This is a genomic window from Priestia sp. MDV22-iso46, from assembly GCF_058629175.1.
Map to the genome: position 1 here is coordinate 230687 of NZ_JBZVWT010000001.1, position 57671 is coordinate 288357.

Annotated in this window: 57 protein-coding genes and 3 pseudogenes (1 of these 60 cut by a window edge); 49 read left to right on the top strand and 11 right to left on the bottom strand. The window is 39.7% G+C overall.

The features are described from left to right. On the top strand, positions 1-2756 hold the 3' portion of the coding sequence (gene ileS / locus AC4NPH_RS01210; protein WP_098314999.1) for an isoleucine--tRNA ligase. It extends 343 nt beyond the left edge of the window; 2756 of the gene's 3099 nt are visible here — the last part of the coding sequence; the start codon falls outside the window, past its left edge; its stop codon occupies positions 2754-2756. A gap of 318 nt (positions 2757-3074) precedes the next feature. On the opposite strand, the gene AC4NPH_RS01215 is transcribed toward ileS, so the two are convergent. Further along, complete coding sequence (locus tag AC4NPH_RS01215) at positions 3075-3578, bottom strand: immunoglobulin-like domain-containing protein (RefSeq protein ID WP_098196598.1); 504 nt, start codon at positions 3576-3578, stop codon at positions 3075-3077. 109 nt (positions 3579-3687) lie between these two features. Between AC4NPH_RS01215 and AC4NPH_RS01220 the strand changes: the two genes are divergently transcribed. The 3 genes from AC4NPH_RS01220 to AC4NPH_RS01230 all read left to right on the top strand — a co-directional run bounded on the left by AC4NPH_RS01220 (position 3688) and on the right by AC4NPH_RS01230 (position 5362). Further along, positions 3688-4395, top strand: a complete 708-nt coding sequence (locus tag AC4NPH_RS01220) for a Type 1 glutamine amidotransferase-like domain-containing protein (RefSeq protein WP_098196597.1) — start codon at positions 3688-3690, stop codon at positions 4393-4395. Positions 4396-4479: 84 nt separating this feature from the next. Beyond that, positions 4480-5064, top strand: coding sequence for a hypothetical protein (locus AC4NPH_RS01225; protein WP_098314998.1), 585 nt, complete (start codon positions 4480-4482; stop codon positions 5062-5064). Between the two features lie 55 nt (positions 5065-5119). Then, positions 5120-5362: a hypothetical protein gene (locus AC4NPH_RS01230; RefSeq protein WP_223268895.1), complete on the top strand. Its 243-nt coding sequence runs from the start codon at positions 5120-5122 to the stop codon at positions 5360-5362. A 54-nt stretch (positions 5363-5416) separates the two neighbouring features. Here the strand turns inward: AC4NPH_RS01230 and AC4NPH_RS01235 are convergent, their stop codons facing one another. Then, positions 5417-6082, bottom strand: coding sequence for a cupin domain-containing protein (locus tag AC4NPH_RS01235; RefSeq protein WP_098314997.1), 666 nt, complete (start codon positions 6080-6082; stop codon positions 5417-5419). A 230-nt stretch (positions 6083-6312) separates the two neighbouring features. Between AC4NPH_RS01235 and AC4NPH_RS01240 the strand changes: the two genes are divergently transcribed. The 5 genes from AC4NPH_RS01240 (at position 6313) to AC4NPH_RS01260 (ending at position 11111) form a co-directional block, all read left to right on the top strand. After that, positions 6313-7143 (top strand): hypothetical protein, encoded by an 831-nt coding sequence (locus AC4NPH_RS01240; RefSeq protein WP_057273340.1) that lies wholly within the window; start codon positions 6313-6315, stop codon positions 7141-7143. A gap of 140 nt (positions 7144-7283) precedes the next feature. Next, positions 7284-8168 carry a superoxide dismutase gene (locus AC4NPH_RS01245; protein ID WP_098314995.1) on the top strand — a complete coding sequence of 295 codons (885 nt, stop codon included), beginning with the start codon at positions 7284-7286 and terminating at the stop codon, positions 8166-8168. Between the two features lie 158 nt (positions 8169-8326). Beyond that, the gene (locus AC4NPH_RS01250) at positions 8327-8461 is read left to right on the top strand and encodes a hypothetical protein (protein WP_013057421.1); all 135 of its coding nucleotides are present in this window, start codon (positions 8327-8329) and stop codon (positions 8459-8461) included. 325 nt (positions 8462-8786) lie between these two features. After that, the gene (locus tag AC4NPH_RS01255; protein WP_013057420.1) at positions 8787-9344 is read left to right on the top strand and encodes a 3D domain-containing protein; all 558 of its coding nucleotides are present in this window, start codon (positions 8787-8789) and stop codon (positions 9342-9344) included. 279 nt (positions 9345-9623) lie between these two features. Further along, positions 9624-11111: a DHA2 family efflux MFS transporter permease subunit gene (locus AC4NPH_RS01260; protein WP_041816573.1), complete on the top strand. Its 1488-nt coding sequence runs from the start codon at positions 9624-9626 to the stop codon at positions 11109-11111. A gap of 32 nt (positions 11112-11143) precedes the next feature. Here AC4NPH_RS01260 and AC4NPH_RS01265 read toward each other — a convergent pair whose 3' ends face one another. Continuing rightward, positions 11144-11824 (bottom strand): YetF domain-containing protein, encoded by a 681-nt coding sequence (locus tag AC4NPH_RS01265; protein ID WP_013057418.1) that lies wholly within the window; start codon positions 11822-11824, stop codon positions 11144-11146. A 158-nt stretch (positions 11825-11982) separates the two neighbouring features. On the opposite strand from AC4NPH_RS01265, the gene AC4NPH_RS01270 reads away from it, so the two are divergent. The 4 genes from AC4NPH_RS01270 to AC4NPH_RS01285 all read left to right on the top strand — a co-directional run bounded on the left by AC4NPH_RS01270 (position 11983) and on the right by AC4NPH_RS01285 (position 16231). Next, a complete protein-coding gene (locus AC4NPH_RS01270) occupies positions 11983-12627 on the top strand; it encodes a LytTR family DNA-binding domain-containing protein (protein ID WP_053487354.1) in 645 nt (214 codons plus the stop codon). A gap of 132 nt (positions 12628-12759) precedes the next feature. Further along, positions 12760-14274 (top strand): succinyl-CoA:acetate CoA-transferase ScpC, encoded by a 1515-nt coding sequence (gene scpC / locus AC4NPH_RS01275; protein WP_013057416.1) that lies wholly within the window; start codon positions 12760-12762, stop codon positions 14272-14274. 119 nt (positions 14275-14393) lie between these two features. Next, positions 14394-15356 (top strand): quinone oxidoreductase family protein, encoded by a 963-nt coding sequence (locus tag AC4NPH_RS01280; protein ID WP_098196593.1) that lies wholly within the window; start codon positions 14394-14396, stop codon positions 15354-15356. 104 nt (positions 15357-15460) lie between these two features. Next, a complete protein-coding gene (locus AC4NPH_RS01285) occupies positions 15461-16231 on the top strand; it encodes an SDR family oxidoreductase (protein WP_098196592.1) in 771 nt (256 codons plus the stop codon). A 22-nt stretch (positions 16232-16253) separates the two neighbouring features. On the opposite strand, the gene AC4NPH_RS01290 is transcribed toward AC4NPH_RS01285, so the two are convergent. Continuing rightward, positions 16254-17036, bottom strand: a complete 783-nt coding sequence (locus AC4NPH_RS01290; protein WP_013057413.1) for an SDR family oxidoreductase — start codon at positions 17034-17036, stop codon at positions 16254-16256. 307 nt (positions 17037-17343) lie between these two features. On the opposite strand from AC4NPH_RS01290, the gene AC4NPH_RS01295 reads away from it, so the two are divergent. Beyond that, the gene (locus tag AC4NPH_RS01295; RefSeq protein WP_013057412.1) at positions 17344-17541 is read left to right on the top strand and encodes a hypothetical protein; all 198 of its coding nucleotides are present in this window, start codon (positions 17344-17346) and stop codon (positions 17539-17541) included. 142 nt (positions 17542-17683) lie between these two features. Next, a complete protein-coding gene (locus AC4NPH_RS01300; RefSeq protein WP_013057411.1) occupies positions 17684-17956 on the top strand; it encodes a hypothetical protein in 273 nt (90 codons plus the stop codon). A 29-nt stretch (positions 17957-17985) separates the two neighbouring features. Here the strand turns inward: AC4NPH_RS01300 and AC4NPH_RS01305 are convergent, their stop codons facing one another. Next, positions 17986-18222 carry a hypothetical protein gene (locus AC4NPH_RS01305; RefSeq protein ID WP_013057410.1) on the bottom strand — a complete coding sequence of 79 codons (237 nt, stop codon included), beginning with the start codon at positions 18220-18222 and terminating at the stop codon, positions 17986-17988. Between the two features lie 267 nt (positions 18223-18489). On the opposite strand from AC4NPH_RS01305, the gene yjcZ reads away from it, so the two are divergent. After that, complete coding sequence (gene yjcZ / locus AC4NPH_RS01310) at positions 18490-18627, top strand: sporulation protein YjcZ (RefSeq protein ID WP_013057409.1); 138 nt, start codon at positions 18490-18492, stop codon at positions 18625-18627. Positions 18628-18819: 192 nt separating this feature from the next. Here the strand turns inward: yjcZ and AC4NPH_RS01315 are convergent, their stop codons facing one another. Beyond that, on the bottom strand, positions 18820-19020 hold the full coding sequence (locus AC4NPH_RS01315; protein WP_013057408.1) for a cold-shock protein: 201 nt from the start codon (positions 19018-19020) through the stop codon (positions 18820-18822). A 282-nt stretch (positions 19021-19302) separates the two neighbouring features. Between AC4NPH_RS01315 and AC4NPH_RS01320 the strand changes: the two genes are divergently transcribed. The 3 genes from AC4NPH_RS01320 to pdxR all read left to right on the top strand — a co-directional run bounded on the left by AC4NPH_RS01320 (position 19303) and on the right by pdxR (position 23003). Continuing rightward, positions 19303-21003: a pyruvate oxidase gene (locus AC4NPH_RS01320; RefSeq protein WP_013057407.1), complete on the top strand. Its 1701-nt coding sequence runs from the start codon at positions 19303-19305 to the stop codon at positions 21001-21003. Positions 21004-21145: 142 nt separating this feature from the next. Continuing rightward, on the top strand, positions 21146-21379 hold the full coding sequence (locus tag AC4NPH_RS01325; RefSeq protein ID WP_098314993.1) for a hypothetical protein: 234 nt from the start codon (positions 21146-21148) through the stop codon (positions 21377-21379). Between the two features lie 190 nt (positions 21380-21569). Continuing rightward, positions 21570-23003 carry a MocR-like pyridoxine biosynthesis transcription factor PdxR gene (gene pdxR, locus AC4NPH_RS01330; protein WP_098196591.1) on the top strand — a complete coding sequence of 478 codons (1434 nt, stop codon included), beginning with the start codon at positions 21570-21572 and terminating at the stop codon, positions 23001-23003. Positions 23004-23210: 207 nt separating this feature from the next. Here the strand turns inward: pdxR and AC4NPH_RS01335 are convergent, their stop codons facing one another. Then, positions 23211-23411, bottom strand: coding sequence for a cold-shock protein (locus AC4NPH_RS01335; RefSeq protein ID WP_013057405.1), 201 nt, complete (start codon positions 23409-23411; stop codon positions 23211-23213). Between the two features lie 348 nt (positions 23412-23759). Between AC4NPH_RS01335 and AC4NPH_RS01340 the strand changes: the two genes are divergently transcribed. The 14 genes and pseudogenes from AC4NPH_RS01340 to AC4NPH_RS01405 all read left to right on the top strand — a co-directional run bounded on the left by AC4NPH_RS01340 (position 23760) and on the right by AC4NPH_RS01405 (position 40136). Continuing rightward, positions 23760-24638: an NAD(P)-dependent oxidoreductase gene (locus tag AC4NPH_RS01340; protein WP_098196590.1), complete on the top strand. Its 879-nt coding sequence runs from the start codon at positions 23760-23762 to the stop codon at positions 24636-24638. A 23-nt stretch (positions 24639-24661) separates the two neighbouring features. Next, positions 24662-25456, top strand: coding sequence for a GDSL-type esterase/lipase family protein (locus AC4NPH_RS01345; RefSeq protein ID WP_098196589.1), 795 nt, complete (start codon positions 24662-24664; stop codon positions 25454-25456). 13 nt (positions 25457-25469) lie between these two features. Further along, positions 25470-26381, top strand: coding sequence for an ABC transporter ATP-binding protein (locus AC4NPH_RS01350; RefSeq protein WP_029322239.1), 912 nt, complete (start codon positions 25470-25472; stop codon positions 26379-26381). After that, positions 26374-27354 (top strand): ABC transporter permease, encoded by a 981-nt coding sequence (locus AC4NPH_RS01355; RefSeq protein ID WP_013057401.1) that lies wholly within the window; start codon positions 26374-26376, stop codon positions 27352-27354. The genes AC4NPH_RS01350 and AC4NPH_RS01355 overlap by 8 nt, the downstream gene beginning before the upstream one ends. 397 nt (positions 27355-27751) lie before the next feature. Continuing rightward, positions 27752-28198 (top strand): DUF6376 family protein, encoded by a 447-nt coding sequence (locus tag AC4NPH_RS01360; protein WP_491938537.1) that lies wholly within the window; start codon positions 27752-27754, stop codon positions 28196-28198. Between the two features lie 811 nt (positions 28199-29009). After that, positions 29010-32647: pseudogene (locus AC4NPH_RS01365) on the top strand (multifunctional 2',3'-cyclic-nucleotide 2'-phosphodiesterase/3'-nucleotidase/5'-nucleotidase). A gap of 288 nt (positions 32648-32935) precedes the next feature. Next, positions 32936-33532, top strand: coding sequence for a TerD family protein (locus tag AC4NPH_RS01370; RefSeq protein WP_013057397.1), 597 nt, complete (start codon positions 32936-32938; stop codon positions 33530-33532). A gap of 24 nt (positions 33533-33556) precedes the next feature. Beyond that, a complete protein-coding gene (locus AC4NPH_RS01375) occupies positions 33557-34135 on the top strand; it encodes a TerD family protein (protein WP_013057396.1) in 579 nt (192 codons plus the stop codon). 35 nt (positions 34136-34170) lie between these two features. After that, positions 34171-34749 (top strand): TerD family protein, encoded by a 579-nt coding sequence (locus AC4NPH_RS01380; RefSeq protein ID WP_098277966.1) that lies wholly within the window; start codon positions 34171-34173, stop codon positions 34747-34749. A 94-nt stretch (positions 34750-34843) separates the two neighbouring features. Next, complete coding sequence (locus tag AC4NPH_RS01385; RefSeq protein ID WP_053487349.1) at positions 34844-36460, top strand: YceG family protein; 1617 nt, start codon at positions 34844-34846, stop codon at positions 36458-36460. Positions 36461-36478: 18 nt separating this feature from the next. Continuing rightward, the gene (locus AC4NPH_RS01390; RefSeq protein ID WP_491938538.1) at positions 36479-37570 is read left to right on the top strand and encodes a toxic anion resistance protein; all 1092 of its coding nucleotides are present in this window, start codon (positions 36479-36481) and stop codon (positions 37568-37570) included. 277 nt (positions 37571-37847) lie between these two features. Beyond that, positions 37848-38618: a DeoR/GlpR family DNA-binding transcription regulator gene (locus AC4NPH_RS01395; RefSeq protein ID WP_013057392.1), complete on the top strand. Its 771-nt coding sequence runs from the start codon at positions 37848-37850 to the stop codon at positions 38616-38618. Then, positions 38615-39649, top strand: a complete 1035-nt coding sequence (locus tag AC4NPH_RS01400) for an oxidoreductase (protein WP_491938539.1) — start codon at positions 38615-38617, stop codon at positions 39647-39649. Before AC4NPH_RS01395 ends, AC4NPH_RS01400 begins: the two co-directional genes overlap by 4 nt. Positions 39650-39662: 13 nt before the next feature. Beyond that, positions 39663-40136 (top strand): heme-degrading domain-containing protein, encoded by a 474-nt coding sequence (locus AC4NPH_RS01405; RefSeq protein WP_055992841.1) that lies wholly within the window; start codon positions 39663-39665, stop codon positions 40134-40136. Between the two features lie 36 nt (positions 40137-40172). Here the strand turns inward: AC4NPH_RS01405 and AC4NPH_RS01410 are convergent, their stop codons facing one another. After that, positions 40173-41432, bottom strand: a complete 1260-nt coding sequence (locus AC4NPH_RS01410) for an erythromycin esterase family protein (RefSeq protein ID WP_057273325.1) — start codon at positions 41430-41432, stop codon at positions 40173-40175. Between the two features lie 86 nt (positions 41433-41518). Next, positions 41519-41677 (bottom strand): hypothetical protein, encoded by a 159-nt coding sequence (locus AC4NPH_RS01415; RefSeq protein ID WP_014459762.1) that lies wholly within the window; start codon positions 41675-41677, stop codon positions 41519-41521. A 169-nt stretch (positions 41678-41846) separates the two neighbouring features. Here AC4NPH_RS01415 and AC4NPH_RS01420 point away from each other — a divergent pair, with 169 nt between their 5' ends. From AC4NPH_RS01420 to AC4NPH_RS01495, 16 genes and pseudogenes are all read left to right on the top strand, one after another. Further along, positions 41847-42608, top strand: coding sequence for an exodeoxyribonuclease III (locus AC4NPH_RS01420; RefSeq protein ID WP_057273324.1), 762 nt, complete (start codon positions 41847-41849; stop codon positions 42606-42608). A gap of 117 nt (positions 42609-42725) precedes the next feature. Further along, the gene (locus tag AC4NPH_RS01425) at positions 42726-43163 is read left to right on the top strand and encodes a MarR family winged helix-turn-helix transcriptional regulator (protein WP_057236015.1); all 438 of its coding nucleotides are present in this window, start codon (positions 42726-42728) and stop codon (positions 43161-43163) included. Between the two features lie 193 nt (positions 43164-43356). Continuing rightward, positions 43357-45012, top strand: coding sequence for an MFS transporter (locus AC4NPH_RS01430; protein WP_013057386.1), 1656 nt, complete (start codon positions 43357-43359; stop codon positions 45010-45012). Positions 45013-45041: 29 nt separating this feature from the next. Then, positions 45042-45674 carry an HlyD family secretion protein gene (locus tag AC4NPH_RS01435; RefSeq protein WP_013057385.1) on the top strand — a complete coding sequence of 211 codons (633 nt, stop codon included), beginning with the start codon at positions 45042-45044 and terminating at the stop codon, positions 45672-45674. Positions 45675-45828: 154 nt separating this feature from the next. Next, complete coding sequence (locus tag AC4NPH_RS01440) at positions 45829-47223, top strand: MATE family efflux transporter (RefSeq protein WP_014459767.1); 1395 nt, start codon at positions 45829-45831, stop codon at positions 47221-47223. A gap of 336 nt (positions 47224-47559) precedes the next feature. After that, positions 47560-47991, top strand: coding sequence for a YwqH-like family protein (locus tag AC4NPH_RS01445; protein WP_013057382.1), 432 nt, complete (start codon positions 47560-47562; stop codon positions 47989-47991). Then, positions 47988-48245, top strand: a complete 258-nt coding sequence (locus tag AC4NPH_RS01450) for a YwqI/YxiC family protein (RefSeq protein WP_013083474.1) — start codon at positions 47988-47990, stop codon at positions 48243-48245. The genes AC4NPH_RS01445 and AC4NPH_RS01450 overlap by 4 nt, the downstream gene beginning before the upstream one ends. 18 nt (positions 48246-48263) lie before the next feature. Continuing rightward, positions 48264-50453, top strand: coding sequence for a T7SS effector LXG polymorphic toxin (locus AC4NPH_RS01455; protein ID WP_491938540.1), 2190 nt, complete (start codon positions 48264-48266; stop codon positions 50451-50453). An 8-nt stretch (positions 50454-50461) separates the two neighbouring features. Next, on the top strand, positions 50462-50917 hold the full coding sequence (locus tag AC4NPH_RS01460; RefSeq protein WP_013057379.1) for an immunity protein YezG family protein: 456 nt from the start codon (positions 50462-50464) through the stop codon (positions 50915-50917). An 84-nt stretch (positions 50918-51001) separates the two neighbouring features. Beyond that, positions 51002-51166: an immunity protein YezG family protein gene (locus tag AC4NPH_RS01465; RefSeq protein ID WP_080518339.1), complete on the top strand. Its 165-nt coding sequence runs from the start codon at positions 51002-51004 to the stop codon at positions 51164-51166. Positions 51167-51851: 685 nt separating this feature from the next. Then, positions 51852-52322, top strand: a complete 471-nt coding sequence (locus tag AC4NPH_RS01470; RefSeq protein WP_041816698.1) for a polymorphic toxin type 15 domain-containing protein — start codon at positions 51852-51854, stop codon at positions 52320-52322. A 13-nt stretch (positions 52323-52335) separates the two neighbouring features. Beyond that, positions 52336-52881: a T6SS immunity protein Tdi1 domain-containing protein gene (locus AC4NPH_RS01475; RefSeq protein ID WP_013057377.1), complete on the top strand. Its 546-nt coding sequence runs from the start codon at positions 52336-52338 to the stop codon at positions 52879-52881. Between the two features lie 159 nt (positions 52882-53040). Continuing rightward, positions 53041-53361 (top strand): annotated as a pseudogene (locus AC4NPH_RS01480) (DUF4274 domain-containing protein); the annotation flags it as partial. 227 nt (positions 53362-53588) lie between these two features. Then, positions 53589-54077 (top strand): annotated as a pseudogene (locus tag AC4NPH_RS01485) (immunity protein YezG family protein). A gap of 27 nt (positions 54078-54104) precedes the next feature. Continuing rightward, positions 54105-54608, top strand: coding sequence for an ankyrin repeat domain-containing protein (locus tag AC4NPH_RS01490; RefSeq protein WP_013057373.1), 504 nt, complete (start codon positions 54105-54107; stop codon positions 54606-54608). Between the two features lie 88 nt (positions 54609-54696). Continuing rightward, positions 54697-55191, top strand: a complete 495-nt coding sequence (locus tag AC4NPH_RS01495; RefSeq protein ID WP_098598641.1) for a hypothetical protein — start codon at positions 54697-54699, stop codon at positions 55189-55191. A gap of 91 nt (positions 55192-55282) precedes the next feature. Here AC4NPH_RS01495 and AC4NPH_RS01500 read toward each other — a convergent pair whose 3' ends face one another. Both AC4NPH_RS01500 and AC4NPH_RS01505 read right to left on the bottom strand, forming a co-directional pair. Beyond that, complete coding sequence (locus AC4NPH_RS01500; protein ID WP_055992829.1) at positions 55283-56677, bottom strand: APC family permease; 1395 nt, start codon at positions 56675-56677, stop codon at positions 55283-55285. Positions 56678-56716: 39 nt separating this feature from the next. Next, on the bottom strand, positions 56717-57487 hold the full coding sequence (locus AC4NPH_RS01505) for a carbon-nitrogen hydrolase family protein (RefSeq protein WP_491938541.1): 771 nt from the start codon (positions 57485-57487) through the stop codon (positions 56717-56719). Between the last annotated feature and the right edge of the window lie 184 nt (positions 57488-57671).

Genomic DNA, 57671 nt, shown 5'->3' on the forward strand with positions numbered 1-57671 from the left:
TTATCAACAAGTGTAAGGAAAGTGTGTTTGTGTATGAAAAGCAGTGGCGCACGTTCACGGAGCAGCTTGGCTATTGGGTTGATATGGAAGACCCTTACATCACCTTGGAGAATTCATACATTGAAAGTGTATGGAACGTGCTTGGCACGATTCATGATAAAGGACTTCTTTATAAAGGCCACCGCGTATCACCTTACTGCCCGAGCTGTCAAACGTCGCTGAGTTCGCATGAAGTAGCGCAAGGGTATAAAGATGTAAAAGATTTAACGGTAACGGTGAAATTTAAAGTGAAAAACCGCGATAATGAGTATTTTCTAGGCTGGACAACAACACCTTGGACGCTGCCGTCAAACGTGGCGCTTGCGGTGCATGAAGAGATGAACTACGTTCGCGCTGAGCAAGGCGGCAGCGTGTATATAGTGGCAGAAGCGCTCGCGGACAAAGTGTTAAAAGGAGAGTATACCGTCTTATCTCAACATAAAGGAAACGAGTTAAAAGGGATGGCTTATGAGCCGCCGTTTAATTTTGTGAACGTTGAAAAAGGGCATGAAGTGGTGACGGCTGATTACGTAACGGACCAAAGCGGAACGGGCGTTGTTCATTTAGCACCTGCTTACGGCGAAGATGATTACAGAGTGGTAAAAGAAAACGGCTTTTCGTTTGTGAACGTGGTGGATGAAAAAGGACAGTACACGGCTGAAGTGCCGCCGTTTCAAGGACGTTTTGTGAAGGACTGCGACGTTGATATCGTGCGTTATTTAGCGAATCAAGACGTGCTGTATCATAAAGAAAAGCATGAGCATAGCTATCCGTTTTGCTGGAGATGCGACTCGCCGCTTCTTTATTACGCAAATGAAAGCTGGTTTATCCAAACGACGGCGTTGAAGGAACAGTTTTTGAAAAACAATGAAAGCGTGACGTGGTACCCGGATCATATCAAACACGGTCGCTTTGGCAACTTTTTAGAAAATATGGTGGACTGGAATATCAGCAGAAAACGCTACTGGGGAACGCCGCTGAACGTATGGGAATGCGGGAAATGTCAGCATCAAGTAGCCCCGAAAAGCATCAAAGAGCTGCAAAATCATGCGTCTCATTCTGTGGATGACAGCATTGAACTTCATAAGCCTTATGTAGATGACGTGCAGCTGACGTGTCCGGTCTGCAGCGGAGAAATGAAGCGAACGCCGGAAGTAATTGACGTTTGGTTTGACAGCGGCTCGATGCCGTTTGCGCAGTATCACTATCCGTTTGAAAACAACGAGCTGTTTCAAAAGCAGTTTCCAGCAGACGTCATCGCAGAAGGAATTGATCAAACGCGGGGCTGGTTTTACAGCTTGATGGCAGTTTCAACGCTGTTTACAGGAAAGGCACCTTATAAGCGCGTTTTGTCTCTTGGGCACGTGTTAGATGAAAACGGTCAAAAGATGTCTAAAAGTAAAGGAAATGCGCTAGATCCTGTTGATCTTATTCATACATTTGGTGCCGATGCCCTTAGATGGGCGCTTTTAGCAGACAGTGCGCCTTGGAATCCGAAGAAATTTTCAGAGCGCGTTGTGCAAGAAGCGAAGTCAAAAGTCATCGATACGCTCGTGAACGTGTACGGCTTTTACGTGCTGTACGCTAAGCTTGACGGCTATAATCCCGAGCAAACGTATGAATTGAAAAAAACAAAATTGGATGAGTGGATTCTTTCACGTTTGCACAGCACGGTTAAGCGAGCAACAGTACATCTTGAAGATTACGGGTTTACAAGCGCCGCTCGTGAAATCGCGGCATTTATTGAAGAGCTAAGCAACTGGTATGTACGACGTTCACGCGACCGCTTTTGGTCAGAAGGGATGGACGGAGAAAAAGCAGGGGCTTACGATACGCTTCATGAAGTGTTAGTCACGCTTAGTCAGCTGTTAGCACCGTTTACGCCGTTTGTTGCGGATGATATTCATGAAAATCTGACAGGAAAAAGCGTTCATTTGGCAGACTATCCTGTGTATGATCAAACCAAAGTGAATGAAAAGCTGGAAAAAGAAATGGCAGCGGTACTGCAAGTAGTTGAACTAGGCCGAAGCATCCGAAATACGCATTCGTTAAAAGTAAAGCAGCCTCTGCAAAGTCTTTCGCTTGTGGTAACGGAAGAAGATGTAGAGTGGGAAGTGTACCGTGATGTCATCAAAGATGAGCTTAATGTGAAGAACTTTAACGTGGAGCAAGATGACGACAAGCTTGTTTCATACGTATTAAAACTGGATTTTAAACAGGCGGGGCCAAAGTTTGGAAAACAAGTGAATGAGGTCAACCAAGTGTTAAAAAACCTTTCAGAAGAGCAAGGAAAAGAGTTTGTTGAACAAGGCAAGCTGAGTGTTACGCTTGCTTCAGGAGAAAACCTAACGCTTGAAACGGCAGACGTACTCGTTGAAAAAGTGCCAAAAGAAGGTTTTGCGGTTGCATCAAACGGGACGTATACTGCGGTGTTGGATACTGCGTTAACTGAAGAACTCGTGCAGGAAGGAGTCGCTCGTGAAGTAATTCGAGCGGTTCAAGACTATCGTAAAAAGCTGGATTTACCCGTGAATTTACGTATCGATTTGGAGCTTAGCGGAGACGAAGAAGTGCAGAAAGCTGTCGAGAAGTTTGAAACGCTGCTTCAAGAAAATCTTCTGCTGCACAGTCTCAGTGTGAAAGAAGCCATCAAAAACGGAGAGACGGTAAAAGTCGGAACAAAGCAAGTTACGCTTCGTATTTTAAATCAGATCTGATAAAGATAGGCAAAGATAAGTTGAAGTAATGTATGAACGGTTTATCGATTAACCGTTCGTTTTTTCTGTTTTTATAGTGAATGTAGCTGCTTCTAGCTGTGGATTGGAGGGCAAGACGAAGACTCCTGCGAGAAAAGCAGAACAGGTGAGACCCCGCAGGAGCATCAGCGACGAGGAGGCTCACCGGCCGCCCGCGGAAAGCGAAGTCTTGCACGGAAATCAACAGCGGGATAACAAGCAATTCATACTAATCATTCACCCGATTTGTTCGTCTTTAGGTGAGATGAATTTCGGTATTTCTAAATCTCTCTTTTACCTTTAATCAAACTGCCCGAGAACATTCTTAAGGCTCGGCCAAACAATTTCAAAAGGAGCCGCTAACACATACTCTTTTCCGTTTTCATCTTTAAAGTGCTCCACAAAACGGTATTTTCCTACCTTGTAGTTAGGAGTTGCGATATCTAGTTTGAGTGATTTCCCTGGCTTCAGCATGACAGTTTTATCAGGGAACTCTAATCCGTTTAGCACAACTTTGTACCACTTGCCGTCTTTTAAGTGATCCGCCGTATTTTCGTAAGGAATCGTTAAGGTATGCGTCGAATTGTTTTGAATAACAAAAAAGCCAAACTGCGTTTTATCGTATTTTTTACTGACAGCAGATAGCGTAATAGTTCCCCCGTCAGTGTTAATGGAAGATGGGATGTCTTTTTCTTGTTTGGCTCCTAAATCCATTTTTTGACCGTTATAATCGATATAGCCAAAGATACAAAACAAGATAATAAAAATGCCTAGTATTAGTAAAAGGGTTCGTACTATTTTCAAAAGCTTTGCACCACCTTTTTGTCACTCTTCCATTATACGGAAAGTCATCGATGAGAAATAGTATGAATTTACCTTTTATCTATGACCTTTTTTGAAAGGAAGGATGGAAATGAGACAAATTATAGCCATGGGAGGCGGAGGCTTTTCAATGGAGCCGGATAATTTGCTGCTGGATCAATACATACTTTCACAAGCTCATACGAACGTACCAAAGATCTGCTTTATCGCTACAGCAAGCGGAGATGCGGATAATTATGTAGAAAGGTTTTATGAAGCGTTTGAGAAGTTAATATGCACACCGTCTCATTTATCGCTGTTTTCTCAAAACTTTATAGATTTAAAAGCATATGTACTGCAGCAAGATATTTTGTATATAGGCGGCGGTAATACAAGGAATATGCTTCTTTTATGGAAAGAATGGGGACTGGATACGATTTTAAAAGCAGCTTATAAAAAAGGAATTATTTTGGCAGGAATAAGCGCAGGTTCAATTTGCTGGTTTGAAGAAGGCGTCACCGATTCAATGAACAACAAACTGTCTAAAATCGACTGTTTAGGGTTTTTAACGGGAAGCAACTGTCCTCACTATGACGGAGAAAGCAATCGAAGACCTTCGTATCATGAATTAATTGCAAGCGGGGAAATGAAAGAAGGCTATGCTGTAGATGATGGAGTCGCGCTGCATTTTAAAGATGAGAAGCTATCCGCATCAGTTAGCTCAAGACCAACAGCAAAAGCGTATGCTGTTAATCGAAAAGCAAGTAAAGTCATTGAGCATGAACTCCCGGTGACGTATTTAGGTGATGGCAAGCAATAAATGGCCGCTTCCCGTGTTTCTCTGTATAAAATGGAGCTTATTCGTACATACATAAGCAGAGACTCTATATAGGAGGTTACTTCAGTGAGTTATGAACGATACTGGGGAAACATATATGAACAAAGCGATAAGCTGCAGGAGTTATTATCGTCGTATTGGCATCAGTATTCAGATTTTGGAAACTGGCAGTTTTGGGTGGTGCTTGCTTCGCTCGTTCTTCCTCTTGTGTTGTTGTATTTTACCGTAGACCGGATGCGGATTTTTGAGGTGTTTTTCTTCGGTTACACAGTGCATATGCTTTGGGCATATATTGATATTGCACTTGGACGAAGCGGTTATTTGACGCATACATTTTTCTTAACGCCTCTGCTTCCGAACGCAACAAATATTACGGCTTCTATTTTGCCGGTAGGATTTCTGCTGCTTTATCAATATTGTACAAATCATCAAAAGAATTTTTATCTGTGTACAATTCTTTTGAGCGCTGTTTTTTCGTTTGGACTGGCGCCTCTTGAACATCATTTTAAATTTATTGATTCAAGAAAAGGAATGAGTTTGTTTTATATTTTCCTTATTGATATAGGAATAACGCTAGTGGCGTACTGGGTTACAAGGCTGCTTGTGAAAGCAAAAGCCGCAGCCTATCGTACAGCGGAAAAAGAACGCTGAAAAAATGTTTTAAAATGATTAGTTAAGGGTATACATACACTTAAGACAAATCGAGGTGAAAAAATTGTATTACTATCGCATTTCAGAAGGACAAGACGAAATGTACTCTGAGACAATTGTTGTCCATGAAGAACAGTTTGATCAAGGTACATTCGAAGAAATGGTAAAAGAAGCGATGGTCGATAAGCCCGGCAAAATCGACCAGGTGGACATTGTGAAATATTTAATTGGACATTATCATTTCCAAGTTGCATATATTGAAGCAGCCTTTCATAGCACGTATATAGAAGAACAATAATGTTATGTATTCGTTAAGAAACCCCGTTGCATTGGCAGCGGGGTTTTCTTGTCTTTACCAATATCGATAGTAATAGGGGTTTTGAGGGGAGTAATAAGGATTCTGAGGCGGAGGATACTTATAAGGAGGCGTCTCGTGGCTAGCGGAGCCTGCTTGTTTTTTCTGTTTGTAAGGCCCTTTTTCTACGCATTCGTCCGTTGGTCCAATCACGATAGTTTGATTCTTTAACGGAGCCAGCGTTTTCTTTAGCTGCTCCGGATCTAAGCAGTACGTATGAGCAAGTACTTCAATAGGCGTCTTATTTAAAATATCCGATCCAAAAATGTATTCCGGATACGGAGCGTCAAAAATGGCAAGTAAATGCGTATTGTCTTCAGACGCAATTTCCCAGTGCCACCAGCCTTGAGGGATATTGGCTACTTGCCCCGGAGCAATTGGAATATTTGTCACTTCATTGTTAAACGGGTTGATTAATGAAACGACGGCTGATCCTGAAATGCAGTAGACAAGCTCCGAGGCATTTTGATGATAGTGCGGTTCGACCACGCGGCTTTCGCTTAAGTAAATATCGAGCAATGATACGTTTCCTAATGTATTGAGCACATCCCGGCCTAATCGGTTAATGTAATTTTGATCATTTCGCGTATTAAGTCTGTTTTTATTTACATCAGAGAAGTATTGTACGTTCGGATTATTATAATCCATATAGGACGTTGACAAGGGTCTCCAGCTCCTATCCTTGAATTTTTTATGATGCTGTATCGTATGTGGAGAGTTTTATTTCGTGACAGAAGCCCAGGAAGATGTAGGCAACGGCCTCTTTTGGATAAGGTGTACAATCATTTGTCCGCTGGTTTTCATATACTGTGACAGGTTCTTTTTTCACAGAACCATGATCAATGTCAGACACATATGACGTATCATTTTAAGGAAAGTGAGTTGCAGAGCTGTTGCTTGATCAATATGAAAAAATAAATAGTACGTATGATAAGATAGATGAACTTCAGCTGCCATTTGATAAGCCTGTTTTAGTGGCGATCGAGTGGAACGGAGTGCTGTTTGAGTTTTTAGTCAGATTAAAAAAAGAGTCTTCGCATTTGCTTGTGTTTGGTTCAGGCGGAGGAGCAAGTCAGGAAATGCCGGCAGGACCTCCATATTTTCAGCGGCATTCGTGGATGAATGAATTTGAAGATTCGATTATTTATTACAACGACCCCACGCTTTATTTAGGAAAAGTGTCGCTTGCGTGGGGACAAGGGACGAGCAATCGTTTTTATTTAAAAGACATTGCGGTTTTAATTGAAAAATTCATGAAAAAAGCGCAGGTGAATTCGTCTAACGTGCTGTTTTACGGATCTTCAGGCGGCGGCTTTATGTCGATGTTTTTGGCGGGGTACGTAAAAGGAGCAAAAGCGCTTGTTAATAATCCGCAGACCTGCTTGACAAAGTGGCTGAAAACGCCGGTTCGGCAAGTGTTTAATTTATCTTATCCCAACCTGACAGAAGAGGAAGTGATAGTCTCATACGGTGAGCGAATCAACGTAGTGAAGTTTTTTAGCCATATTAACTATGTGCCAAAGATATATTATTTGCAAAACGGGGCGTTTGAATATGATATGAACAATCACTTGCTTCCATTTTTAACGGATTTGCAGCATATGCCAGACGGCTGTGAAATCAATAATATAAAAGTGGACCTTTATTACAATCCAAAGCTGAAGCACGCGGCTGTTAGTAAGCAAGAAACGATTGATTATGTGAATATGGCAAAGAATATATAAGAAAAAAGGCAAGAGTTCAAGTGTAAAGGAACCTTTGCCTTTTTTATGTCGAATTTTCTAACTCAATAGATACAAGTAGGCAGTTATGTTGCTTTTTCTTTTGAATATGATAGTGAAGATGAGGTGTAAGGAGGGGAAGTATGGCCGATCAAGATGAGAGAAAAAGATACTTGATGGAAGTTCAGACCTGGCTTGAACAAGTGTGTGACCCTGTATTTGAAGAAGCCATTACAGAAGTAGATATAACGTCATATATCACGCGCACGCAAGAAGACGTTCTTGAATATTTAAGTGAAGAAGATGTTAACGAATATACGTTAGAAGAAATCAACAATGCGGTGCGGCATATTGATAAAGTTTTAAAAGAGCGACTTGGAGATGACGGCAGGGAGCGGGAATCTATAGCGCCGGGACGACACGAGCTGCCGCCGCTTGGCTATAGCTATTCAGCTCTTGAGCCGTATATTAACCGGGAAATTATGCGTCTTCATCACAGCAAGCATCACCAAAGCTATGTCGATGGATTAAATAAAGCAGAGCTCATGCTGCAGCAAGCCCGTAACACAAATAATTTTGACCTCATAAAACACTGGGAACGGGAAGCTGCTTTTCATGGATCTGGTCATTATCTGCATACAATCTTTTGGGAAATTATGAGTCCAGAAGGAGGAGGAAGACCGAGACGACAGCTGTTGCAGCAGCTTCAAAAAGACTTTGGCAGCTATGAGAAATTTATGATGCACTTTTCTCAAGCTGCTAAAAAAGTAGAAGGTGTGGGGTGGGCAATTTTAGTATGGTCCCCGCGTTCGCGCAAGCTCGAAGTTCTGCAAGCGGAGCGTCATCAGCTGCTTACGCAGTGGGACACCATTCCGCTGCTTGTATTAGACGTATGGGAACACGCTTATTATTTGCAGTACAAAAATGAACGTGATCCGTACGTTGACAACTGGTGGAAAATAGTTTACTGGCCGAATGTAGAAAAAAGGTTTGAGGCAGCTAAAATGCTTCAGTGGCAGCCATATTGAAAATTAGTGTAACCATTATAATTTAAAGATAAAAGAAGCTGGGACCACAGTATTTTAATTGAAGTAAAATCCGAACGAGTTTGATTCTTGATTGAGAATCAAACTCGTTCGGATTTTTTCATTGTTATGACAATCATGTATGTAGTGGCTTCTAGCTGTTGATTGGAGAGCAAGACGAAGATTCCTGCGGGAATAGCGGAACAGATGAGACCCCGCAGGAGCGTAAGCGACGAGGAGGCTCATCGCCCGCCCGCGGAAAGCGAAGTCTTGCACGGAAATCAGCAGCGGTGTAAAAAGTGATTTATATTAGATCCTTTATTTCATTTTTTTTAAATAAACTATGTTCTAAATAATCAAATTAAAATAAAGCATAAGCCTCTAGAACCAGTTGAATGTTACAAATGAAACAATTACGTATAAACGTGTGTAAAACCCCCGTTATATGCCTAAATATGTATGTTTTTAAAGTGTGAAGGTGATTATTTTACTAGTTTAAAAGGAAGAATATTTATTTTTACTGTAACTAAACTATCAAACTATTGACATGTTACTGAAATATAACTGTAATATTCATGTGTTATTTTTTATGTATTGGTAGATAAAGGGGAAATCAATTACATGAAAAAGACAATGATTACGTTCAGTTTAGTTCTAATGTCACTGTTCGGAGTGGCAAGTGGTGCATCAGCTGCAACAAATACATATACAGTAAAAAGCGGAGATTCGCTATACAAAATTGCAAAGACATATAAAGTATCGGTTAGTCAGCTGAAACAGTGGAATAACTTAAAGTCAGACAGCATTCATCCAAAACAAGTATTAAAAGTATCTCAAGCAAAATCAAGCACGCCTGCTAAAGCAGCGCCTGCGAAGTCTTCAAACGTTGTGAAAGAATTTAAAGTAACAGCAACAGCGTACACAGCGAACTGCAAAGGCTGCAGCGGAAAAACAGCGATTGGAATTGACTTGAAAAAGAATCCAAATCAAAAAGTGATTTCTGTCGATCCAAAAGTGATCAAACTTGGTTCAAAAGTATACGTAGAAGGTTACGGCACGGCAATCGCAGCTGATACGGGCGGTGCGATTAAAGGAAATAAAATTGACGTTCTTCTTCCTTCTCAAAAAGAAGCGTTAAAATGGGGAAGAAAAACAGTAAAAGTTCAAATCTTAAAATAAGTATTTCTTAAGGAAATGAGAGCCTTCGTTGAAGGGCTCTCATTTTTTTCTTCATTAAAGGGCATGCTACTTTATATATACTGATGGAAAAGTTTTACGAAAATGATCATATTTGTTGACAAATATTTCGGAAACAGATATATTTATCCGGTATATAATTAAGTTCATTAAATATTCGTGACATAAATTAATAGAATGAACACATAAAATATATTCTTAACCTGTTTGTCATCTGAAGATTTACATACAGATAATTTTAAAGGGAAAGGTCTTGTTAAAATGAATACACAAACACAACAGTCCGATCAAGCCCGAACTCGGTCTATTTTTGGCGTAATGATAATGGGAGCGCTCGTCGCTTTTTTAAATCAAACGCTGATTAACATTGCGCTTCCGCAAATGATGGATCATTTCCATGTAACGGCGGCTACGGGCAACTGGTTAACAACCATCTTTATGTTAGTAAACGGAATTGTTATTCCAATTACAGCATTTTTAATGAATCGATTTACTACAAGGCAGCTGTATATTACAGCAATGGGTCTGTTTACAGTAGGAACACTGCTTTGCGGTATTGCACCGACATTTTCCGTTATTTTAGTGGGACGCGTCGTGCAAGCAGCAGGAGCTGGGATTTTATTTCCGTTAATTACCAACGTTATCTTTACGTTATTCCCGCCTGACCGACGCGGTTTTGCGATGGGAATTTTTGGTGTAGCGATGAACTTCGCACCAGCAGTAGGTCCGACACTTTCTGGTTTAATAGTTGAGCACTACTCATGGCGCGTTTTATTCTTTATGATGTTTCCAATTGCACTTATTAACGTAATTGCGGCGATTATTTTAGTGAAAAACGTGACAGAAACAAGCCGACCTAAGCTAGACGTGCTTGGCGTTATTTTATCAACAATTGGATTTGGCGGCTTGCTGTATGCGTTCGCTACGGGCGGTACAAAGGGCTGGACCAGCACTGAAGTACTAGCCATGTTCATTGTAGGCGGTATTTCAATTCTGTTCTTTATTTTCCGTCAGTTAAAAATCGATCAGCCGCTTCTTGAATTCCGTATTTTCCGTTACCGTATGTTCACTTTAACAACAATCATTAACGTGATTGTGACAATGGCAATGTTTTCAGGTATGATTTTAATGCCGATCTATATGCAAAACGTACGCGGTTTTTCACCGTTTCTTTCAGGCTTGCTGTTACTGCCAGGGGGAATTGTAATGGGGATTATGTCTCCGATTACAGGACGGCTGTTTGATAAGTTCGGCGCAAGATGGCTTGCTGTTATTGGTTTAGCGATTACTGTTGTGACAACATATGAATTAACAAAACTTGAAACGACAACAACATTTATGTATGTAATGATTGTTTATACTGTTCGTATGTTTGGTATGTCGCTGCTCATGATGCCAATCTTTACAGCAGGGTTAAATGAACTTGCGCTTAGCTTAAATAAATACGGCACAGCGATGGTTAATACGCTTCGAATGGTTGCTGGAGCTGTAGGAATGGCGTTCTTTGTCTCCATTATGATGAATCAAGGTGAAAAACACGTGAAAAACATCGTGATGAATCAGCAAATTTTGCCGACAGATAAAGGCAGTATGACTGAAGCCGTGAATCAAGGTACGGCAATGGGCATTAACGATGCGTTTATGATCGCAACGATTTTAAGTGTGATCGCGTTTGTTTTAGCCTTCTTTATTCGCAAAACATCACCAAAAGAAGATACCATTACAAATCGTGTGAAAAAAGCAAGCTAATAAAAAATCCGTGCCTTTTGGTACGGATTTTTTTATGAGTTAAACTTGTCTTTTTTATAGTCAATATAAAGGGATCCGTCTGACTGAACTTCAGCATAAAACACTTCATCAATTGATTTGACTCCAGCTTTTTCAATCTGCTTATGAAGCCAATTGTTATCTAAATGCAGGTCCTTCAACGCATCTTCATTCGCTTTTCCGTCGTAAATAACGCCTATTGAAGTGGGAAATAAAAGCGTTTTTGACCACGAGTTCGGCTTTTTATCTTGTTTTTGCATAACGGAAAGGTTTCCGTTGATTTCTAATATGGCGTATTCTACATCTTTTATGGAAAATACGTTTTGCTGCCTCAGCATGCCTAAAAGAGATTCAATATCTAGCCGTACTTGTTTTAATGCCTTTTCCATCACTTTTCCTTGCTTAATCACAATTTTGGGTTCGCCGGTAATAAGATGCCGTGCTTTTTTCGATTTCATTCCAATATAGCCCATAGCGATCGTTAAAAATGTCCAACCTAGCAGTGAATAAACCCCTTTATCAATCTCTACTCGCTCATCAGTGGAGAGGGAAGAAGCGATATTACCAATCGTAATTGCCGTAATAAATGTAAATACATTTAACTGGCTGATTTCTGTTTTTCCCATGAGCCGCGTTAAAAGAAGCAGCACAAAAAATGAACAGGCGATTCGAAACGTCGATTCAGCATAGCCCATACATTTCACCCTTCCTTCATTTCATTGTTTTATGTTGTGAAAAAATAGAAATTTTATACAGTTGAAAAGATAAATTCCATGCTTCTTTCCCACTCGCTTTTGCTTTTGCGCTACAATAAAGAAGCAGCGTGTTTGACTAGACAAAAGAAGGTGAAAAGATGAAACCATTTAAAGCTTCAGCATTATTAGACGTTATCAGCGAATTGTTCTCTGATGAAGCGTCGATTGCTGTTTCAGATCTAGAAACGTACGTGTATTACCGGGCAAGCAAACGAATTAATTTAAAAATTAGCCCTGGAGATCAAATCAAAAAAGGAACGATTACATATAAAGCATTAGAACGAAAGCAAAAAGTATCGGAATTTATTCACCGAGACGTGTTTGGCACGCCTTACTACGGCATGGCCGTGCCTTTTTTAGATGAAGGAGAGGTTCAAGGGTGCGTGACGGCGATTTTTCCCGCGTTAACGAGCGGAAAGTCAGTTGTGACGTTAAAGGTGAATGAGGGATGGATACCGGTTCCTTTCTCAAAAATCATCTACGTAGAAGCGCGTGACCGAAAAACATATGTGTACGCACAGAAGTATACGGGTACGCATAAATACACGTTAAATGAATTTGATTATGTGCTTCCAAAAGAAGAGTTTGTGCGCTGTCATCGTTCCTTTATCGTCAATGTGACGCAAATTCAAGAAATTTATCCTGATACACATTCAACTTTTTTATTAGTGATGAGCAACGGAGAAAAAATTCCGGTCAGTCAGTCGTACGCCAGCTATTTTCGAAAGCTGCTTGGGTTTTAACCGTCATTTTGCTTAATTATCATCAAATATGCTGTTTTATCTCTATTTTTGTCCATTTCATTCCAAAAACTCTTGTGAACGCTCTTTTTACAGTAAAATGGTAAAAAAGAGCAAAAACAAGGAGTGAACAGAATGGAAAACGTTTGCAGTCGAATTAAGCATGAAGCACTAAAGAATCGCGTTGTCTCTGCTGAAGAAGCAGCGTCTTGGATTCAAGATGGAATGACTCTTGGTCTAAGCGGTTTTACACGCGCGGGGGATGTCAAAGCTGTACCGTTTGCGCTAGCGAAACGAGCGGAAACAGAACCGATAAAAGTAAGCGTGTATACCGGTGCTTCACTTGGCTCAGATGTGGATAAGCTATTTGCAGAAAAAGGCATGTTAAACAAACGCCTTCCGTTTCAAGCGGACCCGACGATGCGTAAAAAAATTAATGAAGGTGAATTTCAGTTTATTGACCAACATTTATCGCATACTTCTGAATGGGTGCGTTCAGGCGTGTTAGATTCAATAGATTTCGCTATTTTGGAAGCGGTTTCTATCACGGATGACGGAATGATGATTCCAACAACGTCAATTGGAAATTCGATGGTATTTGCCGAGCATGCAAAATCTATTATTATTGAAATTAACACAGCGCAGCCAGAGCTGTTAGAAGGCATTCACGACCTGTATGACCCAGGCGTTCAAGGACAGCGAGATGCAATTCCTTTGAAAAAATCTGATGACCGGATTGGTTCGTTAGGCATACCAATTGATTTAGATAAAGTAAAGGGTATTGTATTTACAAATCAGCTAGATTCACCGTCTACGATTGTAGCACCTGACGAAGAAACGGTTGTGATGGCTCAAAATTTGATTTCATTTTTACGTGAAGAAATTAAAGAAGGGCGATTAACTGAATCGCTTGCTCCTTTACAATCTGGAATTGGATCTGTGGCAAATGCCGTTTTCCACGGTTTGTTAGATTCAGAGTTTCATGATTTAGAGGTGTATTCAGAAGTATTGCAGGACGCCGTGTTTGATTTATTTGACGCAGGAAAAGTTACGTTTGCTTCCTGCTGCTCAATTACGCTTTCAGCGGATAAAATGAAACAAGTTTTCTCTAATTTTGAAGCCTATCGAGATAAACTGATTCTTCGTCCGCAAGAAATTTCAAACCATCCCGAAATCATTCGTCGCTTAGGACTGATTTCAATTAATACTGCGCTAGAACTAGACATTTACGGAAACGTTAATTCAACGCATGTGATGGGAACAAAAATGATGAACGGAATCGGAGGTTCAGGGGATTTTGCCCGAAATGCGCGCCTTGGTATTTTTGTAACAAAATCAATTGCTAAAAACGGCGATATTTCAAGTATAGTGCCATTTGTTTCGCACGTTGATCATACGGAACACGATGTGGATGTGATTGTAACAGAGCAAGGATACGCAGACTTGCGCGGACTCGCCCCAAGAGAACGTGCAAAGCGCATCATTGAAAATTGTGCCCATCCAATGTACCGCGACCAGCTTATGGCGTATTACGAAGAAGCGCTCACGCGAGGCGGACAAACACCGCACGTTCTTGAAAAAGCCTTTTCTTTTCATACGTCTTATCAAAAAAATCGAACGATGCGAGAAATCGTAGTGCAAACAAATTAAAAAAATGCCTTGTCTCATCAAGAGACAAGGCGTTTTTCTGCTGAGTCAGAAACTTGTGTTTGTTATCTCTTTGAATTACGATGAAAGGGAATACATAAAGAAAACGAGGTAACTTATATATGAAAGCATTAGTATTTGAAAGGTTTGGAGGACCTGACGTTCTTCACTATCAAGATATACCAAACCCCTCTATTGGTCCAACAGACGTACTAGTAAGAACAAAAGCAATTGGACTTAATTTTGCTGATGTGTACCGAAGAAAAGGGAACTACCACTTAACGGGTAAACCTCCGTATATTTTAGGATATGAAGGAGCAGGTGTGGTAGAAGAAGTAGGAGCAGAAGTAAGTCACGTTAACGTAGGAGACCGTATTGCTTTTGCTGACGTCCCTTTTGCAAATGCAGAGCTTGTTGCCGTGCCACAGGATAAAATCATTGCGGTACCCGATGATATTTCGTTTGACGCAGCTGCTTCTGTGCTTTTACAAGGGTTAACGGCGCACTATTTAACACAAGACAGCTACGGCATTCAGCCTGGCGATTATGTGCTTGTTCACGCAGCTGCTGGAGGCGTAGGTCAGCTTTTAGTTCAAATTGTCAAGCTATTAGGCGGACAAGTCATTGGCTTAACGTCATCTTCTGAAAAAGCAAAAGCAGCGGCTCAAGCAGGCGCTGACTATGTCTTTTTATACGAAGATAACTGGGTGGAACAAGTGAAAGATGTAACGAAGCGAGGCGCAGATGTTGCCTACGAATCTGTAGGAGTTACGCTAGAAAAAAGCTTTGAAGCCGTAAAAACAGGCGGAACCGTGGTATTTTACGGAATGGCAGGAGGCGATCCGGCCCCGGTCGACCCGCGTATGCTGATGGATACCTCTAAAACGCTTACAGGCGGAGACTTGTGGAACGTGCTTGTGTCATATGAAGAACGTAAAGTACGTTCACAGCAGCTGTTTGAGTGGATCAGTAAAGGTCAGCTTGTGCTAACCGATCCCGTGGTGTTTGATTTAAAAGACGGAGCAAAAGCACATGAGCTGCTTGAAAGCCGGAAAAGTACAGGGAAAATTTTGTTAAGACCGTAACAGAAAAGCCCTTTAGTCAAGGGCTTTTTTCTGTTAGTAAAGGAGAAACTAAGGAACTGTCTAATATATATAGTAGATAAGTAGAGTGAAAGAGGTGAAGGTAGATGAAACATGCATTGATTACAGCGGGTCATAAAGGTATTGGCAAGAAGGTAACAGAACAGTTTTTTAAAAAGCAGTATTCCGTTACCGTCCATTTTCGAAGTGATAAAAATAAAGTGCGAGAACTGCAAGAAGAATGGCATCAATATAAAGACAACGTACAGTTTGTAGAAGGAGATATAACGAATAAAGCAGATATTGAACATGTCGTTGCGCAGGCTATGGAGCAATTTGGACGTATTGATGTTTTAATTAATAATGCAGGTCCGTATGTATTTGAAAGAAAAAAATTAATAGAGTACACAGACAGTGAATGGTATGAAATGCTGGAAGGTAATTTAAGCTCCGTTTTTCATTTTGTAAAAGCTGTTGTTCCAGTTATGAAAAAACAGCAGTTTGGAAGGGTTATTACATACGGTTTTCAAGATGTAGAGCATACCCCTGGATGGATGTACCGTGCGGCTTTTAGTGCCGCTAAGTCAGGGCTAGCTTCTCTGACCAAATCGCTTGCTCTAGAAGTAGCCGAATACGGGATTACGGCCAATATGGTCTGTCCCGGAGATATTGTGGGAGACATGAAAGAAAATGATATCATAACAGCAAGATTACTAGAAGACAAGGAAACGCCTGTCGGTCGATCAGGGACAGGAGAAGACATTGCGCGTATTATTGAGTTTCTTTGTGATGAAAACTCAGATATGATTACAGGCAGCATTATATCCGCTTCGGGTGGAGTAAACGTTTTTCATAAAAGTAAAAAAATAAGCCCCTGACGTTGATGCAGGGGCTTGTACGTTACAGCAGTGATTCTCCGCCATCAATAAACATTTCACTTCCGGTAATATGTTTGGACGCGTCAGAAGCTAAAAAGAAGATTAAATCTGCTACTTCTTCGGGCTTAGCCGAGCGTTTAGCAAGCGGCTGATTGCCATTTGGATATTCAATTGGAATCGCGACTTCTTTTAATTTGTCTTCTTGACGGAATGTATTGCTTTCAATATTTGTATCAACTGCTCCTGGGCAAATGACGTTTACCCGTATTCCGTATGTAGAAAGTTCAAGAGCTGCCATTTTGCCGAAAGCCATTTGGCCAGCCTTTGAGGAACTGTATGCGCTCATGCCGATATTTGAAAATGTACGGTTGCCGTTAATCGAGCTAGTAATAATAATGCTTCCTCCCTGAGCTTTCAAATAAGGAATAGAATGCTTTACGGTTAAAAAAGTACTTGTTAAATTTGTATCAATTGTTTTTGTCCAATCTTCTGGTGATAGTTCTTCAATAGAAGAGAACGTACCGTTGATGCCTGCGTTAATAGAAACAATATGTAATTGACTCCATAAGCTGCTGATCGTTTCGATACTCTCTTTTATACTTTCAGAGTCAGATACGTCTGTTTTAATGGCTATACACTCTCCGCCGCTCGACATGATGGTCTCTTTTACTTCTTGTAATTTTTCTTCCTCTAAATCTAAAAGAGCAACGCGCGCTCCTTGTTCAGCTAATGTAATGGCTGAAGCACGTCCAATTCCAGACGCCGCTCCCGTCACAAGCGCAACTTTCCCAGTTAATGCAATCATTTGTAACCCCTCCATATAAAAATGTTGTTTCCTTTCTTTAGCCTATACGAAGGAAATAAAAACCTCTTTTAAAATATTTGTGTTTAAATTTGCTGAAAGATGCCAAAAGGAAAAGAGAAAACAGCGGCGAATTATTAATATGACGCCAGAACATGGAAAAGCTAATGTCAAATGATCCTACTTGAGTAGCTAAAGATATACCCTGTCTTTTCAGAAGAATGTTTATATAAAATTTTACATCAGAGGGACTTGCAAATCGTTCCTTGAAAGCTTACACTAGTAAAGCACAGAAAAAGGACGGTGTTTTATGAAGAAGAAAAATAATGTGATTCCATTCCCGCAAAGAAGGGAAGCGGCTGCTTATGTTCCCGCTTCTATTAGCTTAGATAAGGATATTGTGGAATTTTTAGAAATTATGAATTTTGAAGATCGCAATGATTTTTTAAACGAAATGATTGATTCATTTTTTAAATATGTAAAAGGTGAAGAAGACGAAGTAAGATAAAAGGTAACGTAAAGACATCCAAAGAGATGTTTTTTATTTTGTGACCAATTGCTTAAAAGGCATGCTTAAGCCTCGTATAGTTATTTATGGTATAGTATACATTAGATACTATCTAGCAGGTGCAAATGCGAGGAGTGATAAGATGAGTGGATTTAAAAAAGACATTCGTGCCGGATCTGAAGAAACACACTCACTAGAACAATTAAAGCATGAAATGGAGCAAAGCCTGTGGAATTTAAGAAAAGATTTGCGAAATGAAAATCGCTCGGAAACGGAAATGGCAATGATTAAAATTTCGCTGCTGTCACTATTTGAGGAACAGGCAAATAAATTGAGTGAAACTGAGCTTTCTGACTACCTTGCCGATTACCACAAAAGAGTCGAGGAGTTATTCGACAGGTATAGCTATAAATAAGACAAGCATCCTTGCGGGGATGCTTGTTTTTATTTGAGCAAAATTCGCTTGTATTCATTGCGCTTCAGAGGTTTGGATACATACCCGTCGGCTTCTAGCTGATAAATAATGGTGGCAGCTGCATACACGCTAAAGGCATGATCAAGACCAAAGTAGTCTTGCAACGCGGCGACGCTCACTTCCTCTTGAAAGATTTTACTGCGATTCGATAAGACAATAGGGTAGACGTTTTTAACGATTTGCTTTGAAATTTCGAGTGTTAACATATTAAATCCCTCCCGTTTGAGTGTACATAACTAAACGTATTCAGCACGGTGTACATTCATGAAAAAGGGAGCGATTACATTTTTAAAAGATAAAGAAAAGAGGAGTAAATGCCCATAAAATCAAATGTTTTATCTTTTTGTGGGGCATGTTTGAAAAACGCAGTATTTTTAGTGTATGACAAACATTTTCAAAAGTTCTATGGAATTATTAGGAGCAATTTAACTAAATCCACATATCTTAAAGTATAGCAAATGGAGGTGAAACACATGGGATACTACGGAGGTTACGGATACGGTTGTGGTTATGGCGGCGGTGGCTGCGGCGGCGGTTTCGCTTTAATCATTGTACTTTTCATCTTATTAATCATCATCGGCGCTTCTTGCTTCGGCGGCGGCTGGTGCTAATTATTAAAAAATGATGACGACGCAACATCCACACTTTATTTCTTCAACTATTTCTTCCACAAAAGGTCTCTTCGGGATGAAGAGACTTTTTTAGTTTATTATTTATAATAACGTGTACAAACTACACGTTAAAAAGGTTTTATGCATGGTTCTACATAAAAAAAAGACTCTGATTTCAGAGTCTTTTTCTACTTATGCTTTTTGAACGTTAGCAGCTTGAGGTCCGCGTTGACCTTCTTCAACGTCGAATGTTACAGCTTGACCTTCGTCTAAAGATTTGAATCCTTCGCTTTGGATTGCTGAGAAATGTACGAATACATCGTCGCCGTTTTCGCGCTCGATAAATCCGAAACCTTTTTCTGCGTTAAACCATTTTACTGTACCTTTTTCCATGAATGTTGCCTCCTCGTGTGCTATGCACACATTGTATTACTATCCTTGCTCATGATCAAAATCTTTAAGACGAAAGTATTCACCTATCGATTGTTGCCGAACAAAAATAATTCTTCTTATAGAATAGCAAAAGTTAATGATAATTGCAAGGAATGAAGAAAATTTAACGAAAACGGTCATTCATTTAATGAAAGAAAACGAAAATTATACGAGTGAAAATAAGTAAGAAAGAGCGTATCAGGTCACACTATCTCTATATATAAGAAGAAAGGGGTCAGTCATATGTTTAAACAAAAAGCAGGGGAAAAACTGATTGAACTGTTAATTGAATGGGGCGTTGACCATATTTACGGCATGCCAGGAGACTCCATTAATTCAATTATTGAACCGCTTCGCAAAGCCCAGGACAAAATTAAATTTATTCAAGTGAGGCATGAAGAAGCGGGAGCTCTCGCAGCGGCTGCATATGCAAAGCTAACGGGTAAAATCGGTGTATGCACGGCTATTGCCGGACCGGGAGCGATTCATTTACTGAATGGTTTGTATGATGCAAAGTTAGACAAAGCTCCCGTTTTAGCACTTACGGGGCAAGTGGAGTCTGATCTTATCGGAAGCGATGCGTTTCAAGAAATTAATTTAGAGCGAATGTTCGATGACGTGGCTGTATATAACCAGCGAATCATGTCCGCTGAACAGCTTCCCACTGTTGTCAATCAAGCGATTCGAACAGCTTATGCTAAAAAAGGTGTGGCTGTGTTAACCATTCCCGATGATATCCCTCGTTTTGAAATCGGATCAGAAGCACGAGAAACATCAAGCATAATCGTTAAACAAGACGTCTTTCCTCACAGAGAAGACCTTGAAAAGGCAAAAGATTTGATTGGTAAAGCAGAAAGTCCGGTTATTTTAGCCGGTCGAGGCACACATGAAATGAGAGAAGAACTGCTTGCGTTTGCAGAAAAAATCGCAGCACCTATTGTTCTTACGCTTCCTGGAAAAGGCGCAATACCGGATGAACATCCGTATTGTCTTGGAGGACTTGGATTAATCGGGACAAAGCCAGCGTATGAAGCGATGCAAGAAGCGGATACGCTCATCATGATTGGAACGTCCTATCCGTTTACAGGCTTTTTGCCAGACCATGCGAAAACGATTCATATTGATATTGATCCTGCACAAATTGGCAAAAGATATCCTGTAGATGCAGGGCTTGCCGGAGAAGCAAAAACAACAATTCAGTGGTTCTTAGAAAACGTTGGCCGCTCAGAGCATCGCCAGTTTTTAGAGCAAAGTCAAGAACGTATGAAAAGGTGGTGGAGTCAGCTTGATACCCAAGAGGCAAAAGAAAGTCTACCTATCAAGCCTCAGCGAGTAATTCGAGCTCTTCAGCACGTAGCGGCTGATAACGCGGTCTTGTCCGTAGATGTAGGAAACGTCACAGTATGGATGGCGCGTCATTTTCGTATGACAAATCAGCAGTTTGTGATTTCAAGCTGGCTAGCGACTCTCGGATGCGGGCTGCCGGGCGCACTTGCTGGAAAAATTGCTTATCCGGATAAGCAGGTGTTTGCGGTCTGTGGAGACGGCGGCTTTGCGATGACCATGGCAGATTTTATTACAGCTGTTAAATACAATCTTCCGCTAGTTGTGGTGCTATTTAATAACCATAAAATCGGTATGATTAAATTTGAACAAGAAGTAATGGGAAATGCTGAATTCGGCACAGACTTAACAAATCCGAACTTTGCCAGGTATGCAGATATTTGCGGAGGTGTTGGCTACCGAGTAGAAAAAGAAGAAGAGCTGCTGCCAGCTTTTGAAAGTGCTGTTAGACAAAACAAGCCGTGTATTATCGATGTAATCGTTGATGCAAACGAAGCCCCTATGCCAGCTAAGATTACGCTAGGGCAAGCAACGGGTTATGCCAAGCATATGGTGAAAGAATTATTTCAAGAAGGCAAGCTAGATTTACCTCCTCTATAAAAAAGAGGCCGTGACGAAAGTAGTTTAGTTGAAGAAAGATCCGAACGATGAATCGAGATTCTTGATGGAGAATCAACTTCGTTTGGGTTTTTTTTATTGGCATGGTGAATGTAGTTTTCATGTATTTCGTTGCTTCTAGCAGTTGATTGGAGAGCAAGGCGAAGACTCCTGCGGGAAAAGCGGAATAGGTGAGACCCCGCAGGAGCGTATGCGACGAGGAGGCTCATCGGCCGCCCGCGGAAAGCGAAGTCTTGCACGGAAATCAACTGCGGTGTACCAAGCAACCCATATGAGCTCATGTATCCCATTTGTTCGTCTTCAGATTGGACTGGTTATGTCTCAATCTCTTTTTTATGGTGAAATTTATTCAATATGATTAACTATAAAATTATTATGTAAACTAAAATACCTAAAAATGAAAAATAGCTACTATTATAATTTTTGATAAAGTGGATGAGCAAAAAAACACCGAATTGGATGGTCTTTTTTTATGAAACTGCTTTAAGATAAGAGAGATAAAGGATAAACTACTAATAAGAAAGTTTAAATGTAAGGACTGACGCCGCATGAACTGGAGACCAGATCGCGCTAGCAAAAAAGCGATTTATAAACAAATTGCAGAATATATTGAAAGCTGTATTTCATCGGGAGCGTTTCCGCCGGATTCTATGCTGCCATCAGAACGAACGCTTGCTGCTGAGTTCAACGTGAACAGAAGCACGGTAGTAGCTGCTTATGAAGAGCTGCAGGCACTTGGAATCGTAGAACGTAAAAAAGGAAGCGGCACGCGAGTTAGTTCGAGCATCTGGGGAATTTCCCGTAAACGTATTCCAAACTGGGGGAGATATGTAGAAGACGGTTCATTTTTGCCTAATTTACCGCTCGTACAGCGAATAAGAAGCGAAGCTTTGCGAACAGATTTTGTAAACTTAGCCAGCGGAGAATTAGCTCCTAGCTTGTTTCCAAGTGAAGATTTTCAGCGAATATTAGCGGGCATGCCGTTTAATGAGCATTTAGGCTATGATCATCCTCACGGCAATGAACGTCTGCGTGACGCTATTGCTGCTCATGTTCATGAGTACCGGAAAATCTCCACCGATGCTAATTCCATTTTAATCACATCAGGTGCACAGCAAGCACTTCATTTGATTGTGCAGTGTTTGTTAAAACCAGGAGATGCAGTAGCGATTGAAGATCCGTCTTATAGCTATTCACTGCCGCTTTTTCAATCAGCAGGTTTACGAACGTTTTTGCTGCCTGTAGATAAAAATGGAGCCAACCCGGACGACTTAGTAGAATTACATAAAAAGCATCGCATTCGTATGGTTTTTTTAAATCCGTATTATCAAAACCCGACCGGTATTGTGTTATCAGAAGCGCGTCGAAAGCGGTTTTTAGAGCTTTCTTCAGAATACGGCATTCCGCTTATTGAAGATGATCCTTATTCACTCACGGCATTTGACGGAAATGTACATCAAACGCTGAAATCGATGGACGAGAACGGAAATGTCCTCTATATCAGCTCGCTTTCTAAAATTGTGGCATCGGGCCTTCGAATTGGCTGGATAGTAGGGCCAGAGCAAGTGATTCAGCGCCTGGCAGACGCTAAGCAGCAAATTGACTTTGGCCACAGCATCTTTCCGCAGTGGATTGCTTATCAATTCTTAGATTCTCCTACGTTTTCTTCGCATATTGAAAAGCTTAGACAAGAGCTCAAAAAGCAAGAGTATGCCCTGTCGTCGAGTCTGAACGAGTTGCTCGGATCAAAAGTATCTTTCGATTCGCCTCAAGGCGGGATTCACTTATGGTGCAAAGTGAATCAGCCGGTCGATGACTATCGTCTATTGGAAGAATCGCTTAAAAGAGGAGTGGCTTTTGTCCCAGGAAGCGTGCTGAGTTCTCAAAGCGGAGCTATTCGCTTTACGTTTGGCAGAGGAGAAGAAGAGGTGATTCGAGAGGGAATTAAACGATTTGCGAGCGCCCTAGAGAGTCTGGAATAGCTATAAACATAGGTAAACGTGCCGGATGAAAGTTTTATTTTATTATTTCGTATAGATTGTTATGATCTTGTGCTATACTAAGAGTACCATTAACTTTACTTCTGTATTTGTACCGACTGGCCCTGTTGAAAAACAGGGCTTTTTTTTTATGTTTGTACACAAAAAAACAGATCCTTTAAAGGATCTGTTTCTGATATGTTGTGTTTCTTATGCTTTTTGAACGTTAGCAGCTTGAGGTCCGCGTTGACCTTGTTCTACGTCAAATGTTACAGCTTGACCTTCGTCTAAAGATTTGAAGCCTTCGCTTTGGATTGCTGAGAAGTGTACGAATACATCGTCTCCACCTTCGCGCTCGATGAATCCAAAACCTTTTTCTGCGTTAAACCATTTTACTTTACCTTGTTCCATAATTGTTGCCTCCTCGTGCGGACTCGCACATTGTGGTACTATTCTTGCTCAAATCTAAAGACGAAAAGTGACAATACTCATACATCCCCACCGAACAAAAATAATTCTCTTACATCTTAGCAGAAATTTCCTATGTTTGCAAGCGCTTTATTTAAAAACCATTCGTATTTTTTTGACAAGTTTTTCATAAATCATGTCTAAAAAATGTCACATTTTGAACATTATAGAAAGGCTATTCTTTGTATTCGCTTTTACTGTAGTTATATAATAATGAAAATGTGCTTTTTCTAAAGATAGACGACAAGTATAAGAAACGTACATATTGAGTGCTGAAATGGAGTGGTAAAGATGAAGGTGGGTTTAATTGGTTTAGGAAATATGGGATTACCGATGGCGGAAAATATGATAAAGGCGGGTCATGAACTTGTTATTTATAACCGCACTGCTTCGAAGGCGGAAAGTCTTGTGAAAAAAGGAGCAAAGGTTGTGGAGACACCTGCTCAAGCAGCACAAGAAGCGAATCTTGTCTTTACGATTCTTTCCAATGACAAGGCTTTAGAAGAAGTAACGCTTTCAGAAGCCGGTGTACTTGAAGGCCTTCAAGAAGGTGGTATTCACGTCTCAGTGAGTACTATTAGCGTAGATTTGTCGGAAAAATTAACAAGCGCACATGCTGCATCAGGACAGCATTTTGTTGCAGCGACTGTTTTAGGTCGCCCCGACGCAGCAGCAGCTGCGGCTCTCAAAGTAATAGTTGCAGGTAATAAAGAAGCAAGAGAGCACGTTTGGCCGCTGTTTGAAGCGGTTGGTCAAACTATTTTCACTGTAGGAGACGAGCCTTACTTATCAAATGTAGCTAAGCTTGGCAATAATTTTTTATTAGTTTCGATGTTAGAAGCTGTTTCTGAAGCAGTAGTCATGGTAGAACAGTATGGCATGCAAGCGGAGGAGTTTCTTGAAGTGGTTAATAGCTTATTTGCATCTCCTGTGTATAAAAATTACGGCAATTTAATTGCTAAAAGAGACTTTGAACCAGCCGGGTTCAAGCTGGAGCTTGGACTAAAAGATGTAAACTTGGCTATTGATGCAGCCAAAAAAGTGTCCGCTCCGCTTCCGTTAGGAGAGCTTGTGAAAGGTCATTATGAACAAGGAATCGAAAATGGCTGGGGTCATTTAGACTGGTCCGCTTTACTAAAAACAGTTGAAGCTCTAAAAAAAGATAACTAAAAAGACGAAAAGGAGTGCAGCCAGTGAAAGCGAAAGGAAAGTGGGTATGGATTGTATCCTTTATTTCGATTATTTCGTGTCTGCTGTTTGCAGCTGGGCTTGGAATGTCTATTTATGATTATGTTAGCGCCTCAAAAGCTACTGTAAAAGAAATGCCAAAGCCAAAGCAGGAAACAAGCAGCAGTAACAAAAGTACAAAGAATTATACGATTGTCGCTTTAGGAGATTCACTGACAAGAGGAACAGGAGATGCAGCGGGAAAAGGATACGTTGGGTATTTAAAAGAGAATCTTGAAGAAAAAACGAAGAAGAAAATTCTCTTAAGTAACTTTGGAATAAAAGGTCAAACGTCTTCGCAGCTGGCAAGTCAAGTAAAGCAGCAGCAAATTCAGCGGCAGATTAAGTCGGCAGATACCGTGCTGATCACCATTGGAGGAAATGACTTATTTCAAGGCGGACAAACGCTGCAGAACTTAAATAAAAACAATATTCAAAAGCTAGAAAATGACTATTTAAAAAACGTAGACAGCATCTTAAAAAGCATCCGGTCGGCAAATAAAGACGCAACAATTTTTTTAATTGGTTTATACAATCCGTTTAGTAACCTGCAAGATGCAAAAACGACAACGGCTATTGTACGAGAATGGAATTACAGAAGCAGTGAATTAAGTGCTAATTATAAGCAAACTGTTTTTGTACCGACCTTTGATTTGTTTCAGCTAAAGGTAGATGACTACTTATATACTGATAAGTTTCATCCGAATGCAAAAGGCTATAAGCTAATCGCAGAACGTGTAGCATCGCTTATTACGTGGTAAGGGAGGGAATGATATGAGTGAAGTAACGCTTTCAGTAAAAGGACTGAAAAAAGTAATAGGAAAACGAGAAATTATCAAAAATATTGATTTTGAACTAAAAAGAGGCGAAGTATTTGGTTTTTTAGGGCCAAATGGAGCTGGTAAAACAACAACGATCCGAATGCTTGTCGGCTTGATTCGCCCGACGGCTGGTTCGATTTCTATCTGTGGATACAGTGTATCGAAGCAGTTTACAAAAGCGATGGAGCATATCGGCTGTATTGTTGAAAATCCTGAGCTGTATCCATACTTAAGCGGCTGGGAAAATCTGCAGCACTTTTCACGTATGATTCCTTCTATGACGGAAGAACGCATTCATGAAGTGGTGGAATTAGTTGGCTTACAAGAGCGTATCCACGACTTAGTTCGCACGTATTCATTAGGTATGAGGCAGCGTTTAGGAATTGCGCAAGCGCTTCTCGGAAAACCGAAAGTGCTCATTTTAGATGAGCCAACGAACGGACTCGACCCATCTGGGATTAGGGACATGCGTAAATTCATTCGCTTTTTAGCTGAAAGTGAAGGTCTAAGCGTCTTAGTATCGAGTCATTTGCTGAGTGAGATTCAGCTAATGTGTGACCGAGTAGCGATTATTGCAAAAGGAGAAGTTATTCACACAGAATCGGTGAAGACCCTGTTAACTCAGCAAGAGCGCTTACTGTGGAAGCTAGATCCGCAGCCTGCGGGAATAGACGTCTTAAAACAAGTGACGGACTTTGTGCAAGTGCAGGGGGAGTATGTCACTACGTTTTATGAAGAATCTGAAGTGGGAGAGTGGAACAAACAGCTCATTCAAGCAGGAGTAACGGTAAAAGAAATGAATCGAAAGCTTCCAACTCTTGAAGATTTATTTATCGAAATGACAGGAGGCGAATCGATTGATTAGTTTGGTTCAAAATGAAATGATCAAGCTCGTTCGAAAAAAGCGCCTGTTAATCGTTACCCTTATTATGGGCGTTTTGATTTCCATGTTCACATATGCTCAGCTTCGCGAAACGCAGCGCCTTCAAGAAAAGCTAGGAACGACCGATTGGCGCAGTACGCTGCAGCAAGAAATTATCGATACGCAAAACCGGCTGAGCGGAAGCCAAATTTCAGATGATTGGCGCAAGCAGCTTGAAATTCGCGTGGCGCAGCAACAGTATTACTTAGATAACGATATCAATCCTTCAGAACCAGGAGCCCCAACGTTTGTGCGAGGGTTCATTGAAAACGCCATTCAGCTTTTGCTGCCGCTGATGATTATGATTATTGCAGCGGATTTAGTGTCTTCAGAATACAGCTTGGGATCCATCAAGGTACTGTTGACGAGGCCTGTGAAACGCTGGAAAATCCTGCTTAGTAAATATATCACGCTCGTCATGTCTGTCTCGTTTTTAATTTTAATGTTTGGCGTTTTGTCGTATCTCATTTCTGGCGTTGTATTTGGATTTAAAGGCTGGACAGCCCCGATTCTTACGGGGTTTAGTGTGCAGGGAAATGACTTAAATACAGCGGACGTCCATTTAATTTCGCAGTGGAGATATATTTTAATGGAGTTTGGTCTTGCTTGGTTTGTATCACTTGTTGTTGGAACGCTTGCTTTTATGCTGTCTGTTTTAATTAAAAGTACAGCTGCTGGTATGGGTGTGATGCTTGCTTGTTTGATTGCAGGTACGATTTTAAGCAGCATGGTTTCTTCATGGCATTCGGCTAAGTATTTGTTTATGGTTAATTTAAATTTAACTTCTTATCTGCAAGGCACAGCTCCTCCGACTGAAGGAATGACCTTAGGGTTTTCCTTGGGTGTTTTAACCATTTGGGGACTTGCCGGGCTGCTCGTGTCGTTTCTGGTATTTACCAAAAAAGACGTGTACTAATTCCATATAAGTTGACGATAATCAGGAACGTACGTTATGATTGTATTAACAAAAAATGCTGTTTTGTTCAAAGGGGAGTAGCTCTTGCAGTAAAGTCGTCATTTCGAGATTATTATCTCCGGCTTTATTGACAATGCAAATTGTTAGCGAGACCTTTGCCAATGTTGCCATTGGTAAAGGTCTGGAGAAAAACACCTTTACCACATGTGGTAAAGGTGTTTTTTGTCATTTCAAAATGAGAGAGGAGCTTAAAAATGTCAAAACTATCGAGACTGTTAAAAAGCCCCGCTGTAAAAAAAGGAATAAAAAAAGCTGTACCTATTATTATGAAAGAGTTAAAGAAACGAAAATCGAAAAGAAGATAGCAGAAAAGAAAATAAGAAAGGTTGAGTGCTAAGTGAAAAAGTGGATGCTAGTCATATCAACTGCTGTTCTTTTTATGGTCGGAGGCTGTTCTTTTCTTGAAGATACAAGCAGTACGTTGAACTACGCAAACGATGCGAAAGATTACGTGAGTGAAGCACAAAAGTTTGCTGAAGAAATACCGCCTCTAGCGGAAAAAGCTGTTAATGACGACGAGGCAATAAAGAAGCTAGAGCAAAAGCTGCAGCAAATGAAAGGGAAAGCTGAAGAATTTAATAAAACAAAAGCTCCTGACATCGCTTCTGATGTGCACGATCAGCTTGTTCAACAAAACGAAAAAATCATTAGTGGAATTGAAACGTATGAAGCCAATATAAAGGATGGCAGCTTCAATCCAGAAGCGCTAAAAAACAGTGAATTGTTTCAATCAATTCAAGATGTATCAAGTATTATGAAACAAATTAAAGAATTAGGTCATTAAGAAAACGCAACTGAGAAAAAAGTATGTTAACTAAAGAAAATCCGAACGATGAATCAAGGTTCTTGATGGAGAATCAACTTCGTTCGGATTTTTTCATTTGTAAGGTGAACGTAGGCTTCACGTGTATAGGTGCTTCTAGCTGTGGATTGGAGGGCAAGACGAAGACTCCTGCGGGAAAAGCGGAACAGATGAGACCCCGCAGGAGCGCAAACGACGAGGAGGCTCATCGGCCGCCCGCGGAAAGCGAAGTCTTGCACGGGAATCCACAGCGGTGTCACAAGCGATTCATACTAGCTCATTGATCCTCTTTGTTCGCCTTTAGATTCGATTGATGTAGTTATGTCTTATGACTCAACATCGTTTTCTTGTTATAAATGTAAAATTATATAAATATATCTATTTATTAGAAGGCAAAAACCTTCTCTTTCTTTTTTACATCTACGAAATTTTGTTAGAAGCTGTGACAAACTTAATGTCTGCTTTTCATATCCTATGTATAGTACATATATACACACCGCTTGAAATAAATTTTTTTAAAAATTAAAAGAGGGCGTGGGAACGTTGATGTATTAGGTAATAAGACCCATTTAAAAAGGAGGGTTCATCCAATTAATAAAAACTATAGTCTTTGGTTTTAAAGAGAGAAACTAAAAAAAATTTTTTCGGTTTACAAAAAGTTAATAAAACGCATACAAATGGTTTACTAAAAAATCAAAAAATTTACATCCTTTATAAATCTTTTCTGCTATACTATTTTTGAACAGTTGCTAGATTTATAGCGATGATAACTTACTTGAAAGGTGAATGGTAGATGAAAAAGAACAAAAGTAGTAAAACGAAAAAAATCCTATCCACATCACTGGCACTTTCTCTATTATCTATGCCTCTTTTAACTACACAGGCAGGAGCGGAAGAACGTCATCCTGGACAAAGCTCACAGCAAAGCAAGCATCAAGGCCATAATAAAAAAGATGCGCTTGTGAACATACGCCTGATGGAAACAACCGATGTTCATACGAATCTATTAAACTATGATTATTTCAAAGATGCCTCTTACGAGAAAGTGGGTTTAGTTAAAACCGCTACCTTAATCAAAAATGCTCGAAAAGAAGTAAAAAACAGCTTATTAGTAGATAACGGAGACCTCATTCAAGGAACGCCCCTAGGCACGTATAAAGCTAAGATTGACCCGCTGAAAAAAGGCGAAGTTCATCCTGTATTTAAAGCGATGAATCAGCTAGATTATGATATTGCAACGCTTGGAAATCATGAGTTCAACTACGGATTAGACTTTCTAAAAGAAGCGTACAACGATGCGAACTTCCCTTACATAAATGCCAATGTCTATGTTGACGATCATGACAGCAACCCGAAAAATGACAAAAATAAATTTACGCCTTATAAAATTATGAATAAAAAAGTCGTTGATGAAAACGGTAAAAAACGAACGATTAAAGTCGGTTTCATTGGTTTTGTGCGCCTCAAATTAACGATTGGGACAAAGCAAACCTTGACGGAAAAGTCATTACAAAAGGTATTGTAGAAACAGCCAACAAGTACATTCCAGAAATGAAGAAAAAAGGTGCGGACGTAGTTGTCGCGATGGCTCACTCTGGGTTTAGCAGCAATAAGCAAAACACGGAAGATGTGATTTACTCATTAAGTGAAGTAAAAGGCATTGATGCTATTACGTTTTCACACACGCATAAAGTCTTCCCTGCTAAAACGGAAGCTGCGCTAGACGGTTTGTTCCTCGGAGCAGATAAAAAGCCTCTTCCTGGCGTCGATAATGCAAAAGGAACAATCAACGGCGTTCCGGCTGTCCAAGCAGGTTACGGCGGAGGATCACTTGGCTTAATTGACTTAACGTTAAAAGAAGAAAAAGGAAAATGGAAAGTAGTAAACTCTCAATCGTCCACGCGTGAAACGTATAAAGACGTAAAAGATGCGTCAGGGAAAACGGTTACGCAAAGTACGGTAGAACCGGATAAAGGTGTTGTTAAAGCGGTTCAAAAAGATCACGATGCAACGGTTAAATACGTGAACACACCAATCGGTAAAACGACGGATGATATTCACAGCTATTTTTCTCTTGTGAAAGATGATCCATCTATTCAAGTTGTAACAAATGCACAAAAAGACTACGTGGAAAAATACGTTTCTCAAAACAAGCCGGAATATAAAGACCTTCCGATTTTATCAGTCGGAGCACCTTTTAAAGCAGGAAGAAACGGCGTAGATGAATATACGGAAATTAAAAAAGGTGACTTAACGATTCGAAGCGCAGGTGACCTGTATCTATATGACAACACGTTAAAAGCGGTCAAAGTAAAAGGTTCCGTTATAAAAGACTGGATTGATATGTCTGCCGGTAAGTTTAATCAAATTACACCGAATAAAACGGAAGAGCAGGAATTATTAAATCCAAGTTTCCCTGTTTATAACTTCGACGTCATTGACGGCGTTCAATATCAAATTGACGTCACTAAACCAGCAAAATACGATGTGAATGGAAACGTGATTCATGCGGATTCAAGCCGAGTTGTTAACTTAACGTATAACGGTAAACCAGTTGACCCGAATCAAGAGTTTATCGTTGTGACAAATAACTACCGAGCTGGCGGAGGCGGAAACTTCCCTGGTCTAAAAGGAAGCGAGCTTGTGGTGGATTCAGCGGATGAAAACCGTCAAATTCTAATGGACTACATCACCGAGCAAAAAGAAATTACGCCTACAGCTGACGATAACTGGTCCATTGCACCAATTAACGGAACGGCTAACGTGACATTCACAAGCTCACCGCGCGGAGAAAGCTATTTAACTGAAGGAAGCAACATTACGTATACAAATAAAACGGATGACAAAGGATTTGGCATTTACAAAATCAACCTAAACGGTGAATCCAAAGATAATACAAAGGTACAGCTTTTAGGCATGAACGACCTGCACGGTCAGCTCGATACAGATACAAAAATTACGTCAAATGGCCAATCGCTGTTAGCTGGAAATATGAAGTATACAGCAGCAGCTATTCGTAAACAAGAAGCTGAAAATCCGAATACGCTTTTAGTTCATGCTGGAGATATGATTGGCGGAAGCCCGTTAGTTTCAGCGCTGTTTCAAGATGAGCCAACGGTTGAAGTGATGGAATCACTTGGATTTGATGTAGGCACGCTTGGAAATCATGAGTTCGATGAAGGCATTGCTGAGCTTCACCGTATGATTGAAGGGGGAGACCATCCAAAAGGAACAAAAGGATACGACGGCATGAATTTCCCGGTTATAGCGGCAAATGCTTATGATACTTCAACGAATAAATTAATTACAGAACCTTACGCGATAAAAGAAGTAGGCGGCAAGAAAATTGGATTCATCGGCGTTGTAACACAAGAAACGCCAAGCATGATTGTTCGTAAAGGAAATGAAAACTTAAAAATTACGGATGAAGCAGAAGCAATTGATAAATATACGGCAGAGTTGAAAAAGAAGGGTATTAAAGCAATTGTAGTACTTGCTCATAATCCATCTAATCAAAATGGAACGTCTACCGAATTTGATGCAGCCGATATCGCTAAAAAAATTGATGATGAAGTTGACGTTATCTTTTCAGCTCACAATCACGTATACAACAACAAAGTAGTAGATAACAAACTAATCGTTCAAGCTTATTCATACGGTTCAGCGTTTTCTGACGTAGACGTTGAAATCGATAATACGGGTGACATCGTGAAAAAAGATGCAAAAATTGTGACCGTTTATCAAAAAGACTATACGCCAGATCCTGAAGTTTCAAGCATTATGAAAAAGTATGAAGACTTAGCAGCACCTATTAAAGCAGAAGTTGTTGGAAATTCATCTACTGCTCTAGCAAAAGGTTATCCATCTAGCGGAGCAACGGGCGATATCGCGCTTGGAAACTTAATTGCTGACGGTATGAAAGCAGAAATGAAAGCTGACTTTGCGTTAATGAATGGCGGAGGCGTTCGTTCACAGCTTGATTCTGGTGACGTCACATACGGTGATTTATTTGCGATTCAGCCGTTTGGCAACGTCTTAAATAAAGTAAAGCTAAGCGGAGCAGATTTAGAAACGGTGTTAAACAATCAAATTACATCATCCGGCTTAGATTTCCATATTGCAGGCTTTAACTATACGTGGGATGGAAGCACCAATAAAGTAGTCGATATCAAGCTTCCAGATGGAAGTAAAATTGACAAAGAAAAAGAATATACAGTAGTAGTCAATAACTATATGTATGGAAATGAAAAATACGGTATTGGCGCACTTTCTTCAGATATGGAAGTGGGACCAGAAGATTTACAAGCAACGGTAAACTATATTAAAACACTTAATAGCCCGTTTGAATACAAAGCAGAAGGACGTATTCAAAACGTGGCAGCTGCTAAAACAGCTGAACAGCAAGAGCCTACTTTGAAAATAGCTCAATAAGCCAAAAAAGACTGTCTCATAACCCGGATTTCCGGTTTAGAGACAGTCTTTTTTTAGTAGGCTGACTTACCTTTTAAACTTTAAATCAACTAATTTATGTCACAACAGACCGCTTGATTTTTGAAACAATCACCAGATTGTGGTATTCTTTCCATGGAAAGAAGATTTACGTAAACGTTAAAAGTGGTATAAAAGATTTCACTATTTTTTCATTTATTTGCGCTATGATATAGAGCTATATAGAACCTGAAATAGAATATGTTCGTTACAGTAAAGGAGTAAATAAAAGTGGCTATTAATCTACAAAAAGGTCAAAAAATTGATTTAACAAAAGGAAGAGAAGGCCTATCTTCTATTACAGTTGGATTAGGATGGGATCCTGTAAAAAAACGCAGCTTTTTTGGTTTCGGAGGAAACGGACCAAGTATCGACTGTGATGCATCTGTTCTTATGCTAAATTCAAACGATAAGCTTGTAAGTAACTCAGCCGTTGTGTATTTTGGAAATCGTCACAGTAACTGCGGGAGCGTTAAGCATTCAGGCGATAACCTTACCGGAGCAGGTGAAGGAGACGATGAACAAATTTTTGTTGATTTAAAAAAAGTTCCTGGAAACGTACATAAACTTGTGTTTGTGGTCAACATCTATCAGTGTGTTGAGCGAAACCAAGATTTCGGTATGATTAAAAATGCGTTTATTCGCGTTGTAGACAGCGCTAAAAACGAAGAACTTGTCTACTTTAATTTATCTGAAGACCATTCAGGAGCAACCGCTTTGTTTGCAGGTGAAATTTACCGAGACGGGAAAGAATGGAAGTTTTCCGCAACTGGAGATGCAACGAGAGATACTGGATTAGGTGAAATTGCAAATAAATATACAAAATAAACAACTTGAAAAGAGGGAAACGAAATGGCTATTAATCTTTCAAAAGGACAAAAAGTAGATTTAACAAAAACGAATCCAGGATTAACAAACGTCGTGGTAGGTCTTGGATGGGACGTAAATAAGTATGACGGAGGAAACGATTTTGATCTAGATTCATCTGTTTTTTTATTAAACGGCGCAGGAAAATGTGCTTCAGAATCTGATTTTATTTTTTACAATAATACGACGGGTGCAAACGGAGCGGTTGAGCATACCGGAGATAACCGTACAGGCGTAGGTGAAGGAGACGATGAGCAGGTTCAAGTAGATTTGAAAAATGTGCCTCAATCTATTGAACGTATCGCGTTTACCATTACGATTCATGAAGCGGAAGCACGCGGTCAAAACTTCGGTCAAGTAAGCAACGCCTATGTTCGTATTTTAAATGCAACAAATGACGAAGAGTTAATTCGTTATGATTTAGGTGAAGACTTCTCTATTGAAACAGCAGTCGTGGTAGGCGAGCTGTACCGACACGGTGGAGAATGGAAGTTTAATGCTATTGGCAGCGGCTATCAAGGCGGCTTAGCGGCACTTGTAAACGACTTCGGTTTAAATGCCTAATCATTAAAGTAAGAAAATGTACGGAGGATGTTTTTATGTCAATTTCTTTATCAAAAGGTCAGCGCATTGACCTAACCAAAACGAACCCAGGATTAACAAAAGTAATAGTAGGTCTTGGGTGGGATACAAATAAATATGCTGGATCTCAAGATTTCGATTTAGATGCATGTGCATTTTTAGCCAATAAATCAAGCCAAGTTGTAAATGACGAGGAGTTTGTTTTTTACAACAATTTAAAAAGTCCAAATGGAGCTGTGGAGCATACCGGTGACAACCGTACGGGTGCAGGAGATGGAGACGATGAGCAAATCGCCGTTGATTTTTCTCTTCTTCCTGACCATGTTGGAAAAATCGGAATTAGCGTCACGATTCACGACGCGGATGCTCGAGGACAAAACTTTGGACAAGTATCCAACGCGTTTGTTCGTTTGATTGACGCTGAAACAAATGAAGAAGTGCTTCGATATGACTTAGGCGAAGATTTTTCGATTGAAACAGCTGTCGTTGTATGCGAGCTATACAAGCACGGAAACGATTGGAAGTTTAATGCTATTGGCAGCGGGTTTTCCGGTGGCTTGGCCGACCTTTGCCGCAACTACGGATTATCCGTATAAAAAAGACGCGGGATAAATGAAAAAGAAAGGGTGCTTTAACGAGTACCCTTTCTTTTTAGCATGTATATGTCTGAAAAGAAAGGAGCTGTAAGGCGTGAATAAACTAATTGATCCTCATATAATTAATCTTAACGAGCAGGATGGAACTTCTCTTTTTTCTCAAGATGTTTCTTTGCGAGGTGACTTTGTACAAAATGAGCAGCAAACTTCCTATAAGCAAGTGGCAGGCAGATATTTAGGCACTCATCTTGATGCGGACGAGTACGCAGCTTTTCTTTATGAGCTTGCACATTCTTCACCATCAATTATTGTCCTGCATGATAAGCTTGATAAGTCCATTTCGAATGATAGATTAAAAGAAGTCCAAACGATTCTTAAAATTAATCAAGAAGAACGCGGCCTTTCTGTCAATCGGCTGTTTGCTTTTTTAGAAGGGAAAAAGCTGATTGTGAAGTCAGAAAATCCTGCTATACATAGAAGAGTACGCGAAAAATTTATTGAAACGTTAACGTGTTTTAAAGAACAGCACGCAGAGGGCTTTATGGATGCACAGTTTCAACGCGTATTAATCGATTTAATAAAGTGGCAGTGGAATCATGTGAAAACTTGGATGCTGGATAAAGCCTTTCCTGAGCACGCGCCTCGCATCATGTGGTACGGAGATGCGAATAAAAGCGAGCAGTATTTTCTTCATTATTTGATTTTACTAGGTTTTGACGTCCTCACCTTTCATCCAGAGGGAAAGGATAATTTAAAAGAAGTAGATAAGAATCAACATTTAACAACGGTTTATACGTTTCCTTCTACTAGCTCGCTTTTTCCTTTTCCAACGGATAAACCGGTTCGAAAAGGTACGGTAGCATTTAGAGCGTCTCAAGAAATTGAGCAAGTGCTTCATTCAGAGGAGTCCATGCTGTATAAACCGTGGCAATTTCGTTCGTATTTTCCAACTTCAGTTACTCTTAAAACGACGTATGATGAGGTTTTTTTATTAATGAGAGAACGGGCGTTTATTCGTCCTAATTTTGGAGTGTCAAAGCCATATGTACACGTGCCGGTCCTGTTTTCAAAAGTACTTGGCATTTCTAGAAATCGAAAAGAGTACTGGAGTAAAGTGCATGAGCTCATGCAAACGGAAAATGAGTTAGCTCTGACGATTGATTCTGTTCCTTTTGCCAAAAAGATAGAGGGGAATAATCACTTTCACTATCAAGGAGCTCTCGGAAGTGATGGTACGCTCAGTCCAGATAAAATGATTGAAAGCAACTGGTGGCGCTATAAAGAGCTGCCTATCGGGCTTCAGAAAGGGCTCGCTGCAGCTATTTCCAGATATTGTGCACATTCAAAGCTCCTTCGGTTGGATCATGAAGATGCGTATCAGCATCAAATGTACTTGTTTAATCAGTCTTTGAAGCTTCCAAACAACGTGCTTCGCATGCTTCAAAAATTTGATTATACGCAGCACGTCCCCCGGCTCATTATTTATCACGGAAATGAACATGAAACGTTTACGCGTGAAGATGCAGCTTTACTGCTTCTATTAAATGAATTCGGCGTTGATATTGTTCTTTTTAATCCGACGGGTCAACTGGATATAGAAGCGTTCGTCGAAGAAAAATATTTCGATATGCACTGGCTAGAAGATATTAGCTTTAATGAAGAATTCAAAGAGCCGTCGCTCATTCAAAAATGGTTAAAACGAATCTTTTAAAGAAAGAAGGGTTTTTAAATGGCAACAAATGAATTACAGCCTTTAGATCTAAACGAAGCGGAAGAAGCTTTAGAAACAAAGCCTAATGAAGTAAAAGCAAAACTGCGAGAAGAACCGGAAGTACGTCGCTTAGCAGAACAAATTGATTATAAAAATCAGCTGGCTCTGCTTGAATATGGGAAAGAAACGGCCAATGAAATTTCCTCGTTTTCTGGAAAAGTGCTTAGTACAATTAAATCGTCCAGCATGGAAGAGTCAAGCCAATTATTAAAGCAGCTTGGAAAGATTATGGATAAATTTGGCGCAAAGGATTTTGTTGAAGATAAAGGGTTTTTCTCTAAGCTTTTTAAACGCGGTCAAAAAATAGTGGATAAGCTGTTTCAAAAATATGAAACGATGGGCTCTGAAATTGATAAAGTATATGTAGAGATTACAAAATATGAAACGGAAATGAAGCATTCGACCACAACGCTTGAACAGCTTTACGAGCAAAACTATCAGTACTATATGGAGCTTGAAAAATATATTGTAGCGGGCGAAGTAAAAGTAGAAGAATTAAAACAAGAGTTAAAGGTGCTTGAAGAACGAGCGTCGAGTGGAAATCAGCTGGCGGCAATGGAGCTTCAAACCTTAAAAAACGCAGTTGAGCTAATGGAGCAGCGATTATATGACTTAGAAATGGCAAAACAAGTATCTTATCAATCTGCTCCTCAAATCCGTATGCTGCAGCGAGGAAATACAAAGCTGATCGGAAAAATCAATTCTGCGTTTATTACAACGATTCCTATTTTTAAAAATGGACTTATTAACGCAATTGCAGCAAAACGCCAAAATTTAGTAGCCGAGTCAATGAACGAATTAGACAAACGCACAAATGAACTGCTCATTCGAAATGCAGAAAACATTTCACAGCAAAGCGTTAAAATTGCCAAAATGTCCGGTGTTCCTAGCGTAAAAGTAGAAACGATGGAGCAAACGTGGAATATTATTATGAAAGGAATGCAGGAAACAAAAGCAATCGAAGAAGAAAACAAACGTCTGCGTGAAGAAGGACTTGTTCGCTTGGAGCAATTTCAAGAAAACTTCAAGGCGCTTGAGCATAAGATGTAACAACAAAGCGGGAATCTTTACGATTCTCGCTTTTTTTTCATATACGTTTGCTAGAAGTCTGAATTGTTTAGAAGAGATTAGTCAAAAGCATGAAAGGGTATCAGATATAAAAGAAGTATTATCCAAAATAAGATAGTTATTTCCAAAAAGCGTTTGTGTACTTTTATATTTTAAGTTAAAAAATTAAAAAACTTAATATTTTTAAGTTTTTTCTGGCTTTTAGCTTTTATTTGCGCTACAATTAGCTCATATCAAAGTAAAAAAGGAGGGTATTCGGATGTATCAAGAGCAGCGCATGAGTGCGATTGTTGAATACCTTCATACAAACCGTACGATTATGTTAGACGAAATTTGCGATATGTTTACCGTTTCAAAAGATACGGCGAGGCGTGATTTAGTCAAGCTTGAAGAACACGGTGAGGTTATGAGAGTCAAAGGCGGGGCGACGCTATCGTCAAGTCACATCGTTGATTATAGTGAACGAACGCCTACCAAAGCGAAAGAACAAATTGCTAAAGAAGCAGCTTCGTTAATTTCGGCGGGCTATGATGTACTTTTAGATACGTCTTCTACCATCGCACTGATGGCGAAGTATATGGATGTAAAGCATGCAACTGTTATTACGAATTCCATTGATAATGTGGATTTGCTCGATCAATATACGACGTGTGATACGTTTTTGCTGCCGGGCAAGTTTAACGGGAAAAACCGTAACGTCACCGGGCCAAGAACGATTTCTACGTTGCAGGAATATAAAGTAGATCAGCTGTTTTTAGGGACATGCGGCGTTGGGGCAGAGAGTATTACATCTCCAAGTGAAGAAGAAGCGTTTTTAAAAAGACAGATGATTCAATGTGCAAGACAAGTGATTATGCTTGCGGATCATACGAAGTTTGAACGTGAATTTTTACACCGAGTATGTGATATGAGCGACATTGATATCTTGATTACAAATAAAGAGCCAGAAGCGGATGTAAAAGAAAAAATAGAACAAAATCAAGTGCGGCTTATCGTCACAGATTTTGATAAAGGAGAGGAAAAACGATGAAAAAAATAAAAGTAGGATTAGTAGGATACGGATTTTCAGCAACGGTCTTTCACACGCCTCTTTTAAGCGTGTTAGACGAATTTCATATTTCAAAAGTCATGAGTTCAAATCCTGAAAAGGTGAAGAGTGACCTAGAGGGTGTTGAAGTAGTAAGCAATCTGTCTGAACTTCTAGAAGATGACAGCATTGATTTAGTTATTATTACAACGCCTAGCGGCATGCACTATGAAATGGTGAAAGACGCACTTCGCGCAGGCAAGCATGTAATTGTTGAAAAGCCGATGGTCGTATCGGAAAAAGAAGCAAATGAATTAATTCAATTAGCAAAAGAACAAGATGTTCAACTAAGCGTCTATCATAACCGCAGATGGGATAATGATTATTTGACGGTGAAACAGCTGATTGAAGAAGGAAAATTAGGCGACGTTAAAATGTATGAAGCTCATTTTGACCGCTATCGTCCGGCTGTTCGAGACCGCTGGAGAGAAAATGAAGGACCTGGGTCAGGAGCGCTTTACGATTTAGGCTCTCATTTAATTGACCAAGCCTTACATCTTTTTGGAATGCCTGAATTTGTTCAAGCTGATGTGTTTGGTCAGCGAGATCATGCACGTACGGATGATTACTTCCACGTAGTGCTTGGATACGGTTCTCTTCGCGTCATTTTGCATTCAAGCGCCATTGTGCCAAGCAACGGGCCTCGTTTTCAAGTTCACGGAACAAAAGCAAGCTTTATTAAATATGGCATTGACGGCCAGGAAGATATGCTAAGGGCCGGCAAGAAGCCAGTGGGTGATACGTGGGGAGCCGACAGCCCTGAATACTACGGTAAGCTGACAACTGGCGAAGGAGAAACGGAAGAAATTGAAACGCTGCACGGTTCTTACGTAATGTATTATCAAAAAATCGCCGACAGCCTGCTTCGAGGAGAAAAACTTCCGGTTTCAGCAGAAGAAGCTCGTGACGTGGTTAAAGTCATTGAAGCGGTATTTGAAAGCAGCAAAGAAAAACGAGCGGTTTATTTTAACTAAGGAGCGAGAAACAGTGAGTAATCATTCGGCAGAGACGCTGCTTGAAAAAGTAGTTCAACAGGAAAAAGAACTGATCTTTCATCAATTTACAAATGACCAGGCTCTACAGCTCGGAATGGCCATTATTAATGAAGCAAAAAGCAAGGGTAAGGCAGTAACCGTAAGTATTAAACGAAATGGTCAAACTCTCTTTCAACATGCGATGGAAGGGGCTATTCCCGATCATGAAGAATGGATTAAACGAAAATCAAACACCGTTCTTCGTCACCATCACAGCTCGTATTATATGAAGCTGTACTGCGAGTTAAAAGATCGTTCTTACGCGCAGTTTTACGCAGCGAACCCTCAGGAATTCGAAGCAGTAGGAGGGTCATTTCCGATTTCGGTTAAGAACGTCGGCGTAATTGGAACCATTACCGTATCAGGTATGTCGCAAGAAGAAGATCATGCACTTGTGGCAGATACGATTCGTAGCTTTTTGCAATAAAAATAAGCGGACTTCGTTGGAAGTCCGCTTATTTAATTAAAAGATGAGTGGCGATAAGGCGTGTGTTTTTTCTACATAAATAAAAGCATCATATCGTTTTGACAAGCGAGAAGGAACATAATTTCCGTATTGTTCAACCTCTGGGTCATATACAACACCAATGGCGCGGTGGCCTATCGTTGAATGAAAAAATTTTCGGTTTTCCTCTGTGAACATGAGATATTGATCAAAAGCACCTGCTCGGTGAATGGTATCTTCCCAGCTTCCTTCCATAGCTGGAGGAACGGTTAACTCCTGCTGAGGATTACCCCAGCTATCAGAAGCAATGACCGTGCCGTGATGAGTTCCGAATCCGACGGCGTAAACATGCTTCGGTCCGTATTCTTCACGGGTAAGCTGACCTACATTCACCATGCCGCTGCTTTTCATGTCCGTTGCTCTTGCATCTCCGATGTGAGTGTTATGCTCCCATACAATTCCTTTCGCGCTATCTTTGTAGTAAGATTGAATATATTTTAAAGCTTCTACCATATGACGATCGCGAATATTCCACGATTCATTGTCATTGGTAATCATCGTATGATAATAAGCTTCAGCATTGCTTGCTACCAGCGCATTTACCTGCATACTAAGCGCAGCTTCAGGCTCATGAGTATAGGTATCTTTCTTTTGCTGAATGGTTTGTAAAAGCTCTAAGATTTCTACCATGCAGTTTTTTCCGTAAAAGGCAGAAGAAATTCCGTACATCTGTGCTTCGCGATGAAAAGGTTCAAAGCATTCAAAGGCTTTTTTCGCTTTCTTTGCATCAGAAGCGTGGTTGTTTTCTAAGTACTCAATAATAGCTTCCATCGATTCCCACAGGCTGTATACATCTAAACCGTAAAAACCTACTTTTGGCTGATGTGCTGGCAAGTTGTTGTTATAATCACGAAGCCATTCAATCAATTCTTTTATTTCTTGATTGGCCCACATCCATGAAGGCCAGCGGCTAAAAGTTTTTAAGACATCTTCGGCATTGGCGTACTGAGTTGTATATCCTTTAATATAGCGATTAACTTCAAAACACGAAGGCCAGTCTCCTTCCACTGCTATAAAAGAAAAATCATGATGCTGAATTAATTCTTTCGTAATAGCTGCTCGAATTTCGTAAAATTCAGATGTGCCGTGAGATGCTTCGCCGAGAAGTACGTATTGAGCGCGGCTTGCTGTGTTAATAAGCGGCAGTAAGTCATCAATATTAGCAAAAGGGATGGAATATTCTTTGATAGCTTCTATCATTTGATTGGTTTTTAGCATATGATCACCTTATTTTTAAGAAATGAATAGCAAGAGCTTGAGACAGCAAGTCTTGCTACCAGTTAACGGGTTCTTATTTTTATGGATTACCTGCTGAAGTGCTTAATGGCAGAATCATTTAAAGAAAAATCTTCTTTAGTAAGCGCCGTTTGATTCTGTGTTTCGCATTCTTTAGTAGGGTGCTCTTCTTTTTTAGAAACAGTAGAAACTTCTTCGTTATTTTCATACGTGTAGTTTGTTGACATTATGTTTCACCTCTTGTATCTAGTGTTTGAGGTACAGAAAATAAAATAAGAAGAAATATCAGGAATACCTTAAAAAGAAGGGTACCCTTTAAATTATTTGAACTTATGCAAAAAATTGTCTACACTAAACACTGATACATAAATCAAGTGAGGAGAACGTGGACAGTTTATGAAGTTGATTTCCTGGAACGTAAACGGTATTCGCGCGTGTGTGCGAAAAGGTTTTTTAGATTATTTTCAAGAAGTGGATGCGGATGTATTTTGTATTCAAGAGACGAAGCTGCAGGAAGGACAAATTGATTTGCAGCTAGAAGGATATTATCAGTACTGGAATTACGCCGTGAAAAAAGGCTATTCTGGAACGGCTGTTTTTACAAAGCAGAAGCCTTTATCCGTTTCATACGGTGTGGGTAAAGAATCGGAAGAAGAAGGACGTATCATTACGCTCGAGTTTGAACAATGCTATGTAGTAAATGTGTATACGCCAAATTCTAAAAGAGATTTAGCGAGGCTTGAAGAAAGGCTGCAATGGGAAGATGATCTGCTCGTGTACTTGAAAAAATTAAATAGCCGTAAAGCGGTGATTTTGTGCGGAGACTTAAATGTAGCCCACGCAGAAATTGACTTGCGCAATCCAAAGCCAAACCGAGGCAATTCTGGTTTTACCATAGAAGAGCGAGGGAAAATGACGACGCTTCTTGCTAGCGGATTTCTTGATACATTCCGCTATTTATACCCGAATCAAGAAGGAGCCTATACGTGGTGGTCGTATATGAATAAAGTGCGAGAACGAAATATCGGGTGGCGCATTGATTATTTTATCGTATCAGAGAGAATTAGAGACGTTATTCAAGGAGCTGCTATTCATCCGCATGTAATGGGAAGCGACCACTGTCCTGTGATGCTAGAATTAAATGTACCTCATCTATGATTTCTTTCTATATAATAGAAGAAAAACGGAAAAAAGGTTGGTTCACGCGAACGGTTGCGGTATAGTAAACATAGCGAAAAGTACAGAATGTTCTATGAGATAAAGGGGGAGACAGAGGTGAAGCGAGACTCGCTGCAAACCATTGAGCACGAAATTGCGCTGCTTGTTCGTCTAACAACGACGCACAGTCCTAAGCTTGGAAGCTTGGACCGTTCTGAATATTTACTGTTAAGCGAGCTAGATCAGCGCAGTCCGCTCGGGATTAATGCATTAGCTGAAAATTTAAAGCTGAGCTTATCTACAGCTAGCCGGCAAGTATCTGCGCTTGAAACCAAACAGTTTGTTCGCCGCTTTCCGAGTCCAGAAAATGGGCGGATTAGTTTAATTGAAATGACGGATTCAGGAAAAGATATTTTGCAGCATGTACAAAACAAGCGGAAACAAGCCTATGCTGAAGTATTGGAAGACTGGTCGGAAGAAGAGATTTTAGCACTGGAAAAAAGCTTATCCCGCTTGAATCACGATTTTAAAAAATGGCGCAGTAATGGATGTTAAAGCGAATACATATAGATGAACAAAAAGGCTATTGAAAAATAGTCTTTTTAAGTTGAAACAAAGAAGTTGATTTCTTCATTAAAAGATGTATAATATGTAGTGCTGCTATAACTTGCATGATACAACTTGTACAATAAAATATGTAAGGAATTGTTAGTCATATGAAAAGAATTTAATAAAAGGAGGAATAAATATGAGTCAGAATAATCCAGCAGTAGCCTCCGACAAACAAGGTTTAAGCGTACCTAAATACTTAATTATGGCGATTTTAACGCTATTTTCAATTGGCCCTCAGTATTTTTTGAATTTATCTTACACGGTCAATCAAGTATTGATTCAAAATCGATTTGATGCGAGTACACAAAGCTTACTATTGCCATCTATTATTTCTAACTTGGCATTTGGACTCGGAGTACCTATTGGTCCGATGCTAACGAAAAAGTATGGCGTGCGTAAAGCATACTTAACGTTCGTTTTAGTCTTTTTAGCAGGTTCGATTATCAACGTTTTTTCCGAAAACGTTGCGTTTTTATCCCTTGGTCGTCTGATTCAAGGCTTAAGTTCAGGAATGCTGTTTTTAACCATTATTCCAGCTGCGCTGATCTCGTTTCCGAATAAAATCCGAAACTTCTTTTTAGTGTTAGCGATCGGCGGACTGTTCGGTTCAACGGCGATTGGAGCCTTTTTAGGTGCTGTATCTCTTAGCGTGGATAATTGGCGCTGGGTTTTTGTTTTAGGAATAATAGCTTCTCTTGTCTGTCTGTTTATTGGGTATAAGGTATTGCCTGCTCATGATCCAACTCAGCAAGAAGATCGACCAGTGGATAAGAAAAGTATCTTTATTCTTAGTCTTATTATGATTTTATTAGTGTATCCACTGTATGAACTAAGATATGAAGGATTCGCTTCTATTCAAGTGTGGCCATTCTTATTGGCTGCAGCAGGGTTAGTTGTCATTTTTGTTTTAGTTGATTTAGCGGCTGAAAATCCGTTAGTACCATTAAAATCGCTGCTAGCCGTAAAACCAGTTGCAGGTACAATTATGGCAATTGGCGGTCATATGGCATATATTCTAGCAATCGCAGGTATTAATGGCGTCATGCAAAATGTGCAAAATGCATCGTACACCACGCTTTCTTATTTTTATTTATACTTTTTTGTTGGGGTACTGATTTCAGCATTTGCGACGACATTCTTGTATGACAAGTTTGGTCCAGGTTACCTTGGAGCGATTGGATCACTTCTCATTGTCATTGTAGGATTTAGCTGGGTGAACGTATCAGCCGATACATCACTAGTGAGCTTGTATGTTCACATTATGCTCTTTGGTATGGGTGTTAGTATGGCACTGGTATCCGGTGCGCTAGGAGCGGCATTAGCCGGAGATTTACATCAAGCTTCGATGCGTTCGATTTCACTGCACTCCATTCGAAATTTACTAGGAGCCATTATAGCACCTGTAATAGGATGGTTTGTTGTTCGACAAAACGCGATTTATTATGAAGATTTTCGAGGTCAAATTAGCTCAGTAGATCCTCAGGTGAAGCTGCAGCTGTCTGAAATGATCAAACGCTATATGGGTATGGGAATGAGCCAAGGGGACGCAAAAACATCGGCTGTGACGGCTGTTGTAGCAAGCGCTAAAAAAGCGTCGATTTTACATGCGTATCACAACTTATTTTTCATGCTTGGTATTTTAGGCGTAATCATGCTCATTGCTTCACTAAGTAAAGCGTGGAGCGGTCAAAATAGAATTCTTGTTCAAAAAGAAGAGGTGCAAGAAAAAGCTGAGCCGCAAGAAGAAAGAAAAATGCTGCCGGCGCCTCAAACAGAAGAAACATCTGTATAATATACTAACTATAGAAAGAAGGAATTCCGATGAGTAAAAGTCGTTTATTGGTTACTAACATTGTTGGAATCATTGTGATTTTATTACTAGTAGGTTTTGGTGGATATTATTTCTACGAAAAAGCAAATTATGTTAAAACCGATGAAGCGCAGGTAGAAGCACCGCTTTCACAAGTTATGGCTTCAGCTAACGGTCAGTTAAGCGAATGGAATGTAAAAGAAGGAGATAGCGTTTCTCAAGGTGACTCTGTTGGAAGCTTAAAAGAAGGCGACAAATCAACAGACGTAACGTCTATGATTGACGGAACAATCATTAAAAACAACGCTTCTCAAAATCAATTAGTAAAAGCTGGCGATGTATTAGCACAAACAGCTGATTTATCTAAAATCTATATCAATGCAAACATTAAAGAAACAGACCTAGGTGATATTGAAGAAGGAGACAGCGTCGACATTACAGTGGACGGAGATTCAGGTAAAGTCTTTAAAGGTCATGTTGAAGCAATCGGCCGCGCAACAAACTCAGTGTCTTCTATGCTTCCTGCTCAAAATACAGGAAACTACACAAAAGTAACGCAAAAAGTACCGGTGAAAATTTCAATTGATGATGCATCAGATAAAGTTCTTCCAGGTATGAATGCGGAAGTGAAAATTTCAATTTAACAACGGAAAAAAAGCTGCTTCCTTCAAGGGAGCGGCTTTTTTTATGCCTAAACAAATAAAATAAAAAATGTGCTAAAAAGGGGATGTATACAAAGGAAATGTGTGGTAAGATACTTCTTGTTTGAAATTGGATATCGGTAAAGAAGGTGATGGGATGACCGCGGTCGAAACAAAAAAAGGGCCAAAAGAAAAGCTGAATTTGTTTTTCTTAACGTGGCCGATCTTTTTAGAAGTGTTTCTTTTTATGTTAATGGGGATTGCTGATACCTTTATGCTAAGTGCGCTGTCGGACGATGCCGTATCAGGAGTCGGAGCAGCCAATCAATACCTTCACATTGCGATTTTGGTGTTAGAGGTCATTGGCAACGGGGCGGCAATTGTTGTCTCTCAGTATTTAGGATCAAAACGGTATATGGAAGCGTCAAAGATTTCTGCTTTGGCCGTTACGTTAAATTTAGGAGTCGGGCTAGTCATTAGCGCGGGTTTTCTTTTGTTTTCAAGACATATGATGGAAGCTATGAACTTACAAGGTGACGTGCTGATGTATGCACAAAGCTATTTATCCATCGTCGGAGGAGCTATTTTTCTTCAAGCGATTATTAACTCGCTTGCAGCGATTATTCGCGTACACGGCTTTACGAAGCAGGCGATGTTTGTTTCACTTGGAATGAACATTTTTCATATTGCAGGAAACTATGCTTTAATTTTCGGGAAGTTCGGCTTTCCGGAAATGGGCGTGCAAGGAGCTGCCATTTCATCTGCGTTTAGCCGATTCGTGGCGCTGATTGTATTCTTTTGGCTTCTGTATCAAGTGATGGAATACAGAGTGAAATTTCAGTACTACATTACGCTTTCAAAAGAATATATCGGTAAAATTTTAAAAATCGGTATTCCGTCGGCTTTTGAACAGGTTATGTATCAAGGCTGTCAAATTGTCTTTTTATACTATGCAACCTACTTAGGAGCAGAATCACTTGCTGCGAGACAGTACGCGATGAATATTTCAATGTTCATTTACTTATTTGCCATTGCAATTGGAATGGGTACAGCGATTATTGTCGGCCGTTTAGTAGGCGGAAACGAAAAAGATGAAGCGTACCATCGCGTATGGAAAAGCGTCAAATGGGCCAGTGCCGTAACGATGATGATGGTTGTTCTTGTGATGACATTCAGAACACAGCTGATCAGCGTGTTCACAGACAATCCACATATCATTGAGCTTGGGGCGACGGTGCTGCTTCTGAGCATTGTGCTTGAAACGGGAAGAACGATGAACATTGTGCTGATTAACTCGCTGCGGGCAGCGGGAGATGCCAAATATCCGGTGTTAATTGGTGCGATGTCAATGGTCATGATGAGCTTGCCGCTCGGTTATTTCTTCGTTTTCCATTTAGACATGGGGCTCGCTGGCATTTGGCTTGCCATCGCAGCCGATGAATGGACGCGCGCAGTTATTATGTTTTTCCGCTGGAAAAGCCGGGCGTGGGAAAACTACGGACTTATACAGCACGAACAAACAGCTGAAGAACCAACGCCGGTTCAAGTATAAAACAAAACCTCTGCAGGATGTGCAGAGGTTTTTTGCTGTGTAAAAAAACGAAGTGAAGCTGGTCTTTTTACGCAAAAAGCTTTAATTTGTAGGAAAAAACGGATATGGGTACAAAGGAATGGTTTTATTCTACTTATTCTTTATTTTAGATAACGGTATATGGTTGGATGACGTATTTAGACATGAGTCTTTTTTCTCTGATTTTCCATTTTTATCTCAATTCATGAAACTAGAAGCATAAAAAAGAGAGTTTTTTCCTATTTAGCTATAATGAGACAAATTTTATACTTATAATTATTGGATTAAACTCGAATTGTGCGGAACAGGAGGAACGATATGGGGTTAGGAAGCGTATTAGACGGACTGCTGGGTGAAGTATCTGGAAGAGTCTCAGATGTAGAAGGGAAAATCTCTAAGCTAAGAACAGCTAAAAGTAAAATTGAGCATGAACAAGCTGTTTCATTAAAAGAAATTGAACACATCAAAAAGCCTGAGCTGGGAGACAAATGGACGGGTACGTTATCGGATGATTTTGACGAAAAACGTACGGCAGCCTACGACAACATAAAAGGCATTTTAGACGGTGATTACGATGGATACATTCGTGAAATTGAAACAAAGATATGGGCGCTAGAAGCTGAAAAAGGAGCTTTGAGCGGCTTGAACGCCGTTATTGGAGAAGCGGATTCTTTATTAGCTAAAGGTGAAGAAGCCTATGACGCAGTAGAAAACAAGATTAGTGAAATTAGAAGGGGGCTGTTTTCATGACAATTAAGCTTGATCACGCTGACGTTATCAAAAAGCTTGAAGCAGTCAGCACAGCGATTGGAAATTTATCCATTAGCAAAATGCCTGACCTTGGAAAAAACAGCCTTGATACTACAGAGAAATGGGAAGCGCGCGAAGAAGAAATTCAAACGCTTATTTCTACTTATATAAAAGCACTAAACAAAAACGTAAAAGATACAAAATCTAATGTAGACTTACTAAAAGAACAAGACGAATCTATTATCCATTCGTAGCAGCAAAGGGGGATGACTGTGGGAAAGGTATACGATGCAAAAGCGCTGTTTGATGTAGCAAAAGACAGGGAACAAGCCTACGATGAGTTACTCAGCCAGCTGGGTGAACTGAAAAAAGCGCTGCAGGGCGTAGCGGACTTAGAAGGCAGCTTAGAAGGAAAAGGCGCTGACAATATAAAATCTTTTTACAAGCAGCACGCCGATACGGCCGGACAGTGGGAAAACTTAATTAAAATGCAGCAAAGCTATTTTGCAACGCTTCACGTTAAAGCTGAAAAAGCAAAGCTAACAGGAAGCACGATTGTAACTGAATCATTTTTAGAAACAGAGCTAAAAAACGCCAACAGCAATGCTAAACAAATGGTTGCTCAGCAGCACGACGATCTGCAGAGTATTTTAAACGGCATTGACGACATCGTCTCTATTTCAGCGTTTTCAACGAGTGAGTTTAACGATAAAATAGAAGAAGCAGAGAAAAAACGCACCGATACAATTGAAGCAGTGAACCAGCTTGACGCTGAATGGTCAAAAGAATACAGCGAAATGGACGATTTCTATACGGTAGTGGATACGCTAGTAAGCGGCTTAGAGCTTGCTACGAGTCAAGGAGGAAGCGTCTATCAGCTCGCCTTTGACGAAAAAGCTTATCACGACAGCGAGCTGTATAAAGTTCAAACAAAGCTAAACGACTATGCAACTTCGTATGTTGACTACAACAAGCAGCAAGAAGAAGTATACGAGCTGGAAAAAAAGCAAGAAGAAGAAGCAAACAAGCCGTGGTATGAAAAAACGTGGGACGCGGTTTCTACCTTTACAGGAGAGGTCAGCGGATATTATGATTATAAACGAGCAGCAGAAGGCGTGGACCCTGTTACAGGTGAAAAACTTTCCACCTCACAGCGCGTCGCAGCGGGAGCCATGGCAGCAGCCGGCTTCATTCCGGTCGTCGGCTGGGTAGGAAGAGCCGCAAAAGGCGGAAAAGCAATCTACAAAACGGCTAAAGGCCTAAGCGCAGCGGATCACGCCTTAGACGCCTACAAATCCGCCAAATCCTTCAAAGTCCTGGAGCAAACCGAAAAAGGGCTCTACGGTCTTGTGGCTGCAAACGGGCTAGGAGAATATATGACCGGACGCGACATGTTGGGGAATAAAATCAGTGAAGAGCAGCGTAAAGCAAGTCTTCTGCAAGCCTTAGGAATTGCTGGAGCTGGGGCGCTTTCTACGAAGGTAGCGGGGAAAATGGGACAAAGCCTTGCGACCAAAGGAATCGAAAAGCTCAACAACATGCGCAACACGCTTCGCACAAGCGCCGTTGCCAACGTCACAAAGCAAGCCTACCAAAGCGTCAAAAATGCACCGGCCTCTTGGACACAGTCGCTACATAAAACGTATAACAACATCCTAGACAGCAGTATGCCAAGACTGGGGCCAGAGCTAGCACCTGCAGGTCCAGCACTTGCCCAGCAGACCGTGAGAGAGACCTTGCAGAACGCGAAGAAACAGACGATGCAGATGATTGGTAAGGTGACCTACGATCCTGTTCATAATCGCTATCGCAGAGCTGATGGAAGGTTTATGTCCAAGCGTGATGTGGAGAAGCTGGGTGATTCGGTTAAGGTAGAGACGGTTCGGAGAGTTGATAAGCCTGTAAAAGTAGAGCGTGTGAGTGAGCCTCAAATCTCAAAGGCTACAAGCCAACGTATTCCTAGGTCTAGTGGATCTAAAAGGTTAATTGCATCAGGAGAACATTTTACAAATGGGAGAAGAAATAGGTTAAAGCCCGACGTTAGGTATAAAACGGGGGAGCATGACTACTTTTACGAAACAGATAGCATGGGTAGAATTGTAAAATTCGAAACAGAAAATTTACAGTTAACAACAAGAACCGAGAGGTTATCACATAGTAAAAACACACCAGGTAAAATAAAAGGCCAAGACCACGCAGGACATTTGGCAGCAGATAGGTTTGGTGGTTCACCTAAAATCGATAATTTGGTTTCGCAGTTGTCTGATGTAAATTTAATTGAATATAAGAAAATTGAAGAGGAATGGGCCACAGCTTTGAAGAAAAACCCTCCCCAAAAAGTAACAGTTGATGTTGAAGTTATTTATGCGGAAAACGATATGCGCCCAGATAAATTTGTAGTGAGGTATACTATTGATGGTGACCTCGTTTCTAAAACGATTAAAAATGAACCTAAGGAGTAAAAAATGCGATGAAAGAATTTGAAGATTTATTTAGTGAATTGCAGGCAGATATGATTTCCATCTGTATGGAATATGTTGAGGACAGAGCAGACAAAGTTTATGTGTATGCTTCGTGTGAAGGAAATATTATTTCAAGTAAGTTCTTTTATCTCATCAACAATCAGTACGTAAAATCTCATCAAGTGAACGATGCATTGGAGGATGGAGAGGAAAGGTATGATGCATCCCCGCAAAGAGGATTTATGGTATTAGATATTTTAAATGAAGACATTGAAAAAATCGAAGCGTTGTGTGAAGAATATAAGCGAGACGTGCCGACAGAGATGAAATTAATTTATGATGTGAAGAGTGGTCATTTTAAAGCTGAATATAATTACGAGTTGGTTTACACAAATGATGATAGTAAAACATCTAATTATATTGCTAATGAATGGTATGAAGAAGTGAAAAATAATAAGCTTTAATTTCGTATGGATGTGTGAGTTTAGTAGAATTCATTTTGGTTTGAATCAATAGATCATCATATTTGATATTCTTTTGAAGTTTTTTTGTATATAACGACTGATTATACAGATTGGTTGAATACAGATTACGGATTTGTAGCACAGAAAAAGATTTGGAAGTACAAATATTTAGATGAAGTACCAACAGATGAAAAAACTAAGAATTTAATAGATCAATATTTAAAAGAGTATCCCAGTAATCCCATTTAAATAATTATTAAAGTTATAAGTAAACACACTGTATTTTATGAAAATCAGTGTGTTTTTATATTATAGAACAACTAAGACTTTTAATTTAAGCCTTTCTCACTGATGTAAAACTCTTCAAATCTCAACTCACTATAGCAACCGCCTTGATAAGGAATAAGGAAGAGTTGCAAACGGACTAGGAGAATACATGACCGGACGCGACATGTTCGGGAATAAAATCAGTGAAGAGCAGCGTAAAGCAAGTCTTCTGCAAGCATTAGGAATTGCTGGAGCTGGGGCGCTTTCTACGAAGGTAGCGGGGAAAATGGGACAAAGCCTTGCGACCAAAGGAACCGAAAAGCTCAACAACATGCGCAACACGCTTCGCACAAGCGCCGTTGCCAACGTCACAAAGCAAGCCTACCAAAGCGTCAAAAATGCACCGGCCTCTTGGACACAGTCGCTACATAAAACGTATAACAACATCCTAGACAGCAGTATGCCACGACTCATGCCAGATCTTGTGCCGGCAGGTCCAGCGCTTGCCCAGCAGACGGTGAGGGAGACCTTGCAGAATGTGAAGCAGCAGACGATGCAGATGATTGAAAAGCCTGTAAAAGCAGAGCGTGTGAATGAACGTCAAATTCAAAAGGGTACGGGTGAAGTCAAGCATTTAGATAATATACCTAGAACAAAAGAAATTGAAGTGAAATGTAAATACAAAACTAAATTCGATTCAGAAGAATTTGCAAGACAGTTAAAGGATCAAGAAAAAGGTATGAATGAATTAACCGTACATGAATACCAGGAAAATCGAGAGCGATTTATTGATAAAGGCAGGGCAATAGAGGGAAATGTTGCTCAACAAACAGCTAGAGAAGAAGCTTTATCTGACAAAATTACCGAATTTATGGATAAAGGAAAATCATTTGATGAAGCAGAGGAAGAGGCGAAAAAATGGCTGAAAACCCAAGCGGCACTTCATAATCCAGATCAGGTTGCGGGAGGAAGGCCTGAAATAATAGGAGGAATGGGAGATAAGAGGGTTAATTTCTCTATAGGTAGTCAATGGAGGTCTAGAATCAAAATTGTTGATAAACAAATCGAGGGAATGGCAAACAACATGACACCAGAACAACTAAAAAATACGTATTTGAATATAAAGTTAACACATTAGAGGAGGAGTTTAAATGGAGCAATATTTAAAAGATTTTAAGTTACATAGTAAAGTTCCGAGTGAAATTATTGAAAAGTATAAAGAATTAGTACCAAATGAAGTAATAAATTTTTGGGGTAATTATGGATTTGGTACATTTATGCAAGGATATTTTAAAAGCGTAAATCCAGAGGAATTTAAAGACATTTTAGAGGAGAGTTGTCCAAGATTTAAGGATTCAATCGTATTGTTTGCTACAAGTATGGGAGACTTGATTATTTGGGCGGATGGATATGTTGGATTACTTAATTACAGGTATGGCATAGTAAAGATCATTATGTTTACATTTGAATTTTTCTTTCAAAATATTGCTAATTTAGAATTCAGGGATGAAGATTTATCTTGGCAGCCTTATCCCGAAGCGCTTAAACAATACAATGAGTTAGAGTATGATGAGTGTTTTGGTTATACACCTCTATTAGGGTTAGGTGGAGCAGAAAAAGTAGAGAACTTAAAAAAGGTCAAATTGAAGGAACATATTCTTATTATTACTGGTTTTATGGGGCCAGTAGAGGTATAAGGTTCGTTCTAATGAAGTAGACTTACTACTTATTTTATATTTTACAAGCAGATCGTATAGGAAACACAATAACGAATATATAAATAAAAAAACAAAGTACGTGTGAAATGAGTAGAAAAAGAATTACGAGTCTAGGTGAGATGACATTTTATCATGTTAGGATTTGAAGTGCCAACAGTTATTCTAGAAAATGCAGCTTGTGATTTTGGAACAGGTTTACTGATGTTTCATTATGCAGACGGGTATCGTATGTTAGAAGATCCTGGTGAGGTTTTAAATTCTCCCTTGGAAAATTGGGAAAAATTTTTAGAGGAAGTTTACAACAAACTCATAAACTTAGAGTTTACATCTCAGGATATTTCTTTCAATCCTGAATTAACAAATATTCAAAAATATAAATTAAAGAAGAGTAATCCAAACATTCCTGAACTCCTTATTAATAAATCTCCAGGAGATGTGGTTGATATTTTTAAAATATAATGAATTAGTAACTAACCTTAGGGAGTAATAAACGCGTTATAACAAGAGAAAAGAGTTAGGTCTAAATCCGAAATACATAAGGGAAGTTAGATATACATATCAAGCAGCTGAATCTGGAAGAATGGCAGGTATAGAATTTGAGCGAACTGAAGTCATGAAAAGAGTGGCAGATGAGACCGTTTTTGTTGGCGTTTCATTAAGGTCAAATGTATCGGAGGTTGCTAAAAGTGGAAAATGAAATGAAGCAATTACATAAAGAAATAGCTGAAACAGTGAATAAAATGATACCAGAAGAATGGGGAAAGTTTTATTTTTATGCTCAAATATAAGAAACTGGGGGAGGTACTTATTTTTTTTATAATACACCTCAGAATACACAAAGTTTTACGTATAGCTTGAAAATCCCGTTTGAGTATCATATGGATCAACAAGAATTTAAAAAATGTAAAAGAAAACTGTTTGAATTGAGCAATCAATTAAGAAGCAGTTTTGAAAATAATCATCAAGAGCTTTGGTATTCATTTACAATGTCTGTAGATAGTAACAGGAAGTTGAACATACACTATGATTATACGAATTGGTTCGATACAAAGTATAGTTTTAGTGACCAAATGATAATTTGGAAACGTAAATATCTAGGTGAAGAAGCAAGTGAAGAAAAAGATATAGCATTAGTTGCAAAGTACGATAGTGAATTTCCGAATGACCCTATTTGAGTAGATGATAATGAAGGAGTTTGCATAGTGGACCGAAACCATAGTAAGAAATTGATAAGAAACGCCATTAAAACTGGCAATATCAACGTAGTGAAAAAACTAATAGGTGATGATATAGAGACTTTGAATACCGTGACTGTATTTGGTACGTGGTTACATGTAGCGGTTAAAAAGGAGAACCTTCAAATCGTCCGGTATTTAGTTGAAAAAGGAATTGACGTTAATGCGAAAGGCGGGACATTTGATGCTTCTGCGTTAAATCTAGCAGCTGGGTCCGGTAATTTAGAGATAGTAAAGTATTTAATAGAATCTGGAGCAGAACTAGATGTGAGCTTAGCGAAGAGAAATCCGCTGTTTGGAGCGATTTATGGGGGGCATCAAGAAGTAGTTAAATATTTAGTACAAAAAGGAATAGATGTGTCTATTAGATACACGGGAGAAAATATCAAAAATATGAATGCTTATGAATATGCAAGAGAGTTTGGGCAGACTGAGATTGCTGAATATTTAAAACAAAAGCTGAATGACTGAATGAAAAAGTACAAAAGAGAGTACTTACAGATTAATTAAATCGTATATAACAGGTCACAAAGCTAATAAAAGCAAGGAGGTCCACCTCGTGCTAGAACCCACATATGCTGAAAACGTAATTGTCGGAGTGATACATAAAAAGCAGTTTCAATGGTATGTAACCGATCGAGAGCTATGGTATTTGGATTATGTGAAGTTTGCACAAGCTTTTGAAAATGAAGGTGATTCAGCCGTTGACGAATACATTGAACCTGAACGAAAAGGTATCGAAGTTCTTAGCAGTGAAAATGCTGAGCTTTTTTTAAAACGTATAGAGTCGTATAAAGCAGATTCGTCAACTCTTTTAAAGTTGTTTGAAGATAAAATAGAAAGCGTAGATGAAGAAGATGTATTAGACTTTAGCCCTTCGTTTTTGGTGGACTTTGATCAAAAGACGTTCTACTCACTGTTTCCTGAGCCGGCTTCATTTGAAGAATATATTCCAAGGGATTGGAAAGGAACGTATGAAGACTTTACAGCTTTGGTTCCGGAAATAGAAAAGTATTGGATGAATAAAGATGGAGAAAGTTTATTTAAGCTGTGAAGACGGAAAAAAGCGTTGGATAGTTCTGTTCGAGTATTCAAGACTGACATGAGAGAGGGATGCTGTAAATAGCATCCCTTTTTTAAAAAATTTACAATGTCTTTTCAGCAGCTTTTTGATGTGAAAGAGAGGAAGATTTCGTTATTTCCTCTTCATCGAAATCCATTTCTGGAGGAGAAAGCTTAAATCCTTTTGTAAGAAAAGTTAAGTACACAAGTCCTATGGCAGTCCAGACGCTTCCTAGCACTAAAGCGTGTTTATCTAAATTAATAAAGAGATAGAAATCAAGGGCCGCTCCAATAGCTGGTATAAGAAAGTACAGAAGAAAACGATTCTTTCTTTCATTTTTTAACGTGAAGTAATAGTGAAAAATGACCGATAGATTTACAAAAATAAACGTTAAAAATGCTCCAAAGTTAATAAATGAAGTAGATGTACTTACATCAAGCTTAACGGCCAGTAGTGAAATGCCTCCTATGAATAAAATATTCAATAGGGGTGTTTTCGACTTTCGATGAAGATACCCAAATATCTTAGCGGGAAGTACGCCGTCTCTTCCCATTGCAAATAATAAACGGGCTCCGCTTGTTTGAGCAGATAAGCCAGATGCGAATTGAGCAATAATTAATCCAGCTAGAAAAATAGAGCTAAATAAATTGCCGCCGATTTGTACGGCAATTTCAAATGCTGCTGAATCAATATTTTGAAAAGATGTATAGTCAGGATGAACAAGTTGTAAAAAATAAGAAGCTCCAATAAAAATGATGCCTCCAATTAATGTAATAAGAAAGATAGCTTTTGGCATTGTTTTTTCAGGATTAATGGTTTCTTCAGATAGAGTTGTAACAGCATCAAACCCTAAAAAAGAATAGCAAGCAATGGAAGCCCCAGCGGCTACAAACGAAAATGTAAAATGCTCGTTCAAGAATGGGTTAAAGCTAAAGAGTGCAAAAGGTGATGAACCTTTTATAAGGTATATAATGCTTAGTGAAATGAAAATACCAACTACGAGCAGTTGGAAAATCATCATTAATGCATTAACGTTCGCCGCTGCTTTTAAGCCAAGTATATTGATGACAGTTGTAATAAATATAAAGGCTAGTACAAATGTCCAAAGAGGAATGTTAGGGAAAGCTGTATGTAAATAAACAGCTCCTATCAGCCAAATAACCATAGGAAGAAACAGATAGTCTAGTAAAACAGCCCATCCAATCATAAATCCGACATATGGATTTATGGATTTTCTTGTATACGTATAAGCAGACCCTGCAATAGGAAAAGCTTTAGTCATTTTACCGTAGCTATAAGCCGTAAATAGCATAGCGGCTAAAGCCACTATATAAGCAGTGGAAACTAATCCATGGGTGGTTTCAGCCAACAAGCCATAAATACCAAATACAATCATTGGTGTCATATAAGCAAGTCCAAACAAAACAATATGTGACAACTTCAAAGTTGGAACTGCTTGGTTTCTTTTTGTTCCCATCTTTGCGCCTCCCTTAAAAATTGTTTTTAATCTTCTTATCTATTTGTACAAATCCGCTCTTCTGTGCATAAGGTAATTAAGCTTCTGATCTTTTGATTCCTCTAAAGAAATAGCTACTGTTGAGATTTGTTCCTTGCTACCCATTTTTAGAAGAACTTTTCCTTTACTGTTGACGACTGCGCTATGTCCAAAAAAGAATGTATCTTCTTCAGAGCCTATTCGATTGCATAGAGCAATCGGCAGCTCATTTTCCATAGCACGGCTTTTTAAATAAGTTATTTGATAATCTTCGTAAGGGCTCATGTTAGCAAGCGGGATGATGAGTAAATCCGCTCCTTTTATTTTTAAAGTTCGGGCCACTTCAGGGAATTCAAGGTCATAGCAGATCATTAATCCAATGTTTCCGAATTTGGTTTTGAAAACAGGTAAAGTGTTGCCTGGGCGGAAGATTTCTGCTTCCTTGTCAAAAAGATGTGTTTTTTGATACGTACCAATTACAGTTCCGGTATCATCTATAAGAGCTGATGTAATATGATAATGCCCGTTAGCTGTTACTTCAGGAAAAGATATAACGGCGTGGATGCTGTGATCCCTGCAGCTTTGTTGGAAAAGCTGCAAGCTTTCACCACTCACGGATTCAGCTAGCTCCTTAATATCATCCCAAATAAAATAACCTGTTAAACAAAGTTCCGGAAAGACAACAAGGTCAGCGTGTTCGCTTACAGCTTGCTTGATACAGTCATTTATTTTTCGAATGTTTTCTTTTTTATTGCCTAGTACAGGACAAAACTGAGCAATTGTAATATTCACTGTAAAGTACCTCCTCATAATCGTTTTCACTATAAATACAAGCAAGAAGTGTGCCAACGCATTTTTTCAGTTAATTCTGATTTTTAATCTTTAAAAAGATGAATTTTTTCATTATACTAATAGGGATAAAAAGAAAATAAGTCATATTCTGCTTATATAGTTATTTGGAAAGCTAAGATGATGA

Excerpts from the sequence above, each read along its gene's own strand:
- AC4NPH_RS01220 (WP_098196597.1), top strand. The coding sequence starts at position 3,688 with ATGAGACAAATTATAGCCATGGGAGGCGGAGGCTTTTCAATGGAGCCG.
- AC4NPH_RS01245 (WP_098314995.1), top strand. The coding sequence starts at position 7,284 with ATGGCCGATCAAGATGAGAGAAAAAGATACTTGATGGAAGTTCAGACC.
- AC4NPH_RS01255 (WP_013057420.1), top strand. The coding sequence starts at position 8,787 with ATGAAAAAGACAATGATTACGTTCAGTTTAGTTCTAATGTCACTGTTC.
- AC4NPH_RS01260 (WP_041816573.1), top strand. The coding sequence starts at position 9,624 with ATGAATACACAAACACAACAGTCCGATCAAGCCCGAACTCGGTCTATT.
- AC4NPH_RS01265 (WP_013057418.1), bottom strand. The coding sequence starts at position 11,824 with ATGGGCTATGCTGAATCGACGTTTCGAATCGCCTGTTCATTTTTTGTG.
- AC4NPH_RS01270 (WP_053487354.1), top strand. The coding sequence starts at position 11,983 with ATGAAACCATTTAAAGCTTCAGCATTATTAGACGTTATCAGCGAATTG.
- scpC (WP_013057416.1), top strand. The coding sequence starts at position 12,760 with ATGGAAAACGTTTGCAGTCGAATTAAGCATGAAGCACTAAAGAATCGC.
- AC4NPH_RS01280 (WP_098196593.1), top strand. The coding sequence starts at position 14,394 with ATGAAAGCATTAGTATTTGAAAGGTTTGGAGGACCTGACGTTCTTCAC.
- AC4NPH_RS01285 (WP_098196592.1), top strand. The coding sequence starts at position 15,461 with ATGAAACATGCATTGATTACAGCGGGTCATAAAGGTATTGGCAAGAAG.
- AC4NPH_RS01290 (WP_013057413.1), bottom strand. The coding sequence starts at position 17,036 with ATGATTGCATTAACTGGGAAAGTTGCGCTTGTGACGGGAGCGGCGTCT.
- AC4NPH_RS01295 (WP_013057412.1), top strand. The coding sequence starts at position 17,344 with ATGAAGAAGAAAAATAATGTGATTCCATTCCCGCAAAGAAGGGAAGCG.
- AC4NPH_RS01300 (WP_013057411.1), top strand. The coding sequence starts at position 17,684 with ATGAGTGGATTTAAAAAAGACATTCGTGCCGGATCTGAAGAAACACAC.
- AC4NPH_RS01305 (WP_013057410.1), bottom strand. The coding sequence starts at position 18,222 with ATGTTAACACTCGAAATTTCAAAGCAAATCGTTAAAAACGTCTACCCT.
- yjcZ (WP_013057409.1), top strand. The coding sequence starts at position 18,490 with ATGGGATACTACGGAGGTTACGGATACGGTTGTGGTTATGGCGGCGGT.
- AC4NPH_RS01315 (WP_013057408.1), bottom strand. The coding sequence starts at position 19,020 with ATGGAAAAAGGTACAGTAAAATGGTTTAACGCAGAAAAAGGTTTCGGA.
- AC4NPH_RS01320 (WP_013057407.1), top strand. The coding sequence starts at position 19,303 with ATGTTTAAACAAAAAGCAGGGGAAAAACTGATTGAACTGTTAATTGAA.
- pdxR (WP_098196591.1), top strand. The coding sequence starts at position 21,570 with ATGAACTGGAGACCAGATCGCGCTAGCAAAAAAGCGATTTATAAACAA.
- AC4NPH_RS01335 (WP_013057405.1), bottom strand. The coding sequence starts at position 23,411 with ATGGAACAAGGTAAAGTAAAATGGTTTAACGCAGAAAAAGGTTTTGGA.
- AC4NPH_RS01340 (WP_098196590.1), top strand. The coding sequence starts at position 23,760 with ATGAAGGTGGGTTTAATTGGTTTAGGAAATATGGGATTACCGATGGCG.
- AC4NPH_RS01350 (WP_029322239.1), top strand. The coding sequence starts at position 25,470 with ATGAGTGAAGTAACGCTTTCAGTAAAAGGACTGAAAAAAGTAATAGGA.
- AC4NPH_RS01375 (WP_013057396.1), top strand. The coding sequence starts at position 33,557 with ATGGCTATTAATCTTTCAAAAGGACAAAAAGTAGATTTAACAAAAACG.
- AC4NPH_RS01380 (WP_098277966.1), top strand. The coding sequence starts at position 34,171 with ATGTCAATTTCTTTATCAAAAGGTCAGCGCATTGACCTAACCAAAACG.
- AC4NPH_RS01390 (WP_491938538.1), top strand. The coding sequence starts at position 36,479 with ATGGCAACAAATGAATTACAGCCTTTAGATCTAAACGAAGCGGAAGAA.
- AC4NPH_RS01395 (WP_013057392.1), top strand. The coding sequence starts at position 37,848 with ATGTATCAAGAGCAGCGCATGAGTGCGATTGTTGAATACCTTCATACA.
- AC4NPH_RS01400 (WP_491938539.1), top strand. The coding sequence starts at position 38,615 with ATGAAAAAAATAAAAGTAGGATTAGTAGGATACGGATTTTCAGCAACG.
- AC4NPH_RS01410 (WP_057273325.1), bottom strand. The coding sequence starts at position 41,432 with ATGCTAAAAACCAATCAAATGATAGAAGCTATCAAAGAATATTCCATC.
- AC4NPH_RS01415 (WP_014459762.1), bottom strand. The coding sequence starts at position 41,677 with ATGTCAACAAACTACACGTATGAAAATAACGAAGAAGTTTCTACTGTT.
- AC4NPH_RS01420 (WP_057273324.1), top strand. The coding sequence starts at position 41,847 with ATGAAGTTGATTTCCTGGAACGTAAACGGTATTCGCGCGTGTGTGCGA.
- AC4NPH_RS01430 (WP_013057386.1), top strand. The coding sequence starts at position 43,357 with ATGAGTCAGAATAATCCAGCAGTAGCCTCCGACAAACAAGGTTTAAGC.
- AC4NPH_RS01435 (WP_013057385.1), top strand. The coding sequence starts at position 45,042 with ATGAGTAAAAGTCGTTTATTGGTTACTAACATTGTTGGAATCATTGTG.
- AC4NPH_RS01440 (WP_014459767.1), top strand. The coding sequence starts at position 45,829 with ATGACCGCGGTCGAAACAAAAAAAGGGCCAAAAGAAAAGCTGAATTTG.
- AC4NPH_RS01445 (WP_013057382.1), top strand. The coding sequence starts at position 47,560 with ATGGGGTTAGGAAGCGTATTAGACGGACTGCTGGGTGAAGTATCTGGA.
- AC4NPH_RS01450 (WP_013083474.1), top strand. The coding sequence starts at position 47,988 with ATGACAATTAAGCTTGATCACGCTGACGTTATCAAAAAGCTTGAAGCA.
- AC4NPH_RS01460 (WP_013057379.1), top strand. The coding sequence starts at position 50,462 with ATGAAAGAATTTGAAGATTTATTTAGTGAATTGCAGGCAGATATGATT.
- AC4NPH_RS01475 (WP_013057377.1), top strand. The coding sequence starts at position 52,336 with ATGGAGCAATATTTAAAAGATTTTAAGTTACATAGTAAAGTTCCGAGT.
- AC4NPH_RS01500 (WP_055992829.1), bottom strand. The coding sequence starts at position 56,677 with ATGGGAACAAAAAGAAACCAAGCAGTTCCAACTTTGAAGTTGTCACAT.